Genomic DNA, 57671 nt, shown 5'->3' on the forward strand with positions numbered 1-57671 from the left:
ACTAAGTTCGATGTTCGAAAGAGATCCCGCAGCCAATTCTCCGCAGTTTGCGGCAAATTTGGGCGGCTTCGAACTGCCCGACACTAATCTGAACGAGATAGCAGTTCAAATGGGTGAGCTATGTCCGGACAAAGTTGCCCAAAAAAATGCTCGACAAAAAAGGATGTGGCTTAACCGCTACAAGCGCGCAGCCAAGACATTTTCAGAAGTTGTTAGCAACAAACCGATTACAAAAATTTCATCAGCAGATGCATCTAATTACCGTAGAGATTGGGAAAAGCGAGTAGCTAATCAGGAAGTCACAACCCAGTATGCCAACAAACATTTTGGCTATCTGCGGATGTTGGTGGATGCGTATTATGAGAGCTTGAAGGTTGACGAGTTCGAGAACCCATTCGAGAACATTCGGATCAAAGGCGAGGCGAATTGGGAGAAGGCAAAAGACCCAACCAAAAAAGCTGAGTTTTCACCGCATTGGATTGAGCAAAATATCATTAATGGAAGCAAACTCGAAGGGTTGAACGAAGAAGCGCGCGATATCCTCATCGTTTGTGCTGAGACTGGCTGTAGGCAAACTGAGATTTTCGATTTGCCACCTTCGGCAATCAAGCTAGCTGCGAATGTTCCTCATATCTTGATTAGAGTGGAAGATGGCGAGCACCAGCGTGAAATCAAAAACAAGGCTTCTCGCCGGTCTGTTCCTCTTGTCGGCGCGGCACTGGCGGCGATGAAGCGGCACCCAAATGGTTTCCCGCGATATCGTGGCAAAGAGAGCTTTAGTGCTGCTGTGTCGAAGTACTTCGCCGAAAACAATCTTTTTCCGACAGCAAAGCACCAGGTAAGCAGCCTGAGGCATAGCTTTGAATCAAGAATGAGACGGGCCGGGTTAAGCAACGAAGAGCGAGGAAACATGATGGGCCACTCCATGAAGAGCATCAGAGGAAGAGAGGTATACGGAGATGAAACAAGCCTGAGGATTCGGGCGCTGTTTGCAGAGCTGGTATCTTTTGAAACACCATATTGGAAACCTCGAAATCCTGATGAAGTCTATGATGAAATCGACAAAATCTTGCTTGCTGATGGGTTCAAGTTGGTAGGCCGTAGGTAGGATTTTTGGGCAGTGTTCGATATGATGGTCGTTCGAAAATTGGAAAGCCGCTGCTTAGATCAACAAAAGCGTTTTGTCCCTTGTTCGATGATACGAGAACCGCACTTGCCATCGTGCTCGGCGATCTAGGTAATTTATTGAAATATAACCAAGTTGATCTCATACTCACTTTCTCGGCTCACGCGAATAACCTTGGTTGTGCCAATTGGACATGGCCTTTACCAGTTCAAACGAAAAATGAGCATAGTCATGAAGTTTTTTTCAAATTTTCCGGCAAGAAGGTCCGTCGTCAATTGACGATCCTGGACTTTCACTTATTAACGTACGCAAACTTGCCGATTATGACCGCCGATCCATCGTCGTGGCTTAATTCTTCAGGCGGTAAAATCCTTGTATCTGGGTCAAAGGTGGTAAGATGCCTTCACATTCAAAGACCAATCTGAATCAGCGGCTTAGGTGGATATTTTCCATTGATGAAGAGATTTTTCGAGAGGATCAAAAGGAAGTGCGCGTTACCGCGCAGCCTAATTGGAATGCATTCGAAGTTCGCCGAGGCTGCATCCGCTTTGACCCAATCAAGAAACAAGAGGTATTTGAGGGTTTCGAGGTAGACTTCGAATTGCGCGAAGCAGTAACCTGCCTCGACGTCCCGCCCAGCCTATTTGAGGATGGAGTGATCTGGTTCAAGCGCTGGCTGGAACTAATGACGGCCGAATATGGCTCTAACTCTTAGCTGCGGCTCTGTTACACGAATCAGCTGCCGAGATTCATTCCATGAATCCAGCATGGTAGCTGGTCTACATAAGCAGACCAAGACCACCTACCAATAGGACCGAGAGCTGACCGGATTAAAACACGGCACTTAAAGCAATCCGTCTTTAACCTGAGACATATCCGGCAGCCTTGAAGTAGTTCCAGCACTCCTGAGATGAGTAGAGATCGCAGACTTCGGCTATTGCGTCGAACATGTCGGTGAAGGTACGTGCACCGATCCGGCGCAGATGGGCCTTGAGCTTGGAGAATGCCATTTCGATTGGATTGAGGTCGGGACTGTATGGCGGCAGGAAGAGGAACCAGCAGCCAGCGTTGCGCATTGCTCTGGCCGCTTCAGCGTTCTTATGCGTGGCGAGGTTGTCCAGAATGACCACGGTTCCCGGCGAGAGTTCCGGCACTAGCACCTTTTCGACGTAGGCGGCAAAGGCCGGGCCATCCATGGCCCCCCTGATCACCCAGGGTGCGATCATGGCGTCGGCGCTCAGCCCAGCGATGAAGGTCTGGGTGCCCCAGGACCCGAACGGCGCGTCCATGACCAGACGATCTCCGCAAGGGGCCCACCCTCGCTGTCGGGTCAGATTTGTCTTCACTGATGTTTCGTCAATGAAGACAACGCGTTCCGGATGCTTTGACACTGCTGGAATGCGATGCTTGAGCCAGTCCTCTCGCCGTTGCCTTATCTGGGCTTCCAAACAGCTCGCTGCGCAAGACCTCGCCACCGCGAAAGAAATGTCAAAAGACCCATATAGATTTATCTATGATGGGGGCTTTGACGGTAAGTGCCCGATCCAAGTCACGTTTCGGTTAAAAAACAATGCTGGGCGTACATCGCCGGAAAAGTCAGCCCTGGTTTTCGGCGACGACAAAAGGGCACGAACAAAATTGGAAGCGGTCACAGGACCCCTGGCATCATTTCAAAAGTTTAATGGCGCTTAACTCCGACTCAAGGAAGAACGGGAGCAACCTCATTTGTGCTTTTTCATGAAGGTTCTGAGATTGCTCTCACGCCATGGTTTCCCTGTTGGTGAGGGAGTTTTTTCTATGTTCAATTGTTCGGCTATTGCGTTCACGCTCAGACCGGTTTCCTGAAGCTCTAAACTTCGACGCAATGCAAAAGCTTCTCGTTCATGCTTGGAGTTCATCCAGTCCGAGTGCCGCTTGCGCCAATCGCCAAAATGCTGGCCGGGATCGAAAGTCCATTCAGCAGACAGGAGCGGATCAGGCGGGATGCGAATAAATGGCATGTCAGTGTTTTCAAACCATTCGTCCATATACCCATTCCGACGCCAGTTCTGCACAACTGAAAAATCGACGACTAGAATGGTTGCACTATGGGTTCGACACATGCGCTCAATGAAGTCCAGAGCTGATTGGATGTGTACGCTGCTCCTGTCAGGTTCGATTTCGAGAAAAACCTCTTCATGTATGAGATTGTAGTCATGGTCTTTCGCGTATCGTCTGATCAGTTCCATCTGATAGCGAATAGTTTTGCTGACAGTGGCCGCAGCTTCCAAATCTTTCGGTAGTTCTACAAAATGCGCCCAAGTAACAGGTAGTGTCCAATAGAAACCTACAGCGTTTTCCACGCGTTACACTCCCTTAGTTCGAATTCCGCAAAATCCCGAGGGATCCAAATTCAGGTCTGACGGTTGGTTAAGTTGGCGTCAATCGAAAGAATCCACGGAGAACCTTCAATGATCAATAAGACCAAAAAACCGATTTCTAAAAAACTGCCAGCAATCATCCAATTGGCAAAAACGGCCGGTGCAATGATCCGAGCCGAGTTTCATCGACCAGAGGGGCCGCGCGGAACCCTTCACAAGGCCATCGTCGACACCGAAGTAGAAGCCTTTTTGAAAACAAATCTGATGCGCCTTCAGCCGGCAAGCTGGCTTGGAGAAGAGACTGAAAGCTCGTTGATCGACGGGTCTCTGACATGGGTGATTGATCCTCATGACGGGACGGCGGACTTTATGAAGGGCTTGCGCGGGTCCGCTGTGTCCGTGGCGCTGCTTGAAAACAATACGCCCATACTGGGCGTGGTGTATGCACCCACAGCTCCGGACGATGCGGGCGATCTGATAACTTGGGCTAAAGGGGGCAACCTGAAACGCAATGGAAAGGTTATCAATCCGGCCGGTTCCCACGATAAGCCAATTGTTGGATTAAATGCAGATGCAGCGGATTTTGCCCTGGCTAACCACGTTAGCCTCAAAGGGCTCCGTGTGCGCACAGTGCCTAGCCCCGCCTATAGGTTGGCGCTCGCCGCTGTAGGGGAGCTCGACGCTGCCATGAGTTTGGTAGGCGGGTTGTCTTCTTGGGATATTGCTGGTGGACACGCCCTGATAATTGGTGCTGGCAAGTTCATCGCACAGAGGAACGGAAGTCCTATCGATTACAGTCAAACCTCCTTCGATGGTGTTGTCGCAGGTGCGGAAGCTTTGGTACGCGGATTGTCCAGCGCCCAAATGACCGCGCACCCGAGATCCGCCCGCTGCCCTGCCGTTCCCTGCAAACGCACAAATCTGCCCGTTAGCGTCTCGCGTGCACATGGTGTCTTGTTGGGACAATTGGCAGGCGACGCGTTGGGGTCATTCGTGGAATTTCAGGAGGCAGAGACGATTGCCCGCAGGCATCCGGGTGGTGTCGACAGTCTTCAGGATGGCGGCACTTGGAACCTGATTGCTGGCCAACCCACAGATGACAGTGAAATGGCTTTGGCACTGGCCCGGAGCCTGTGCGCAATGGATCGTTTCGACAGAGATCACGTGGCGAATGCTTACGTCGAATGGCGGACGTCCCGACCCTTCGACATTGGAATGACAACCAGCAGTGCAATATCTGCGCTGGCACAAGGTGACCCCGTCGCCTCAGATAGCCAAGCAAACGGGGCATTGATGCGTGTGAGCCCTATTGGGGTCTTTGCAGCCGGAACGCCTGCGCTGGCCGCAGAGATTGCACGCCAAGACGCTTCACTCACCCATCCGAATGAGGTGACCGTTGCTGCCAATGCAGCCTTTGCTGCGGCGGTATCTACGGGAGTGGCTGGAGGGAGCAAGGAAGACATGTGGTCGTCCGCTTATGCCAATGCGGGTCAGGATGAAGGCGCGGCTATCGTACGCGACCGGCTTCTGGCAGCACGAACGAAACGTCCCACCGAGTTCCAGCATCAAATGGGTTGGGTACTTACTGCGTTTCAGAACGCATTCTATTGCTTGATGGCGGAGCAATCGCTTCGGGATGCGGTGGTTGGAACTGTCGCTTGTGGCGGAGACACCGATACAAATGCTGCAATTTGCGGTGCTCTTCTGGGGGCATTGCAGGGACGCGATGCCGTACCGTTGCACTGGCGAAATGCCGTTTTGACCTGTCGACCGGTTGTAGCGGATGACATCCATCACCCACGACCCAAAACCTATTGGCCTGACGATGCACTAGACCTTGCTGAGGCGCTGTTAGTTGCAGGCGCGGCGGCCAACCAAGATGCAGTTTAATTGCAATTCGCAATTGAGCAAAAGTTGGAGGATTGATCGATGAACGACTTCAAAAACTTGAACAAGCAGCGCCAGACTCTGCTGAAAATCAAAATTGATGGATTTATCGAAGCGGCCATTTTGGCCGCAAAAACAAATAACATTGGTTTTAGCGAAGCAGTGTTTCTCACCACACAGGGTTTGATCAGGGAGATGGCGGCGCAGTCTATTGAGAAAGACAAGGCGCGCATACTAATGGATGCTGCATTTAAGAGTGCCTTTCCCGAACACCACGCGCGCGTCGCAACCCACTGACGACTTTTTGCAGTCTAAAGAAATCACTGTTTTCCGCTGTGATGCGTAGCCGTCTCGAAAGTTAGGAGGATCTTCGGTCGGTCGTTGGTGTGATTGAGTGCTATTTCCTTCAGGAACGAACGTGGTCGCGGTATCGCTCCGAAAAGCCAGGCGTAGACAAATGAGGGTTATGGTGTTCGTTTACCTGTAGGGCCCACTCTGGAATGCAAATTATACGATGCTATCCAAATCAGATTACATGTTGTTTCTCAGGCACCCCGCCTGGCTATGGATCAAGAAACACGCCAGGCATCTGCTGCCGCCGATTGACCCTTCATTGCAAGCGCGTTTTGACGAGGGGCACGCGTTTGAGCCATATGCTGAGGAGCTATTTGGTGATCTCATTCGCCTCGGTTTTTCAGATTTTTCAGAATACCAGGCTCTGACCGCGCGTACTTTGGAGGCTTGGAGAAACGGTGCAAACGCAGTGGCGCAGGGACGCTATGAAGATGGAACCATAACTTGCATCTCCGACATCGTGAGCCGCAGTGGCGATGGGTACGTTCTGACAGAGATCAAGAGCGGGACATCTGCAAAGCCCGAACACACTTTTGATCTCGCATTCCAGCGTGTCGTGCTTGAGGCAGCGGGGTTCCCCATTGCGCGCTGCGAAGTGGCACATGTGAACCGTGATTACGTCAGAAACGGCGAAATCAATCCGCAAGAGCTTGTCAGCATCACTGACATCACGGATTCGGTGACTGAGCAGCTCGAAAAAACACGCACGCGTATCGATCAGGCATTGAGCGTCGTTGCCAGCGGTACGATGCCTGTTCCGTCCCCCGAACGTGCGCGCCTTAAATCCTATGGTGAATGGCTGGAGATCCGCGAAAAACTCGACCCACCTCTCGCGCATGACAGTATCCACCGCCTTCCGTTCATGAATGCGGAAAAAGCCTCGGAACTCATCGCGAATGGGATCACAAAGATTGACGAGATCAGTGATCCATCTGTGTTAGGCAAGTCGACACAGCGCTACTTGAGAGCAGTGGCGAACGGTGAACGCACAATCGATCATCAGGAGTTAAGCAGGTTTCTGAGCGAGATTGTCTATCCGGTTTATTACTTTGACTACGAGACGTCTCAGAGTTTGCTGCCTCCCTGGGACGGAACGCGTCCCTATCAGCAAGTGGCTTTCCAGTATTCCTTGCATATCCAGCATGAGCCTGGCGGAGAAATTGAGCACAGGGATTATCTCCACCGAGACGCCAGTAGCCCGATGCCAGCCTTGCTGAAAAGGCTACGGGAGGACATAGGAAACATTGGCTCTGTAGTGGTTTGGTATGCGCCGTTCGAGAAATCGCGCAATACGGAAATGGCGAATACCTATCCAGAGCACGCAGAGTTTCTGGAAAGCCTAAATGCACGCGTTGTAGATCTTATGAAGCCGTTTGCGGATGAAGTGATCAACGATCCCGCGTTCAAGGGAAGCGCCTCTATCAAGGCCGTTCTTCCTGCGTTTTTGCCAGAACTTTCATACGATGATCTGGATATCAAAGAGGGGGCAAGCGCGTCTCGTCTTTGGAAGGGAGTGACACTGACCCAACCGGACGATCCAGCGCGCGAGAAGGTCTATTCTGATCTTGTGGCCTATTGCACGCGCGACACCTGGGCAATGGTCGCAATTCATCGGGAACTGCTGGCGATGTGAGGTTTAGTGACAATCGTTTATTTCCTCTCTGTAAGATGGTACGCATCCTCCACCAAGCGGCCAAACTCTCCATTTTCTCAATGCTTTGGCGCAGTCCGCTTCTCCGTCTGGTAGTTTTTTCACCTCATGGCTTGCTTCGTATTCTGCAATAGCCTGTTTTTCCGTTTGGGTCAGTTTAGCCATTGTTCTGCACCTGTTAGAACTTAGAAAGGGATGTCGTCATCCAGGTTACGCATTGGTGAGTCAGCGGGCTTAGGCCAGCCGCTCACTAGGTCCGATTGATGAATACCTCCGCTCAGCACTTTCATCTCGCCTCGAAATTTTCGGAGAACTATCTCGACGGTGTGCACGGTCTGACCTTCAAGATTTTCCCAGGTACGCGTCTCAATCGCTCCCTCGACATACACTTTCGTACCTTTGGTTAGCCGCCGTTTGGCTAGGTCCACCAGGTATTCGTCTCGTAGAACGATTTGATGCCACTGCGTCTGCTCTCGCCACGTGTTGGTTTTCTTGTCTTTCCAGCTTGAATTCGTGGCGAGCGAAAACCGACAAATGGATTCGCCATTTTCGAAGATCTTGACCTCAGGCTTTGCACCCAGATTTCCGATAAGAATTGCTTTGTTACTTGATGACATTTTTTCCTCCCGGAACATACCTGTCCCCTGACCACGCAGAGCGCCGCCCTTGAAATATTTCATTGAATTCGTTGTAGGTTTTGGGCTTAGCGCAAGTTTCGCTTGCGCTTGGCCACCCTGCTACGACGCTTGTGCGCGCGCAGCGTGCGCTCAGAACAATGGTAGCAAGTGACTACGTCCCCGGATGGTGACACGATCACTCGCAGCTTGCATGCTTCATCAAGGACAGCTTGGTCTGCCATTTCCGCAACCAATTCTCTCGCCACTTTTCTGCTCATCCTGTAGCTATAACAGCCGTCACGTGTGTCAGATTCGTCCCCGAAGTTGAGCAGCAACAAAAGCGCTTTGCTTGTTATACAGCGTTGAGCAGCACGTTGTTTTGCGTGTTTTGTGAGGGCAATTGGATTTGAGCGTGAGTGGTTCATCCTTCATCCCCTTCCTCAAACAGCAAATTCTCGAATGTTGCCGCTGCTTTTGGGTCCCTGTCTTTAAAACGCTCAATGAATTTCTTCATGTCGGCCTTGGGCGGCAAGTTGTCCTTCAGCCACTTTAACCGTTCATCGGTGCGGTTCTCGTTCCACAAATCTTTGTGCATCAAATCGAGCCTAATCTTACCGTCTGCTATTGCAGTCGCGAGCTCTTTGTCTCCGCTGGTCAATTCAAGGAGAGCGGTTTCGTCGACAACAAAGTCCTTGCTTCCAGGACATTCACCCAGAGGAGTAACCCGAGTTCTAGACGAACCACCTGCCAAATAGTCAATGCAATTCGCGAACGGGTTACCAACTCCAATGCAGTCTAAGTGGTCGCCGGTTTCACTGTCCGTTCCAAATATCAGTCCGCTTTCTGCAAACGCCAGTTCAAGCGCGACATGTTGTACAGAACTTGGATCAATCGGGTAGCGTTGGCTCACCTTCTCGAGTTCGCTGGCCTCTTGCCTTGCAAGCGTGTCAGAAAACTTTGCGATTGCCGCGAACATTATGGGTGCCAACTCGATTACTTCCGTCTGGCTTACGCCGTAACGGTTCTTCAATATTTGATAAGCATTGTGGGAAGCCACAGACAGCCTGGCGCTCACTTGAATCTTACCAGCACTTTGCTCTTCCAGCCGAGGGTCGAGTTTTTCGGGTTCGATATTTAGTTTGGACGCAATTGTCCTGATGTCTTCCTCTCCAGGTTGGTTCTGCCCAGACAACCACCTCCTGACAGTTCGGATATTTTTCCCAGTCCAGTCTTCAATTAGAGACTGCGTGAGTTTTCTACTCTTTAGTGTCTCTTTCAGCAGCTTGTGATCGAGTGCCATACATTGTCCTTTGCTTACCTATTGGACATATAATGAAGGGCATATCCCGGTGTATCAAGATGGCACTATTTTGCCCTATTTTGCCGTCTAAGCTATGAAATTTGCATAAATTCGGGAAAAATAGGACGCAAAATAGGGCAAATTTAGATCGCGCGATGCTGCCAGCTTTGTTAAGCAGAGAACCAATGAAAAGCTTGCATCCGGTGATTCTGTGCCGTGATCGCTGAGCGTTAAGGTTTGCTGGCAGATAGTTTCAATCGTTCATCTTCCGAGCCATTTGCTTTGCTTCATATTGCTTCCACAGACCCATGTGTCCATTTTGCCGTGCATTTGCCAACCACAGCTTCTTTCGGGCATCAGGCATTTCCATTGATCGATACTTTCCGCCTGAGAATTTTGGCCAATCTATCGCTAGGCCGAGTTTGACCATTTCTGCGGATAGATCACGGCCATCCTCGAGGTAGCACTTTGCAACAGTCCGTCCGTGGGTATCTTGCTCGGTCACTTCCGCCCTAATTTTTTGACCCTTGCAGAGCGAAACGAGCGCCGATTTTGCCTTCTTGCCATAGGGGTGGTTCATCTCGGGAGCATCGACACCAAACAGACGGACCTGTGTTTTCTTAATGACCAATGTATCGCCATCTACAACGTACGCTGAACCCGCCAGTATCGTGACGTCGGGTTTCGGTAGCGTATGGTCTGGATCAAAACTCTGTGGCGGCGTTGTGCGCTGCCGTTGGTTCGTAGTCAATCTAGGTTTCTCATTCACACCTGACTGACTCGACGAAGTAGTTGTATCGCCTAGCCTGTTACTGCGAATTGCCAAATACACTGCAACAGCCAAAACCAAACCAAAAACTATCAAGATTTCCATGAGCTAAGTCTCCAAGAGTTAGGTCAATCAAATTTTTACTCTGGATCAGGACCGAACTAAGCACACGTTCGGGTTGATACGCTAGGGGCACATCATATTCACGCACGGGGATGTGACGGATTTACCCCGCTGAGCGAATTCACGCGTGTGACAACGGGGCATATGATCCATGCTCATTGCCGCTCCCAGAATAGCTATCGGAATTTCAATTGGTTGATGTTTTTCTCGTCTTCTAGAGCTGGCGGCGCAGTTTGGCAGAAAATCGCAGAAGAATGGCAGCTTCGCAAAAGCAATCAATTCGCATCGTCCAGATGTGCAACCCAGGGTGAAAAGTCTTAATAAATGATTAAGTGACGAACTATCGCGTGATGAGTGTGGAGCATGTTGTAGTATGACGGAGAACAAGGATCGCTTGACGGCTGAGGAAGCTAAGGGACTTAGGACCGCAAAAGAACTAGAAGGTCATCTTGCGTGGTTGGACACGTTTACCCCCGCAGCCTTGGGGGTCCTAGCTATTGCGTCTGGCATTTACACCTATCTCGGCGTGTCCTCATTGCTCGAAGACAACGGTGCGGTTTCTTTCTTCGCAGCCGTTGCGTACTCAATCGCTGTCTCTGTGGGCATCTTCGTGTTTTGGAGCTACATGCTCCGTCTGCTGCCTTCAATGCGTACGGCTAGTGGCTTCATTGGTTTGACGATCTCCACGATTGTTGGCTCTGTCGCAATTATCGCCATGTCTAGCTGGCTGAACGCAGCCGCACTCGCAGGCTCGGCGGCAGTCGAACAACACTTGGAGAACACTGTTCGTGACTACCAAGCTGCTCTCGAGCAAGCCCACGACATAGCCCTCAGCGGTCAAGCGTTGGGTCGCGAAGTGGAACGCGCCCGCCAGAGTTTTGAAGAACTGGCTGAACTCGAGCAGTCCGGAGACCTCTCAGGCACCGCCGGTCGGGGTGCCGTGTTTCGTGTTTTGACACAAAAAGCTGAGGAGTTGCGGAACCTTGAAGAGCAGATCGCGGCGCAGCAAGAACCTATCGAGGAAGCCTTCCAACAAGGCAACGAAATCCTCGCAAAGATGCGCGAGCTTACTGTAGCCCCCGGTCCAGTGGATCGCCGTTCGGTTCAGTTTTCCGAGGAAAGCGTGAAGCTGGCGGGGGTGATCTCGCGCCTCAACCAGTACAGCGTAGCACCACTTGTTGCTCGTGCTGCTGAGGACCTGCCATCCTCGGTCGTACTTCCAGAGCTTGATGGGCGCAGCTCCGACGTGCGAAACGCGCAGTCATCCACAATCAACTCCGTTTTGAATGCGCTGGACCAGCGCAGCAAGACACTCAAGAACGCCGCTGACGAGGTATTGGACATGGAGCCGCCCATCGAGACGGCATACAACCCGATTTCCAGCGCCGATGCGGTAATCAAGTACGCCCACAACTTCGTACCTTCTTGGGCTGGAGCTATAGCCATCGACCTGTTGCCCGCCGTGTTGGTGTTTGTGCTGGCTATCACTCAAGCCGCAATCCGCAGTGGTAAGGACGGCATGAGCATTGAGGATACTCTGACGCTTTCTGACCTTAGAGCGGCAATGAACGCCATGAAGGACGTAGAGGCGACTATGGGCGTGGCAGACGCAGCTATCCTCAACCGCGCCACTCCACAAAAAGATGAAACGTGATGAGCCTGTTAAGTCGTCTCGATCCTCGTTCAGGGCTGCGCTACGTTCTCATCCTACAGCTTGCCATTGCAGGCGTTCTGATGGCGTCGGACGTTCTTGGTGTAATACCAAGCCCGTTCAAGAAGCGTGTTCAACTCCCGACTGGTCCGATAACCCCCGGCGATCAACGTCGAGAGTATCGCACTGATCGTAGCGATCCGTCGCTTTTGCCGCAGGATGGACCTCTGGATTTACCCGTACCTGAAGCATTTCCAAGCCGATTGGACTTCACGGTTCAGGAAGTCGAAGGACTGGGGAGGGTACTTCTACTCAGCGGTCAGATAGAGGTGGATGACTCGTCTCGCTTCGCTTCGTACCTGTCGGACATGCAGGAGAAGCCTGATCTGGTAGCTCTTCACAGCCCAGGAGGAGTGGTTTCAGAGGCATTGTCCATCGGTAAGAAAGTTAGAGAGGCTGAGCTGGCTTCTGCCGTTCTCGCTGGCGCGATGTGCGTGTCCTCATGCCCTTACATCCTAGCAGGCGGAGAAGATCGCATTGTCTCGCTGCGCGGCCTTGTTGGTATGCACCAACACTACTACGAGCAGCCCCGCCTGATTCCAGTCGTTTTCGCCGTCGAGGGTATCCAAAAAGGGCAAGGAGAAACGATGCAGCATCTCATCGACATGGGTATTGAACCGGCGCTCATGTTGTATTCGCTGAATACTCCTCCGGAGGAGATCTATGCGCTTGTCGAGGATGAACTCGTAGATACCCGCATAGCAACCCAAATAATCGATTAACACCAGACACCGAGGACTTTGCCTTGTTCAAGAAGCTAACCATTGCCGCGGCGCTGTTCGCTACGACTGCCACTGCGGGGGGTCTTCAAGTACGTGACGCAGACACAATTGTTGTCGATGGCACTCCCGTGCGCTTGAACGGCGTGGATGCGCCCGAGCTTGGCACTCGTTCTGGTCAAGACGCAAAACGCTGGATGGTAAATTTCCTTCGAGGCAAGGACGTAGAGTGCAAACTAAATGGTGAGCGCACGCATGATCGCTGGGTCGGTGTTTGTTTTGCGGATGGGGAAGACATTGGGGCGGCCGTGATAGCGGCTGGACATGCTCTGGATTGCGCGAGGTACTCGAATGGGCGCTACAGGCAATTGGAGACCTCGGCGGCGAGGTCGCGTCTAAAGCGGGCCGGTTATTGCCGGTAACGTGCAAGCGCGCCGTGGGGAGCGCTCATTTGGCCGAAGCACGTAACGCCACTGTCACAGACAAACAAGACCATTGTTAACCGACAACGAAGTGCGCGACCTAGTGCAACTTACATTGGATATCCGGAGCAGGACATGAGGACGATTGGGTTTAGAGATGTTTGAATACAAGCCCGGGGATGATGTGGGGCACCTAGATGACTGGCCCTTCGATAACCCTCTTAGTGACTATCAAATCAAGGAAGGCCACCCACGTGCTTCAGGTCGTGTGGATGCTGGAGGTTCTGGACATGCGACCCGTGCCGGTATTTGGCGATGCACAAAGGGTTCTTTTGAGTGCACGGAACAGGGGGATGAATTGATGACCATCTTATCCGGGAGCTGTCGTTTGATTGATATGCAGAGCGGCCAGGTCAGTGTGCTTGAACCGGGAGACAGTCTTTTCGTTCGGGATGGAAGCCGTGTTACCTGGCAAATTGTCGAGGATGTGACAAAGGTATTCTTCGGGCATAAAACGGATGGGTATTGAGGCGCACATCGAATATGATTGAGTTTCGCCAGCAGACCAATGATTCCCCCAATTTTGGCGTTTTCCCTTTTTGCTGGCGGCGCTTCTCACGTTGAAATTTGCAGAAAGCAACGGATCTCTAGGACCAACTCAAACAAAAAGCCTTCAAACGGGCCTTTGTGAAACGCGCCGTTATGCATCTCGACTGATCTGGTCAGGTTTGGTCTTCAATCAAGGCTCCTCTCGCGATGGCCAAAGGGAGTTATACTTGGTTCTTAAACTGGATCTGGGCGACACCTTGCAACCCATACGACAGCACTGAAAGAGTTTCTTAGGTCAAGTGGTCTCTATTTTCGGGATTTCTGCATCTTCTTTAGAGACGTCCCTTTCCATGGAATTTGCTTCTGCTCCTCGTAGGTTTGCAAGACGGCATTGACCCAGAGTTCCATCGAGTCTTTCTTCAGTTCCATGTAAGCTGAATGCGCACCATATGACTTCTCGGTTACATTTGCCGGGCTTTGCCTCATTCGATCAAAAACACGCTGGTCGTTTTGGCTGAAAGCGAGGATCGCGGGATCTTTGATGGAATGTGTCAGAACTGCTGAGGCGCCACCGGGATACCCGATCTTTCTGGCCATAGTTCTACCTCTGTTCACTTTACTTCTAGAACTTACTCGGAATGTGTAAATTTGGAGTGAAAACCGCCCTAATTAAACACTTCTCCACAAAAATTTCGACGACTTGGACTGTTGCCTTGGGGTCCACTCAATTTTGACAACCAGGACCATCAGCGGTTGCAATCAGGCTACATACTAGCCGAGGCGGCTCTCAGGTCTGAGACGACAATCCCACCCCTTGGAGTAAATCAGACTAGGTGGAATTTGAGCTACCATGTGTGCCCATATGCTTTTGGCTCTGCGTCGATTTCCCGTTTGCGGCATCTTTGGCGGAAAAAAACATGAAAAGGGCACTTCTTCGCAATCATCGTGGCGAGGTAGTCATACATACAACCCTGATTGATTCTTTGGAAAAGTAATTGAGGCAGGATTTTTGTTGAGATCAAAGAGGCTACTAAAACTATTTCTTTCCGCTTTGCTTGTGGGCTCCCTTACTCTTACGGCGCTGAACATTTGGCAAATCGTGAATAATCCAGCGTCTACCCTTTTAGTAGAGCGCGGGTTGGATGAGTTGCGATTGAAATACGAAAAAGCGTTGTCCAAAGCGGCTTCACCGGAACTAATCGAGCAAAGGCTAAGCGCCAGATTGAGCGAAACACCAAGAGACTGGATCGCAATTGAAGCTCTGCGAGGAGTGGTAGAAGATAAAAACATCGAGCTGAAGGAAGCCACAAAAGAGCAAATCCAAGCAGCGGCATCCGAAGACTCTGGTTTTTTCAAGACATCTGGGAAATGCTTGAAATGCGCTTGGGATGCTGCGCAGTGCGAACTGTCCGCAGTTTTGTTTTGCCAAATGCCTGTAGCTCTTACTCCAATCGGGGATTTCGGCGGTGTTGTGAAGGGCGGGTACGCCTACTACACGGGTAAAGACTTGGATGAGGTTGACGTCATTCTGTCGGTGGTTGGGCTTACAGCGGTCGCAGCCGCTTACCCTTCCGTGGGCACGTCGCTGTCTATTAAGGCGGGCGCCGGGATGGCAAAACTAATGAACTCAGCCGGTGCTTTGCCTACAAGTATCAGAAAGCAACTCGTCCGCTCCGTTGAAGACGGGGTCGAGTGGAGTCAGGTAAAAAGTGCCCGAAGTGCTGAAGACCTTCGTGCATTGATAAAACCGGCGGTGTTGAATGAAACGGTTGAGATGGTTTCGCACATCGGCAAGATCAGTGGCAGTATGAGTCCTATCGACGCGATCTACGTAGTTAAACGGGTGGATGGAATAGAGGATCTCGCATCAATATCCCGTGCTTCAGAGGCTTTAAAAGGAAAGACGGTTGGCGCGATGGAAGTAATGGGAAAAAACAAGTTCATTCGCACCACAATGAAATGGTCCGATGAAGCCACGTCGGTGATTTTGGGTCTCGTTGGGCTTTTGTCGGCCCTTGTTGGCTTGTTCTGGTCGGTACTAACGTCTGCGATGCTGCGTATAGCTCGCAGGACAGCAAGCAAAAATTGATCGCTGAATCTGACAGGTTTCCACTCTGATTGAACACTACTCAGAAGCAGCTCATTCCATTATTTGGCTTTTGGATTGGGGTGACTTCCCAAGCTAGCTCTGCCATCAGTGCTCTCACCCACTTCGTAAAACACTGAGCACATAAATGTTTGTTCCTGCTCCTGACGCATTTGCAGAAATACTGAAGATGGACACCACTAAGTGGTTTTCACCGGGCAAGCGGATTGAAGGGAAAGGGGGTAACGCGGCCGACAAACGGTACATTTCCCGGACCCAGAAAGTTCTCAGGGACAAGTTTCAGGCAGGCCAACTCACAGCGGCTTTGTCAGAGAAGCACATAGGAAAGTTCGTAAAGAGATTTGGCGATAGATCCGCACCATTGGTAGAATTTCGAGATCGCATTAAGTCATCGTCCGATTGGCGGGATATCGCGATCACTTCAGGACAGCTTGCCAATGGTGAAATCGCGGGAGGACTCCCAAAGACAAGGTCAAATCTCAAGGCGTTGATTGAATTCAGGAAACTGGAATACATCTCGTGGGTTCTGCGAAAAAAGCTCTACTATGACCAAGAAACTAAATGGGATCTGAAAATTGCGGCACCTTCTAGAATACTGAACTCGCGCACATATCAGGCTTTCAGATCTCCTGCTGCCTTTGAAGTATGGAAATCTTTCCCGTTTCCTGTACTTCACCCTTGCGAGTTCCTTACGCTTGGCTACGTCCTGCAACAGGTAACCCAACAAAGGCGAATGCTCAGTGACGTGTCCATTCAGGAAAATCCGTCACAGGTCAAAACCATATTTGTAGAAAACTATCTCCTCAAAAACAGTCAATGGCCTGACAAGTCGACGATGTGGGAAGCCACCCCCATAGATCGAATAAAAACATTTACTGAAAGGAACGGGAGCCCGTTCATTGATACCTTTGTTCAATACATAGAACTGGTCGATCACAGCGAAAACCCAAAGCTCGCTTCAGTTAGCCCCGAGCATAGGAACGCGACCAACAGTTATATTCGATCATGTTTGTTTTTGATTTCAGTCTTCTGCTGCTTTGCAATCAGAATGAGGCAAGATTGGAAATATTGGGAACAGACTGCCCTGAGAGCTGGTTTCGAATACGCAGATTTGATCCACGACTTTCAGGATTTTGAAAGAGGGGTGCAACCCAACAGCTGCACCCCTTCCGAAAAAACTCAACTCGTTATGCTGTAATCACGGTTGGATTACTTACTCTTGCCGCCACCTGGGGGGTTGTTTGAACGTCCTCCGCCAGACGGATTTCCGGTGGTCGCCGGCCAGCCACCTGCGTTACCTTGACCTTTTCCTTTTGCCATTTTGCATTCCTTTGTTGTGTTCAATGAAGAGAAGTCTTCCAGCTCCTCTTAAGAACGTTTTAGCTCTGCCGGTGTATGCTACGCAAAAGGCATGCAGGGACAAAAATGCCAGGTTCGCTGACTAGTGTTTCAACGGCAATGTCTCCAGCCGCTGGACTTCCTCCAGAAGCTTAACAACCAAGCGAACGCTGACAGCGTTGTTGTTGATTGGCATCTGGATCGCTTGCCAAATCTGATCCATGCATTCCTCCGGCAACAACCGCCTTTCGATTTCATTTTCAATGAAGTTAGCCAATTGGGCTCTGTTCGGCGGATCGATGTGGATTGTACGCACGCGAGATCGAAGCAATGCCGGAAGAACGCTAAAATCATTAGCAGTCATCAACCAGTTGATCCGACTCATATCAAAACCAATTTGAAAATATGGACAGTGCCAATCAACGGCCGAAACTGGCTCCAACAGGCCCAGCAAAGCAGTATGCATGGATGTGCTGTGACCACTAGTACCGAAGGCAGTTCCCGCTTTATCGACCTCATCAATAACGACCACTGGGTTCGCCACCTGTGTAGACAGCATGGTTTTCAAAGGCCGCCCACATTCGGCACCACCCCAGCCTCGGCTCAATCCAGCAACAGGAAACCCTTCAGAACTTGCGCCTCCATCAATGTGAACAACCGGCAAATTAGAAAGTTCTGCAACCCGACGAACAAGGTGAGTTTTCCCCAATCCAGCTCCGCCAATCAATAGCGTCGGCCTCAATCTCAACCCTGGCCCATGCTCAATGACATTGTGGCGCATGTCCAACCAGATTTCATGGATAACCCGCTGCATCCAAGGCAACTCATCATACAGCATTGCTGCGATTTCATCGACTTGATGTTCAGTTGACGGGCCACCCACCGCAACGCCATTCATAACAGGCCGCAACATCTTCCTGTCAGCTCGGGACAGATGCCGACCTTGAGAATACTTGCCACGGGCTTCGATAATTTTCTTCGCGCGGCGGCGGATCGTGTCAGTGTCCTGCCATGTCACTCGCTTAGGCTCTTCGGTTTTACCTTCTTTGCAGCTTGAGTACCGAAGTTCTTCCAAGTGGTTCCTCAAACGTCTTTCAATGTCTTCATCTTCGGTTTCGAACAGCTTTAGATCGGTAAGCAACGGAACAATTCTTGGCATGTGAACACCTTCACGCGAGTGTCGCAGGTGATGAAATCCAAGGAGGTTTGTTTGGAAACTCTAAGCCTGCATTCAATAGATATCGACCAGCAAAACTGCTGGTTATATCAGATGAAAGAGGATCCGGTTTCTGTTCATTCGTATAACATATTGTAATATTGATAGAAGTACAATGGGCAGCCTGATCTTAGTTGGAAAAAGTGCCTGAAGATGGCCTACTGGTTTTGCCGGAAATTCTATTCATCGAATTTTTGAGCCAATCGAAAACTCCACTCATTTTGGAAGCCCAACGTCTGAGAGTCCTCGCAAATCTTTTCTGGCCAAACCTTCTTCGTTGAACCCTCTTTTGGCATCGGGATCTTTGCTCACGCTCCTTTTGAATTTGCCGGAGCGTCTTCAGAACGTTCGGTGATGCGATTACCGTGTAACTCTGAACATCAGCATCACGGAACAATCGCATGATGTCATCGGCAATTGGAGAGAGGAATTCTTTTAAATCGAACGGTTTTCCAGTGTTCGTTTCCCAGGCAAGTCGAGCAATCCGATTGGCCGCGAACAAACTGCCCTGAACACCTTTTCCCACACCAGGCTCGAAGGATAGTTCACAGAAGTCCTGGACGTACCCAAAGGCCATCTGGCGGCCACCTGGTGACGCGACAGGGCGACCGCAGCCGCAATAGATATTATTCCCATTGTCCCCGGTCTTTGGCTTCGGCGAGGCTTGCTCCCCTCCCCCCTTGCGATCTGACTTTTCAATGGCCCCTAGTTCGCGTCTACCAACTTTTTCCACCAGACAGACAGAGAGACGGCCGGTGTTTTCGCATTGCGAAAGCTTCGCTCGTCGCCCCTGCGCCTTTAGTTCCCGCACTGTGTCCTTAAGCGAACCTTCTGTTCTTGTAAGACGCCGCCCCTTGGAGACAGCCAGATAAGCTTCGAACACCTTTTTGTTTTCAGACGTGGCAATCTCATATGCTGTCGTGCTTGGCTTGGTTCCATATCGGATGGATCGGGCGACATCCTGATGTGCAATGCGTATTAGATGAACGCCGGCCTTACTTTGCAACCAAGGAGAATTCTCTTTGATGAATGCCAATGCTCTTCGACGATGTACATCACCAAGATCGAAGGTCAGGAAAATATGAAAATGCAGGTAGAAAGACTCCGTTTCAGGCTGAAATGGCGCTTCCAACTGAACATACACAAAGTCGCCCATGCCGGATTTTCTGAGCGCAGTTTTGAGCTTGTTCATGCGTTTGAATGCCAGAGCGACACCATCGGCATAGCTGTCAATCGAAACACGGCTTTCTAGGGCCGGAAATGTCAGCGCTGCCAACTGCGCCCTTCCCTGCACTTTGGTTTCATAGTGGTATTGGAGATTGGCCGCTGTCTGTGTTGCATCCACCATGGCAACTGAAGGCAATCGCTTGTCGTGTTTGAATGCTGGGTAGCAAATTGCCAGGTATTCGTTGTCTGGCAAACCTAGCAGAAACTGTGCCGCTTTCTTCTTGCCGGGCCTGTATAAGTCGTGACCTACCTCAGCCGCCATCTCGGCAACAACGGCCGACATTTTCCGATACCTTTTGGAACCTGAACCGAGGCGGAAACCGCCGTGATATTCAACTTTTCTTCCTACCTGGCACAGCGTTTTTGGTGGGAGCACCTCATGGCCATGGATGTGCTTTGCTTGTCCACTATTCTGCTTGAGTGGTTGATGATCACGCCTTCGTTGCGCACATCTTCTTTGTTCGCGGGATTGGCCCGCGTTGTTCTTTTTCACAACCTGTTTCCTTCGGCCACGGACCAAAGGACGGCTGTTGTTTCGAGCTATGTTGACTCCGTACCTCTGATCACATTTTCTCGCGAACGGGGCTTTGTCACTCCGATTTCAGGGATGTGGCCATGACCTCTGCTCGCCAGAAAGCAAATGGCACAGAAGCGGTTTAAAACTTTTAAAAGGATTGATGGCGTTTACATCATATTGAAGAATTGCGGAACCAAAGGCGGCTGAATCTCAACACCCGATTTGGCTTTCTACCATGAGCCAAATACTTGTTGTTTAACGCCAATCGAACAGAGTGGCGGTTCGATTGGCTACAAGTCTGCAAACGAAACCGCTATCTTGCGACCATACCAGCCCGAACAGGACAAAGTTGAAATGACACGAATAGTAAAAGATGAGTGGGGCAACCATCATCTCTTATCTTGGGGCGTGGTCGAAATAACCGCCGAAGCCCGCCAAGCCATGATGGATCGAGCGACTAGCGAGGCGGAGAGGCAACGCGATTGGGATGCGCGAGATGTTGTCTTCTGTGCATATTGTAACCAAGAAGTGTGCGCGCCAAAACCAAAAGACTGGTGGCCGCAAGCGCACGACGGTCAATCAAACCCCAGAAAAATAGCGCATTCTCAGTTGGCAGACTTGTCGAGGGAAGCCGTCAAGAGTGCGCAGCAATTGTATGCTTCGCAAAAAGGCTATTCGCTCCACAATCGAATAGAAGCGCTTTTGTACCTATCATCTTGGGCCGTGGACGTTGCGTTTGAATTGGCAAATTATGGTGCTGACCCCGAGACTTCAGAGGCGGATCGAGAGCGCAAGTACATAATCGAGAGTTTAGTATTTCAGCTAGGACAAGAATCCGTGGGTGAAGTTCGCGAATGGGACATTCACCTCATGTCCAGCTTTTCAAAGGGTAGCATAGTCGATTTTGAAGCTCCCGCTATTGCCAAACAAGAAATTGAGACCCGTCGAAGACGACCTTGGCACAAGGAACACTCCAGTGAAGACTGAACAGCAAAATGCTCAAGAGAGTTGTGACCAAGCACAACGTATGTCGGTCAAATGGGTGGCTCCTAACGAAGGTGACGCCCTTCGACTTAAGCATGGTCATTTGGTTGAGCACTTGCCAGGTGAAGATCCAGAGAAGTATGGACCTCAGTGGGCCACCGGAATGCAAATGTCTTTTTCCGCGTTATGTGTGAATCTGAAAGTTCGTGAGGGTATCAGCATCGCAGGCCATCAATCTGAAAAGATTGTGGATATTCAAGCCAACCGGGAGCTAAAGGCCCTTACGTGGTATCATGAAGGGGAAGTCGTAGATCTTAACGATCCTATTCAGTTAAAAAGCATCGGAGACGAAAGTGTTTTTCGAGGTACAACGGAACGAAATACTGGTTCACTAAGTTGTAAGTGTGTTCTCGGAGACTTTGAACCAAAGATATGCTTTCTTGGAGACGAGAAACCGATCAAGAAAATTTCGCTTGATGTGCGGGTATCTGATCAACCAATAGATGTGGAAGCAGCGGCTTGGCGACAATACGAGACGCCGGTTTACACATTTGCCGCTTTTGAGGCGTCCTCGGAACAATTGAATTTTAGCGTTGAAGTTTCCAACGATAAATTTCAGTGGATTTGCGACAGGCTGAAAAAAAGAAACAAATACCTAATGGTAGACGTGGATTTGGAAAGAGTTCCAGGCTTCTATGGCGATTGCTCACTGCTTCCAAGTGATCGGACAATCAAAGTATTTGAAACAAGGGACAAGATAGAAAACTACAATGATGTCCCTGACGAGTTTTGGCACCAGTTTGACCGAGGTCCGGTTCTGAGTCTTCGGTTCTCAGACGAAGAAGACGCAGAGAGTTACTTAGACTACGATACGGAAGAACTGCGCCTTAGAGCGTTAGTGCATCCTTCGGATGCAATCGACAGCTATCAACTACCTGACCTTGACGAAGCGTCCAATGCCGATCCAAAGCATGGCGAATTAATGAACCGACTGGATCGTATCGAAGGATCGAATTACCAGTTAATCCAAAATATTAGGAACGTTTCCGGACTTTTAGGCCTGATAGCTGTCATTATGCTTGTGTTGGTTGCACTGGCAGTTTGGTTAGCTTTGGGCGGCTAGGGCGTGTTGACAAAAGGGATTCAAACTGGCGCTCCACTATGATTCAAGCTGGTATCTGCTATCGAGACCCGCTTACTCTAAGACTTGATGGGTCATAGCCAATCCCAATGCACATTGAGCCTTCATATGGGCACAGCCAGGCAGTTGGACTTCTCGGCCGTGTCTGACGTCAGAAGTCTAGCGTGTTCTCTTCTAGGCTAGAGCATTTGCAGCAACGCGCTCGATTATTTCTCGCACTACATCAAAACTTGGTGGATATGCATTCAAGCCCTCGCTTTGAGTGTTGAGCCTCGGGGAACGGACAGTAAGCGACCACCCGCTGCCGTCAATTATGGAAGGATCAAAGAATTCACGATCCCATTTGTCGACCTGAAGATCGACTAGTCACCGGATGAGGTCCGCCCATCCCTGATTTTTTTAGGTCAAGATGATTGGCACGGGCGGTGGCCCAGGCATATCAAAAATCTCAAATCTGATGATTTGGCCTTTCAAGAAACCGGGCTCCCTGCATGCTCTTCGGGCGCAATCTGCTCAAACAATTCTCGCCACCGCACTGGTGATCGCCTCTTTGAAATGTCCACTGTCGCAATCGTAAGGGGCAACTCAGAACCCGTCACAGACCATCTGCGCAGGACGCCCTCCGATCTTCTCAAGGCAGCGTGGTGCGGATACAGGAGCACGAGCCGAGGTCTTGCTCCGTTAGCCGCATAACTATGGCCATAGGCAAGCATCTGATAGATGTCGGACTGAGCAATGCCAAGCTTCTGAGTGTCACCAGTATCGAGCTGCTTCCACTTCGTATCGATGATGACCGGCTCGTTTTTGTATTCGATGACAATGTCAGGAATCATGCGGAAGAGTTGGTTGCTCAGCGCATGATGTTTGAAATGCTGTTTATGAACGATACCTCGACCAAGTGTCTGTTGAGCACGCCGAGCAATATAGCGTTCAAACAGGTCGTTCATCGGGAACAATAGTGCTGTCCCGGTCGTGTTTCCCGAAGTTGTGTTTTGCCAGTCACCGCTTAGCAAAAGTCGCGCCAAAGGTATGATGTCTGCAAACGCTGCTGCGCTTCGATCACTCTGAATTAGTTCCGCAAGTGGTCTGTTGGATCGGCCAACGTGCCGGAACGCATCGAGGATTATTTGCAGGAGCCTTTGCGTCTCAGAACTCCTACTGATACCACGCAAGCGCAGCGAGGCTGCTTTCAGTAGACGGTTCAGCGGCGTGTTTTCCGACAGTTCATCGAATTCACAGAAGAGCTTTGTCGGCGCGACAGGTCGCTTAGTTAGCTGTTGCCCGATGTTGATGTTGCCACGCACAAATGGAAGGTCATCCTCGTGCCGCATGTAGTGGCGCTGTAGCCCGCCCTTCATCGCTTTTGTCAGCCTGCGGGCGAAAAGCGCAATAAGTAGTTCCAAAAGGTCTCGTCGCTGCGTCTGAAGCTGTGCCAACTCGCCATCTGAAACCCGAAGATCGTTCACCACGGAAAGCATTCGGATAAGAGCAAGTCGGCTCTCCGACCCAGTGCCATCGATTTTTGGGAGGATTTCCAAAGATCGGCTCTGGAAACTCAAGACACCGCAGACTTGACCCGCCTTGAGCCCTCCAACCACACGATTGAGTACAGCGCCTTCTGCCAGCCTTAGGTCTCTAGCAGCTCGTTCAGCTGTTTTTAGAAATGTCTCGGCCTCATGCTGCCGAAGGCCATCGTCACCAATTGGGAAGACGCCCCACTCGCGCTTGATCAATGTCGACTGATGCTTGGCGGATTGGGCCATAAGTGGTCAGCCCGTCTGCTGCTGCACAGAACTGATCAGTTCCTCATAGGCCTCACGCCCGTATTGACCGAGTTCAAGATAGTTATCGACATATCTAAACCGTTCATCCTCGTAGGCATCATCGACACCGGGTGGGGATGAGATGCGCTCTCTGCGAAGGAAGGCGTTTCCACCTCCGAGAATAGCCCGCACGCGACCGAGGTCCTCGTGAAAGTACTCTCGCAAAAGCGGGATGATCTTGTTAGCGATCACCTCGTCTAGCTGCTCCAAGCTTTCGACGCTCGTGAAGTATCCGTGGCCAATCAGATGATCTGCGCCGAGATACCATTCGAGGCGTTTGTTGATTGCCTCAAGCACGCTGTCCAAACCGATATCTTCAACCACGATGTCGCTAAGAATTTCCGGCTTGGGGGGAAGCTCTTCGAAGCGGAAACGGCGACGGAGGGCAGTGTCGAGCAGTGCAATCGACCGGTCAGCAGTGTTCATTGTCCCAACAATGTGCAGGTTCGGTGGGAGCGTGAAGCGATCCCCCGAATAAGGCAACGTAACAGTCAATTCGTTGAGAGCACTCGCTCGCTTGTCTTCTTCAAGTAGCGTGATCAGTTCGCCTAAGACCTTGGAGATATTGGCCCGGTTGATCTCGTCGATAATCAACACATGGGGAGGGTGCGGGGCATCGGTCGTTGCGGGCTCAAGGTATGCGAGCAGGTTGGGCCAGTTAATCTTGTTGGGAAACAGCTGATAGATCGATTGCTGCGAGAAATTGCTCGCGTATATGTCGTCGACCTCGATGCCACTGTCGTCGTCCGCCTGCCAACGCCATTCAACTTCCCTGCGGTGATGGTAACGAGCATCGGGATCGAATTTGTATGGGCCGGACACGACGCCGACCGCACGAACCCTTTTGTTACCCTGGCTGGCAATGACGATATCACCAGGCCGCATGTTGTTGCGTAGCTGGTTGAGCATCTCGATGTTTGGGTTCTTGCCCGTTGCTTCTTCCTCACCCGGTTCTTCACGCCAACGATCATAGACGGCGTTGTAGCTTCCGAATTTGGGGTCGGACCAGTCGATCTTGCCGCCGTAGCCCAGAGAGACTAAACCCTTTTCATAAGCCTCGGTTCGAATGTCTTCGTCCTCAGGGTCCCATGCTCGACCCAGCGACACCTTGAATATTCGCCGGTCAGAATAATCCGCTTGAGTGTTCGCCTTTGCAGGGCGCTGTCGTGCCCGCTCCGCGATGCGCTTCAGTACCCCTGGACGAGCAACCAGCCTAAACCCTGCCGACTGCACGCCATCCGTATCATCATCGTTGCCAGTTTCGGGCCGGAGTCCCTCGATGAACTCCTCGTAGCTGTAACTCTGATGGAATGTGACAAATTCAATTCGTCGCTCCTGATAGAGTTCGTCATATCGCTTCATGACATCTTCACGTTTCGTAGGGGCATGACCATCGCATATCAAAACTGCCCTCTTCGCGGTTTCATAGGTCTTTCCGGTCCCCGGAGGCCCATAAAGGATTGTATTGAGTGAACGTGAGGCAGGTCGCTTAACGCTACCGTCATCTCCATTTCTGGCATCTGCCTTCTTCGGAGGTGTGACAACAGCGTCCGGAGATGGCTTCCACCGTTCGACGACACCTTCCATATAGAAATCGATGGGTTTGCCCAGTTCGCCTTCGAGGCTTTGCCGAAGCTCTTTCAGCGATTGGTCGATTTCGACGAGATCGCGCTTCCGTACGTCTTTAAGAGGAACGTCCTCAAAGGCCGCAAGGATTGCGTGCTTGTCGCGAGCAGTGCTTATGCGCTCGAAGTCATCTGGGAACAGTAGGTTGGCAAGGATGTGCCTAAACTGCCGGTTTTCGCCATCAGAGACCGAGGTTAGCCAACGAGCGAAGTCCCAAGATGATGACGCAAGCTGTGTTTGTTCCTCCGGGGGTTTCGTCTTGAATTCACGCAATGCGTTGATTGCGAAAACGAACTCACGCCAACGGTGAGTGTTGTATGCTGTGCCTGTGTGCCCGAGGCCGCCCAACGTAGCATCGGAAAGCATCGGCTGGTCTTCTGGGAGAGTTTCTCCAGACCATGACCAAATTAGCTGAACATCTTTCCGTTTCTTGGGTTCTGAGATGCGTGAAGCGAACAGCAGTATGAGCCAGTGAAGCTCTGACATAAGCTGTTTACACTGCGGCGAGCCACCGGAAAGCTGCGCCTCTAGCTTCTCAAAGAAGTCACCTTCTCCCGCGTCCAGGTTCTGGACAAAACGTTCATCGAGCTCGTCGAGGAGCTCTTTGGTCCATAGATTGTTATTAGAAGAGAAGATTGAGCCGTCACCGAGGAGGCAGGTGTCAAGCCAGGTTTCAGCTGCTGCGTAAACGGCTTCTGCGCTTTCTTCATGTGGGTTAAATCGTGCCATTTTTGCTCGCGTTTATTAAGTCAGGAAGCCGAATGAAAACATAAGCATAACGTAAATCGCACGAACATGCACCTTTGCATAGCGCCGTAATAAAGCTGAGTGGTGAGGTGCTCCAAACTTCTTAGACACCTGCCTTTTCCAGTTTGAGCTGTCTTTCCTCGAAACCAACGGGCGACAGCAAGCAGGGTTTGTACGCGCACTCTGACGGAAAGTCCGCTTCCTCATCGAGACAAGGGCGCGGGCGCACTCGCAGAGAATGTCTGGAAACTGCCGTTCGCGTTAATAGCGCCAGAGAAAGACAGGTAACTTTGCCTTGATGATTGTCTAGATTTTCTTGAGCCTAGAGTATCAGCGACATCTTATGGAAAACATCTGTATTCCAGCGGTTTCAAAAGCGAACAAAAACTAAATCTTAGGTCGTCCCCCAATTACTTCGTCTAAAAGAAACCAAATTGTTGAGTTAAGAACACATTTTTCAACGGCCCGTTTTGCCGCCTATTTTTCTCTCGGATCAAAACGACCAGCAGCCTCTTCCGCCTTTAAACCTGCTGCCACAAGCGCCCGGATCGCAGCAGAGCGTCCATAGATCGAATTCTGGTGAGTATACTTTCGAATGAGTGCCAGCTCATCTTCGGTCATTAGTATTTGCAACCTCTTAGGAGGTGTATCTGACAGTTTTTCCATAACGCATAGCTACCACTATACACACTGTGCGTCAAATGTTGACACACCACTCGAATCATCATACACACAATACACACCATGTAATGCTTAAAGTTCAGGAGGCAGCAATGCTCTCAAATCTCCAGACTCAGTTTCATCGAATGCATGAAGTTTGCGTAGTTTTGTACGTATGCAATTTTGTGTTGGAGTATGCGCAGAAAGCGTACGGAATCTAGCAATCCGATCTTCGGCCGAAACGCCGCTAGCACGAACCGGTTTGCCAAAAGTATGCCAATAACCAATACCGCCCAAAAAATGCCAGTAAAATATGGGACTTCAGACTATGTAGGTCCAATCCATCACTGGGGGCATCGAGGTCCAATTTTTGGAGGTCATCGTGGCGTTCCGGAGCGTTTGCCTTATTGAAGGTGCCGGAATGGTAGCCTGCTACCGATATGACGCCGCAAACCATCGACCAAGCCAAAGGCACAAATACCTTAACATTTGATAAACCTGACAAAGTTTAAAACTGGGCACGACAACAATAGAGGCACAGCCCATGCAGGTTTCGATAAAAGACTTAGAAAATTACAAGATCTATGTAGCAAAGGCTATTCAAAGTCGGGCAGACGGTGAATTTTACATACCAATCTTTGAAAGACTTGAGCGAGAAATCAACGACCGGCGTCAAAACCTAGATACGATGTCCAGAATACGAGCTATCGCGAACATGGGTTAGCTTGCAGCCCAAGCTTCCCATTAACTCACCAACATCCTGAATGCCGCTGACGTCTCGTCGGCGGCATTTTTTTTCTTGAAGCTCTCAGCATTAACAAGTGAGTGGCTTCTTTTCATCAATAAGTGCAGAGGTGGGCTTGGAGCATTCCGACCATCTTTGCATCGATTCTGGGCTTTGTTTAGGTAGGAATTTCTGCTTGCCATGTGGCGACAAGGAAACACGCAAAAAGACCCTAGTGTGCTACAAAATGTGATACAGCTGCCGCACGAGAAACTACCTGTTTCTCTAGTAAACTTAACAGAAACAACGGGTTAGTTAAATATTGTACATGAGTTATGGTGCCCAGGAGAGGACTCGAACCTCCACGTCCATACGGACACTAGCACCTGAAGCTAGCGCGTCTACCAATTCCGCCACCTGGGCAGGTGTCGTGGAGGGGCGTTTAAGCCTACTCGCCGAGGGCGTCAACAGGATTCGAACGGAATTTCGAAAGTTTTTTTTCGGCCACCTTCCCGCGGCGCGATCCCGCCGGTTCCGGCAATGTTTTTTGCCTGATGCGCGGCGTTATTGCGCCTTGTTTGCCGGGCTTTGGAGCGGTAGATCGGAACAAGACCTACACAGCAGGAGCCCAACCATGTCCAAACTGGTCACGATTTACGGTGGATCGGGATTCGTCGGCCGCTATATCGCGCGACGCATGGCCAACGAAGGGTGGCGTGTACGGGTGGCGGTCCGCCGTCCGAACGAGGCGATCTTCGTCAAGACCTATGGCGTCGTCGGCCAGGTCGAGCCAATTCTGTGCAATATCCGCGACGATGCCTCGGTGGCCAGTGCGATGCATGGTGCCGATGCGGTCGTCAACTGCGTGGGCGTTCTGAACGAACTGGGCAAGAATGGATTTGGCGCCGTGCAAGACGAAGGCGCGGGCCGCATCGCCCGTCTGGCGGCCGAGCAAGGCATTTCCCGTATGGTCCATATTTCGGCCATCGGTGCTGACGCGAATTCCGACAGCGAATACGCACGCACCAAGGCTGCGGGCGAAGCTGCTGTGCTGACCCATATGCCCGATGCCGTGATCCTGAGGCCCTCGGTGATCTTCGGGACCGAAGATCAGTTCTTCAACCGTTTCGCCGGCATGACCCGTATCTCGCCCTTTCTTCCGATCTTTGGCGCCGACACCCCGTTCCAGCCGGTGTTTGTCGATGATGTGGCGCAGGCCGTGGTCAAGGGCGTGTTGGGTCAGGCCGCACCGGGTGTCTACGAATTGGGTGGACCCGAGGCCAAGACCTTCCGCGAACTGATGCAGCAGATGCTCGAGGTGATCCACCGCCGCCGCATCATCATCGGTCTGCCGTTCTGGGGTGGGCGGATCATGGCCGGGGTTCTGGACATGCTGAAATTCATCAGCTTCCAGCTGTTTCCGAACAACATCCTGACCCGCGACCAGTTGAAGAACCTGCGCCGTGACAATGTGGTGTCCGAAGGAGCGAAAGGTTTCGCCGATCTGGGGATCGAGCCTGCTTCGCTGGAATCGGTTCTGCCGGAATACCTGTGGAAATTCCGCCCGTCGGGTCAGTACGACGACATCCAGAACTCGGCCCGGAACCTGCGCATCTGATCAGCTGTAAGCGACAATCAGCAGGATCGTACCCAGAATCACGCGATAGATCACATATGGCGTGAAGCTGACGCTGCGCAGCAGACGCATCATCAGGCTCAGCGCCAACAGGGCCGAAACAAAGGCGAATACGGCTGCAATGGCGCTGTCCTTGGCCAGCTGAGCGTTGGCCTGCCCGATCACGTCCAGCGACAGCAACACACCCGAGGCGATGATTGTGGGGATCGACATCATCATCGCGATGCGCGCGCCGTCCTCGCGGGTATACCCCAAGTGCCGCGCGCCGGTGATGCAGATCCCCGACCGCGAGGTGCCGGGAATCAGCGCCAGGACCTGCCACAGACCCAAAATAGCCGCGTCTCGCAGCCCCCAATCGGCAGCCTCTTTGGTCTGGGGGCCTTTCTGGTCCATCCAATACAGCAGCAATCCGAAGCCCAGCATCGTCCACCCGATCACTGCCACGGACCGCATCGCGCTGCTGAGGCCGGTCAGGTGCAAGATGGCACCTACGATAACGGTCGGGATGGTGGCTACGATCAACGCCAAGGCCAGTCTAGACTGTGGGGTGTCGATGCGCCCGCGCAAAGCACGTGGCAGGCCCGCAAGGGCCAATTTCACGTCGCTCCAGAAATACAGAACCACCGCGCCCAATGTGCCCACATGCACCGCGACGTCGATGGCCAGCCCCTGGTCTTCCATTCCGGTGAGGCTGGGCAGCAGGATCAGGTGGCCTGATGACGAAATCGGCAGAAACTCGGTGATCCCCTGGATGATCGCCACCAGAATCAGCTGAAAAAAACTCATCTGCCCGCCCGTGTTTGCGCCCGTGTTCTTTGCATTCAAGGCGTATAAGCGCGATCAGCAAAAGGAAAGCCAGGATTTAGGTCCGAAGTGGCCCTAAAAATGCACAGAAAGTCGCCGAAAGAGATCGATCTTTCCGATTTTTTCCAATTTAGGTCAGTACAATTGACTTTTCATCCGAATTGCCTTCGCATAAAGAAATCCGACCAAGCCAATTCATGGAGTCTGACCGTGGCCAAGCAACCGATGCTGAAATTTGTGCAGATCGATCGTGACATGCCTGAAAAGCGCGCCGCAACCGATCGCAGAGCGGACTTTCATGAAATCTATGCCGAATACGCTGCCGAAAAAGCCGCCGAGCAGGCCAGCCGTTGCAGCCAGTGTGGTGTGCCGTACTGTCAGTCGCACTGTCCGCTGCACAACAACATCCCGGACTGGCTGCGCCTGACCGCTACCGGACGGCTGGAAGAAGCCTATCAGACCAGCCAGGCCACCAATACCTTCCCCGAGATTTGCGGACGTATCTGCCCGCAGGACCGCTTGTGCGAAGGCAACTGCGTGATCGAGCAATCGGGCCATGGCACTGTCACCATCGGTGCGGTCGAGAAGTACATTACCGACACCGCGTGGGAAGAAGGCTGGGTCAAACCTGTTGCTCCAACCGCCGAGCGCCCCGAAAGCGTGGGCATCATCGGGGGCGGGCCTGGTGGCCTGGCGGCGGCGGACATGCTGCGCCGGGCCGGGATTCAGGTCACGGTCTATGACCGCTATGACCGCGCGGGCGGGCTGCTGATGTACGGTATTCCGGGCTTCAAGCTGGAAAAGGACGTAGTTCAGCGCCGCAACGACCTGTTGGCCGAGGGCGGCGTCACTTTTGAACTGAACTGTGACGTCGACTCTGCCAAGTTCGCCGAAATCCACGCAAAACACGACGCCGTGATCATTGCGACGGGCGTCTACAAGTCGCGGGATCTGACCATGCCCGGCAGTGGCCTGCCCGGTATCGAAAAGGCAATCGATTTCCTGACTGCTTCGAACCGCAAAAGCTTTGGTGACGAGGTTCCCGAGTTCGACGATGGCCGCCTGAACGCCAAGGGCAAGAAGGTGGTCGTGATCGGCGGCGGCGATACTGCGATGGATTGCGTCCGCACCTCGATCCGTCAGGGTGCGACCTCGGTCAAATGTCTGTATCGCCGCGACCGGGCGAACATGCCGGGTTCACAGCGCGAAACCCAGAACGCCGAAGAAGAGGGCGTGATCTTTGAATGGCTCAGCGCGCCCAAGGGTTTTGTTGGCGATGAGCGGGTCACCGGCGTGATGGTGCAGAAGATGCGCCTGGGCCAGCCCGATGCCACCGGCCGCCAGGCCCCCGAAGTCATCGAAGGCGCAGATTACGTCGAAGAGGCCGATCTGGTCATCAAAGCGCTGGGCTTCGAGCCCGAGGACCTGCCCACCCTGTTCGGCCAGCCCGACCTGCCCGTGACCCGCTGGGGCACCATCAAGGCCGCGTTCGAAACCGGCGAGACCGAGATGGACGGCGTCTATGCCATCGGTGACATCGTGCGCGGTGCTTCGCTGGTGGTCTGGGCGATCCGCGACGGGCGTGACTGCGCGCAGGCCATCATCGACCGGTTCAACAGCAAGGCCGCGCTTGCGGCCGAGTGACACCGCAGCCCAGCGACAGGAGGGACAGGATGCCTGAATTGCAAGGCCAATGCATGTGCGGCGCGGTCACCGTGACCGCGACCCCCGCCCGCGACACGCTGGGCGCCTGCCATTGCGACATGTGCCGCCGCTGGACCAGCAGCGCGCTGGTCACCTTTCCGGCCCAGCCGGGCTATGCGGCGCTGGGGCCGGTCAAGACCTTCACCTCGTCCGACTGGGCCGAACGTGCCTTCTGCGAAGAATGCGGCTCGGCACTGTGGTACCGGATCACCCTGCCGGGCGAGATGCACGGCCAGACACAGATCGCGGCCGGCCTGTTCGACAACGCGGCCGGCAACACGCTGAAACTTGAACTTTACATCGACAAAAAGCCCGAGGGTTACGCGTTCGCAGGTGAACGCCGCCAGATGACCGAAGCCGAGGTCATGGCCATGTACGCCCCGTCGGAAGAAGGAGACAGCCAATGACGAAATATGATGCCGATTGGGTCCGGGCCGAGGAAGCCAAGCGCAAGTGGATGGCCGAAAATGGCCTGTATTCCGAGCAGGAAGAGCATTCCTCGTGCGGGGTCGGTCTGGTGGTTTCGGTTGACGGCAAGAAAAGCCGCAAGGTGGTCGAGGCCGGGATCGATGCGCTCAAGGCGATCTGGCACCGCGGCGCGGTGGATGCCGACGGCAAGACCGGCGACGGCGCGGGCATCCATGTGCAGATCCCGGCCCCCTTCTTCTATGACCAGATCCGCCGCACCGGGCACGAGCCCAAGATGGACGAGCTGATCGCCGTGGGGCAGGTGTTCCTACCGCGCACCGATTTCGGCGCGCAGGAGCGCTGCCGGACCATCGTGGAAACCGAAGTTCTGCGGATGGGCTATTACATCTATGGCTGGCGCCATGTGCCGGTGGACGTGACCTGCCTGGGCGAAAAGGCAAACGCGACCCGGCCCGAGATCGAGCAGATCCTGATCTCGAATTCCAAGGGCGTCGACGAGGACACGTTCGAGCGCGAATTGTACGTCATCCGCCGCCGGATCGAGAAAGCCGCCGCCGCCGCGGGGATTTCGGGTCTGTACCTGGCCTCGCTCAGCTGCCGGTCGATCATCTACAAGGGCATGATGCTGGCCGAGCAGGTCGCCGTGTTCTACCCCGACCTGATGGACGAGCGTTTCGAGTCGGCCTTTGCGATCTATCACCAACGGTATTCGACCAACACCTTCCCGCAATGGTGGCTGGCGCAGCCGTTCCGGATGCTAGCGCATAACGGCGAGATCAACACGCTGAAGGGCAACATCAACTGGATGAAAAGCCACGAGATCCGCATGGCCTCGGCGACCTTTGGCGACTATGCCGAAGACATCAAGCCGATCATCGCGGGCGGGTCTTCGGATTCGGCGGCGCTGGATTCGGTGTTCGAGGTTCTGGTGCGCGCAGGCCGCTCGGCCCCGATGGCCAAGACGATGCTGGTGCCGGAAAGCTGGTCGAAACAGGCGGTGGAACTGCCGCAAGCCTGGCGCGACATGTATTCCTACTGCAACTCGGTGATGGAGCCGTGGGACGGCCCTGCCGCGCTGGCCATGACGGATGGGCGCTGGGTCTGCGCCGGGCTGGACCGCAACGGCCTGCGTCCGATGCGCTATGTGGTCACCGGCGACGGACTGGTGATCGCCGGGTCCGAGGCGGGCATGGTTCCGATCGACGAGGCCAGCGTTGTCGAGAAAGGCGCGCTGGGCCCCGGCCAGATGCTGGCCGTCGACATGAAGAAGGGCAAGCTGTATCGCGACAAGCAGATCAAGGACAAGCTGGCCGCGACGCTGCCGTTCGGGGACTGGGTCAGCAAGATCAACGATCTGGACGAAAAGCTGGCCAAGGTGACTGAAAAGCCGCTGTTCTCGGGTGAAGAGCTGCGCAAGCGCCAGATCGCGGCGGGCTACACGGTCGAAGAGCTGGAGCAGATCCTTGCACCGATGGCCGAGGACGGCAAAGAGGCGATCGCTTCGATGGGCGACGACACGCCTTCGGCGGTTCTGTCCAAACAGTACCGGCCGCTCAGCCATTTCTTCCGCCAGAACTTCAGCCAGGTGACCAACCCGCCCATCGACAGCCTGCGCGAATACCGCGTGATGTCGCTGAAGACGCGGTTCGGCAACCTCAAGAACGTGCTTGACGAGGACAGCAGCCAGACCGAGATCGTTGTGCTGGAAAGCCCCTTTGTCGGCAACGCCCAGTGGGAAGAACTGGTGGCGAATTTCGATGCGCCGCTGGCCGAGATCGACTGTACCTTCGAACCCGGCACCGGCGCGCTGAGCGCCGCGCTGGCGCGCATCCGCTCGGAGGTGGAGGAGGCCGTGCGTTCTGGCGCGGGTCACCTGGTGTTGACCGACCAGTATTCCGGCCCCGGCAAAGTGGCGATGCCGATGATCCTGGCCACCAGCGCGGTGCATTCGCACCTGATCCGTCAGGGTCTGCGGACCTTCTGCTCGCTCAACGTGCGTTCGGCGGAATGCATCGACCCGCATTATTTCGCGGTGCTGATCGGCTGTGGCGCGACCGTGGTCAACGCCTATCTGGCCGAGGATTCGCTGGCCGACCGGATCGAACGCGGCTTGCTCGAAGGCAGCCTGACCGAAAACGTCGCGCGCTACCGCGAGGCGATCGACCAGGGCCTGCTGAAGATCATGGCCAAGATGGGCATTTCGGTGATCTCGTCCTATCGCGGCGGCCTGAATTTCGAGGCCGTGGGCCTGAGCCGCGCCATGGTGGCCGAATATTTCCCCGGCATGACCAGCCGGATCTCGGGCATCGGCGTCACCGGCATTCAGTCCAAAGCCGAAGGAATCCATGCCAAAGGCTGGGAGAGTGGCCTGGACGTTCTGCCCATCGGTGGCTTCTACAAGGCCCGCAAATCGGGTGAGACCCATGCGTGGGAAGCGACCTCGATGCACATGATGCAGATGGCCTGCAACCGCGCCTCTTACGAGCTGTGGAAGCAGTATTCGGCCAAGATGCAGGCCAACCCGCCGATCCATCTGCGCGACCTGATGGATTTCAAACCGCTTGGCAAGCCGATCCCGATCGAGGAGGTCGAGTCGATCACCTCGATCCGCAAGCGGTTCGTCACGCCGGGCATGTCGCTGGGCGCGCTCAGCCCCGAGGCGCACAAGACGCTGAACGTGGCGATGAACCGGATCGGCGCGAAATCCGACTCGGGTGAAGGTGGGGAAGATCCCGCACACTTCGTGCCCGAGCCGAATGGCGACAACCCCTCGGCCAAGATCAAGCAGGTGGCCTCGGGCCGGTTCGGTGTGACCGCCGAATACCTCAACCAGTGCGAAGAGCTGGAAATCAAGGTGGCCCAAGGTGCCAAGCCCGGCGAGGGCGGCCAGCTGCCCGGCATGAAGGTCACCGATCTGATCGCGCGCCTGCGTCACTCGACCAAGGGCGTGACGCTGATCTCGCCGCCGCCGCACCACGACATCTACTCGATCGAGGATCTGGCGCAGCTGATCTATGACCTCAAGCAGATCAACCCGCGCGCCAAGGTGACGGTCAAGCTGGTGGCGTCCTCGGGCGTGGGCACGATCGCCGCCGGGGTGGCCAAGGCCAAGGCCGACATCATCCTGATCTCGGGCCACAATGGCGGCACCGGGGCATCGCCCGCGACCAGCATCAAATATGCCGGCCTGCCGTGGGAGATGGGCCTGACCGAGGCGCACCAGGTTCTGGCGATGAACAACCTGCGCGAGCGGGTGACCCTGCGCACCGATGGCGGTTTGCGCACCGGGCGCGATATCGTCATGGCGGCGATGATGGGGGCCGAGGAATACGGCATCGGCACCGCCGCCCTGATTGCGATGGGCTGCATCATGGTGCGCCAGTGCCAATCGAACACCTGCCCGGTGGGCGTGTGTACGCAGGACGAGAGCCTGCGCGCGAAGTTCACCGGCAATGCCGACAAGGTGGTGAACCTGATCACTTTCTATGCGCAGGAAGTGCGCGAGATTCTGGCCAGCATCGGCGCGCGGTCGCTGGACGAGATCATCGGCCGGGCCGATCTGCTGGCGCAGGTCAGCCGCGGGTCGGCGCATCTGGACGATCTGGACCTGAATCCGCTGCTGATCACCGTCGATGGCGCACAGAACATCGTCTATGACCGTGACAAGCCGCGCAATGCGGTGCCCGATACGCTGGACTCTGAAATCGTGCGCGACGCGGCGCGGTTCCTGAAAGATGGCGAGAAGATGCAGTTGTCTTATGCCGTGCAGAACACGCACCGGACAGTGGGCACCCGCGTGTCCAGCCACATCGTGCAGAATTTCGGAATGCGCAACACGTTCCAGCCGGACCACCTGCATGTCAAGCTGCAGGGCTCGGCCGGTCAGTCGCTGGGCGCCTTCGCCGCGCCGGGGCTCAAACTGGAAGTGTCGGGTGACGCCAACGACTATGTGGGCAAGGGCCTGTCGGGCGGCACCATCGTCGTACGCCCGCCGCAGGTCAGCCCGCTGCAGGCCGACCGGAATACAATCATCGGCAACACGGTCCTGTACGGCGCGACCGACGGGTACCTGTTCGCGGCCGGCCGTGCGGGTGAGCGGTTCGCCGTGCGCAACTCGGGTGCCACCGTGGTGGTCGAGGGCTGCGGCTCGAACGGGTGTGAGTACATGACCGGCGGCGTTGCGGTGATCCTGGGTGACATCGGCGCGAATTTTGGCGCGGGGATGACGGGCGGCATGGCCTATCTGTACGACCCCGAAGGCAAGGCGCAGCTGCTGATGAACATGGAAACCCTGGTGACCTGCCCCGTAACGGTCGAGCATTGGGAGACCCAGCTGAAATCGCTGATAGAACGTCACGCAGCGGAAACCGGCAGCCGCAAGGCCGCCGACATCCTGCAGCACTGGGATGTCGAGCTGTCGAACTTCCTGCAGGTCTGTCCGAAGGAAATGCTGAACAAGCTCAGCCACCCGCTGAGCCACGAGGCAGCGGCGGTTCCGGCCGAGTAAGACTGCCTGTGAAACCTGCCCCGCGTGTTTGAAAAGACACGCGGGGTTTTCGTTTTGTGTCCCCCCGTTTCCGGATTTCTTGAAAAAACATTGTGTGTCGCTAGGCCTGTACACGGAAAGTTTGGAAATTTCGCCAATGCTTCCGCTTGCCACCAATTACGCCTGGGAGTCGTCGCATGCCCACGACCTATCTTGACCAGTTCTTTGCCATGGATCCGGCCAGCCCGCCGGCAACGGGGACCCTTCTGACGGTTGAGAAGTACAATCTGGTCGACCAGAACGACGATGGCGATATCGACAGTTCCGACAATGACTCTGTCAACGGCATCGATGTTACCCGATCCTGGCCGGGCGATACGGTGACGATCAACGTGTCCGGTGTGGGCAACGTCACCTACACGGGAATCACATTCTATCTGGCTGATGGCAGTAGGGTATTCACCCCGACGGACGGTCAGGTGCTGCAAGAGGGGACGCTTGTCTCGACGACTTTCGTCAATACCGAGGGTCCCCTTGTGGTTCCGGGTGAGCTTGGGCCGCCGTGTTTTACCGCCGGAACGATGATAAAGACTCCGGATGGGTTGCGCCGCGTCGAGGATCTGCAGCCCGGTGACCTGGTCACGACGGTCGACAAAGGCGCGCAGGCTCTGATCTGGGTCGGCAGAACCACCGTTGCGGCCGAGGGCAACGCCGCACCCATCCGCTTTGCCGCAGGGGTTCTGGGACTGGACCGTGACACTCTGTTCTCGCCGCAGCACCGGATGCTGATCGACGATTGGCGCGCGGCTTATTTCTACGGCCACCCCGAGGTTTTGATTGCCGCACATTCCCTGGTCAATGGCACGACGGTGACCCCGGTCGAAGGCGGCGAGATCGAGTATTTCCACCTGTTGTTCGACCAGCACGAGATCGTCATCGCCAACGGCGCCAAAAGCGAAAGCTACTATCCCGGTCACGCCGCTACGCGGTCTGACCGGGAAACCCAAGCCGAGCTGTTGCGCCTGTTCCCGCAATTGGGAGTGGTGGAAGATGGTGGTCCGAAAACCGCTCGTCCGGTGGTGCGCCCGCGCGAAGGGCGGCTGATCGCGTCATAATTCCGTTCCAAATACCGGTGCTGCGGCGTATAGCAGGAACATGGCGAAGAAAGCAGCGCGCAAATCCCGCGGTAAGTCCAAAAAGGCAACCCGGTCTCGGAAAACGGAAACGCTCATCGTTCGGATTCGGCGGTGGGTACTGCGTGTCATCGGTGCCCTGGCCGCGGCGTTCGTGGCGCTTGTATTGCTTTACACCGTGGTCAACCCGCCGATCACCCATACGATCTGGTCCGAGTGGCGCCGCCTGGGCAAGGTGGACCGGGAATGGGTCGCGATCGAGGATATGTCTCCGCACATGGCCCGGTCGGTCGTTGCGGCCGAGGATGCGAATTTCTGCCTGCATTGGGGTTTTGACGTGAACGCGATCCGCGATGCGCTTGAAGATGGTGGCAACCGCGGGGCGTCGACCATTTCTCAGCAGGTGGTCAAGAATGTCTTTCTGTGGCAGGGGCGCAGTTGGGTGCGCAAGGCGCTTGAGACCTCCATGACCCCGGTCGTCGAAATCTTCTGGAGCAAGAAGCGCATACTCGAGGTGTATCTGAACGTGGCTGAGACCGGTGAGGGCCTGTTCGGGATCGAGGCGGCCGCCCGGAAGAATTTTGGTGTCAGTTCCGCCCAACTCAGCCCGGTGCAGGCGGCGCGTCTGGCGGCAATCCTTCCGTCACCGCGCAACCGTTCGGTCACGGACCCGTCGGTTTACACCCGCAGACGAGCCGCCGCGATCCGCGATGGAGCGGCCACCATCCGCGCAGATGGTCGCGCAGATTGCTTCGAGGATTGAAACTTCTGCCCGTCAGCGGCTATTGCTGAGCGGTACTCAATTGGTTCGAATGGATCCACATGGCGCGTTTGTTTCACGTTCCCCTGTCCCCCTTTTGTCGAAAAGTTCGCCTGTCCTTGGCGGAAAAGAAGATCGAAGTCGAATTGGTCGAGGAAAAGTACTGGGAAAAATCCCCGGACTTCTTGCGCAGAAACCCTGCGGCCAAGGTCCCGGTTCTGCGGCTGGATGGCCGGGTGATGTCAGAAAGCGCGGCGATCTGCGAATACATCGAAGAAACGCGGCCGGAACCCGCATTGATGCCGAAAACTCCGGAAGCCCGGCTCGAGGTGCGCCGTCTGGTCAGTTGGTTTGATGACAAATTCCACCACGAGGTGACATCCAAGCTGCTGTACGAGCGGGTAAACAAGAAAGTGACCGGTCAGGGCTATCCCGACAGCAAGAACGTCAAGGAAGGCGCGCGGGCGATCAAATTCCATCTGGACTACATGGCTTGGCTGCTGGATCAGCGGCGCTGGCTGGCCGGAGATCAGATGACATTGGCCGATTTTGCCGCTGCCGCGCACCTGTCGTCGCTGGATTACATTTCGGACGTGGACTGGAACCGCAGCCAGGTGGTCAAGGACTGGTACGCCAAGATCAAGTCACGCCCGGCCTTCCGGTCGATCCTGGCGGATCAGGTGCCGGGCTTCCGCCCGCCCGCCCATTACGCCGACCTGGATTTCTGATAGGTTGGGGCAGGGGGCTGTCCGCCCCCTCTTGGCCCGTTCGGCCAATTCACCCCCGAGGATATTTTGGGCCAGATGAACAGCGCGACGGCATTGAAGGACAGGTTGGTGGCGCAGGCCCGGGCCGAAGGGTTCGTGGCGTGCCGGATCTGCCGACCTTGGGACGTGCCGGAAGTGCCTGCGCGGTTGGAGGCCTTTCTGGCGGCGGGCTATCACGGGCAGATGGGCTGGATGGCCGAACGGACCCATTGGCGGGGGGATCCGGCGCAGCTGTGGCCCGAGGCGCGCTCGGTCATCATGCTGGCCGAGAGTTACACGCCGGATCATGATCCGACCGAGGTTCTGGGGCGACCCGATCGCGGGGCGATCTCGGTCTATGCGCAGAACAGGGATTACCACGATCTGGTCAAGAAGCGGCTGAAGCGGCTGGCCCGGTGGCTGATTGCCGAGGCCGGGGGCGAGGTGAAGGTGTTCGTCGATACCGCGCCGGTGCCCGAGAAAGCACTGGGCCATGCGGCCGGGTTGGGGTGGCAGGGCAAACATACCAATCTGGTCAGCCGGGATTGGGGCAATTGGGCCTTTTTAGGGTCTGTTTTCACTACTCTGAACCTGCCAGCGGATCCTCCGGAAGTGGATCATTGCGGGTCGTGTCGGGCCTGTCTGGATGCCTGCCCTACGGATGCCTTCCCGGCGCCCTACCAGCTGGATGCGCGGCGTTGCATTTCCTATCTGACCATCGAGCACAAGGGGCCGGTGGATCAGGAGTTGCGCGGCAAGCTGGGCAATCGCATCTATGGTTGTGATGATTGTCTGGCCGCCTGCCCGTGGAACAAGTTCGCGGTGGCGGCCAGCGACATCCGCTATGCCGCGCGCCAAGACCTGATGGCGCCGCCGCTGGCGGAACTGGCCGGGTTGGACGATGCGGCGTTCCGGGCCAGATTCTCGGGTTCTCCGATCAAGCGGATCGGGCGCGACCGGTTCGTGCGAAACGTTCTGTATGCCATCGGCAATTCCGGGTCGTCGGAGTTGATTCCGGTCGCGCAGGCGTTGATCGAGGATGCCGACCCCACGGTGGCCGACGCGGCGCGCTGGGCGGTCGAACAACTGTCGTGAATGCCGCAAACAGGCTGGACGCGTCGGTTCAAACCGCTACACCCGTGACTGCGAACAGGATGGAGATCCCGATGGCGTTGGCTTTGGGCGTGGATACCGGTGGAACCTACACCGATGCGGTGCTGATCCGAGACGAGGAAGAGGTGATCGCCTCGGCCAAGTCCCTGACCACACGCGAGGATCTGGCGATCGGCGTCGGGCGGGCGATCCGGGCGGTGCTGGACCAGGCGCAGGTCGCGCCCGTTCAGATCTCGATGGCGTCGCTGTCGACGACGCTGGCCACGAACGCGCTGGTCGAGGGGCAGGGCGGGCGCGTTGCGCTGATCTATGTCGGGTTTCGGGACGGCGATCTGGACAGGCATGGGCTGCGCGATGCGCTGAAGGGTGACCCGGCGCTGGTGATCGCGGGCGGGCACAGCCATGCCGGGGCCGAGGCCGCGCCGTTGGATACAGGGGCGTTGACCGAATTTCTGGACCAGCAGTCCGGGATTTCCGGGTTCGCGGTCGCAGCCCAGTTCGCCACGCGCAACCCCGCGCACGAGCTTGAGGTCGCGCGGATCATCGCCGCAAAGACCGGCGCGCCGGTGACCTGCTCGCATCAGTTGTCGGCCAAGTTGAACGGGCCGAAACGTGCGGTGACGGCAGTGCTGAACGCACGTCTGATCGGAATGATCGACCGCCTGATCGGCCGGGCGCAGGATGTTCTGCTCGAGCTGGGCATCGACGCGCCGATGATGGTGGTGCGCGGGGATGGCGCCTTGATGAGCGCCGAGCAGGCGCGGGAGCGGCCGATCGAAACGATTCTCAGCGGTCCGGCGGCCTCGATCGTGGGGGCGCGCTGGCTGACCGGAGTTCAGGACGCACTGGTGTCGGATATCGGAGGGACGACGACCGATGTGGCTCTGATCCGCGACGGAAAGCCGGCGATCGACCCGGCGGGCGCCCGGGTTGGCGGGTTCCGCACCATGGTCGAGGCGGTGGCGATGCGCACCCATGGTCTGGGCGGTGACAGCCAGGTGCATGTGGTGACGGAGGGCCTGCGCGGCGGTGTGTTCCTGGGTCCGCGCCGGGTGCTGCCGGTGTCGCTGATCGCGGCCCAGGCGCCCGGGGTGGTCCATGCCGCGCTGGACGAGCAGTTGCGCGCGACCACGGTGGGCGAGCACGACACCCGTTTCGCCCGCCGCGTGCCCGGCATCCACGCCGAGGGTCTGGGCCCGCGCGAGGCGGGGCTGCTGGAGCGGCTGGGGGACAAGGTTCTGCCCCTGAGCGCCCTGTTGCGCACCCGGATGGAAAACGGTGCTCTGACCCGGCTGGTGGATCGCGGGATCGTTCAGGTTTCGGGGGTGACGCCGTCGGATGCCAGCCACGTTCTGGGGCGCCTGTCCGATTGGGATGCCGATGCCGCGCGCAAGGCGCTGGAGTTGATTGCGCGCCGTCGTGTGGGGTCGGGCGACCGGCTGGCGGGCTCGGCCGATGAACTGGCCGGGATGATCGTGGATCAGTTGACCGAGCAGACCGTTTTAACCTTGTTAGAGACTGCTTTTGCGGAAGAGGCCGAGGCGTTCGGCCTGCCGCCCGAGGATCTGGCGCGCCATGTGCTGACGCGGCGGGGCTTGCGCGGGCATCGCGGTCTGCTGGCGTTGGACACGAGGCTGAACGTGGATGTGGTCGGGCTGGGTGCCTCGGCGCCGAGCTATTACCCGGCGGTCGGCGAGCGGCTGCGCTGCACCATGGTGCTGCCCGACCATGCCGGGGTGGCCAACGCGATCGGGGCCGTCGTGGGGCGGCTGACCATGCGGCGGGCGGGCACGGTGACCGCCCCGTCCGAAGGCCGGTACCGCGTGCATCTGAACGACGGGCCGCAGGATTTCCCCGAACCCGAACCCGCGTTGGACCTGCTGGAGGCCGAACTGCGGCGCGAGACCGAAAGCGCCGTGCGCGAGGCCGGGGCCGAGGATATCCGCGTGATCGTCAACCGCGACATCCGCACCGCCCGGATCGAAGGCAAGGATGTCTTCGTCGAGGCGATGCTTACCGTCGAAGCCAGCGGCCGCCCGCGGGTGGCCGTCGGCTGAACTTTATTCGGCAGCGCTGCTGCGTTTGGGCAGAACCCAGTCCGGGCGCGGAAAGTGGCAGGTATAGCCGTTGGGGATACGCTGAAGGTAGTCCTGATGCTCGGGCTCGGCCTCCCAGAAATCGCCGACGGGTTCGACCTCGGTCACGACCTTGCCGGGCCACAGCCCGCTGGCATCCACATCGGCGATCGTGTCCAGCGCGATCTGTTTCTGCGTTTCGTCGCAGTAATAGATGGCCGAGCGATAGCTCATCCCGATGTCATTGCCCTGACGGTTCACGGTGGTCGGGTCGTGGATCTGGAAAAAGAACTCGAGCAGATCGCGATAGGTGATCTTTGCGGGGTCGAACCAGATCTCGATCCCTTCGGCATGGGTGCCGTGGTTGCGATAGGTCGCGTTGGGCACGTCGCCGCCGGTATATCCGACGCGGGTGCGCAGAACGCCGGGCAGCTTGCGGATCAGGTCCTGCATGCCCCAGAAGCAGCCTCCGGCCAGAACGGCGCGTTGTTCGGTCATTTCGGGTCCTCCACTTGATCGAGGTATTCGCCATAGCCCTCGGCCTCCATGTCGTCACGATGGATGAACCGCAGCGCGGCGGAGTTGATGCAATAGCGTAGCCCACCCTGATCCAGCGGACCATCGGGAAACACATGGCCCAGGTGACTGTCGCCGTGTTTCGAGCGGACCTCGGTCCGGATCATCCCCAGCGAGCGGTCCTCAAGCTCGGTGACGTGGTCATGCACGATGGGTTTGGTGAAACTGGGCCAGCCGCAGCCCGATTCGTATTTGTGGGTCGAGGCGAACAGCGGCTCGCCCGATACGATATCCACGTAAATGCCGGGTTCCTTGTTGTTCAGGTGCTTTCCGGTGCCGGGGCGTTCGGTCCCGTTGCGCTGGGTGACGTGGAATTCCTCGGGCGACAGAGCCGCGACAACCGATGGATCTTTGGTATATTTGGGCATGGGTCCTCCGGCATTGCATACGTTGCCGAGATATTTGGGGTGCGCCGCGACAAAAGCAAAGCCCTGTTTCACCCGGCTCGCGCGATCGTGCGGGTGATCTGCCGCCGTGCTTCGAGCGTATCATTACCAAAGAGGAGGTCACGCCATGTTCAGAATGTTGCTGTTGTCTGCCTTGTTGTTGATCGGTCGAACGGTGCAGGCCGCGCCCGTGTCCGGAGAGTTCCCGTCGATCGATGGCGGCACGCTGTCGCTGTCGGACTGGCGTGGCCAGCCGGTTCTGGTGGTCAACACGGCCTCGCAATGTGGGTTTACCGGGCAGTATTCCGGGCTGCAAAAGCTGCAGGACACCTATGGACCCGAAGGTTTGGTGGTTCTGGCGGTCCCGTCGGACTCCTTCAACCAGGAATTGGAAACCGCCAGCGAGGTCAAGGAGTTCTGTGAGCTGAACTATGACCTGACCCTGCCCATGACCGACATCACCCCCGTGACCGGCCCGCAGGCCCACCCGTTCTACAAGGCGGTCGCGGCCGAAACCGGGTTTGTGCCGGGCTGGAATTTCAACAAGATCCTGCTGAGTCCCGATGGCGAGGTCGTGGCGACCTTTGGGTCGACGACCCGGCCGGACTCTCGCAAGCTGCGCAGTCAGGTCGAGGCGCTGCTGCGCTGAACCGGCTGGCGTGACAACTGCACGGCCAGAATGCCCAGCGTGGTGACCGCAACGCCGACGGCATCCATTGCGCCCAACCGCTCACCCAGCAGAATCGCGGCGATCGTGACCCCAAACACCGGGTTGAGGAAATGGAAGGTCGCCGCGCGGATCGGCCCGATCCGGTTGAGCAGCAGGAACCAGATCAGAGTGGCCAGCAGGCCGGGGAACAGGGTCGTGTAGGTGAAGGCCAACGCCAGCGGCCAGGTTGGACGGACATAGATCGTCTCGAACAACGGGGCGGCGATGAACAGAACCGCCGACCCGACGAACATCTGCAAACCGACGACCATCATGAAATTCCCGCCCGAGGTCGCGCCGCGCACGGCCAGCGTGGCGAAGGTCAGCGCCAGCGCGCCCAACCCGCAGAGAGCAACTCCAAACAGGTCGATCCCGGCGCTGATCCGGCTGCTCATGATCAAGGCCACGCCGGCGAACCCGGCCAGCAGACCCAGAACACCCAGCGGGCGTAACCGTTCCCCGAACAGCAGCCAACCGGCCAGCGCCACCAAGAGCGGCATGGTCGAGGCGATGATCGCCGCGACCGAGGCCTCGACCGTTTGCATTGCATAGAAATTCAGACCCAAATACAGGGCATTCTGGCAGATTCCGAACAGGATGGTCGCGTACCATTGCGACCGCGTCAGGCGCCAGCTCTGGCCCATGGCCCGGGCGATTGCGACACCCAGGATGCCGGAAATCAGGAAGCGAACCGCCAGTGAAAACAGCGGCGAGGCATCCGCGACGATGATCCGCGCCGACGTGAAGGCCGACGACCAGATGAAGGCAAAGGCCAGCCCCATGGCGATGGCGCGCAGATCCATGACCGCTCCTGTTTGAACGTGCGGCGACTGTTTCCGATTTTCCCGCAGGCCACAAGCGCCCGAGCGTCAAAAAAGACACATGGTGCACGCAAGTTTTCCCTAGATGTCGGTTTTATTGATTGACTAGCCAATTAAAGATATCCGCTCGGTGATCTGACATCTAAAGGGAGGTTTGTCGGTGCTACTGGAATACATCCTGTCATTCGGGGTCCTGCTTGCTCTTGGGCTGGTAGCGTTCTTCGTCGTGAAATGGTGGAACCTGCGGTGCGTGGGCGTAACACCTGTTCATCTGTTCACTTTCATCGCGATCCTGTTCACATCCGGCCTGGATGTCGGGCTGATCATGTTCCCGCTGACCGAATTCGGCGGCTATGCCGAAGATCCAGCCTATGCCTTCGCAAACCCGCTGGCGATTGAGTTCGGGTTCTGGGGTTTTCTGATCTGGGCCTTCTATTTCCTGACGGCCTTCTATTTCTGCGTCATCGAACCCCGAGTGCAGTTCTTTGAAATCCCGGTGGTCAAGCTGATCAACAATGTGGTGATCATCGGGACCTGCGCTTTCACCGCCAGCCTGTTCCTGATCTACCTGCCCGGATACCTGCCCGAAGTTGGTGATGGCGAGTCCGTAGTGACCACGTTTTACATCATCGTGTTTGTCGTCATTCTGGCCGCGGCCTATTCCTCGACTGACCTGAAATACGTGCGGATTCTTTCTGTCGGCTCGACGTTTCTGTTCCTGGCACTGATCCTTGGCATGTGGGCCGCGGCCGGTATGGGCCTTGCGGGTTTCGTGGAAACCAGCAGCAATATCGGGGCGTATTTCGCCAATATCCACAAGTTCGTACTGCCTCTGACCGACTATCACGCCTTCTACCTGTTCTGGTGGTTTGCCTGGTCGATCATGATCGGTCAGTTCACCTCGCGCTTTGTCGGAGGGCTGACCACCTGGCAATTGCTGGCGGCGCTGCTGATCTTTCCGTCGATCCCCTTGGCGATCTGGTTCAGCGTGCTTTACTACTATCACCTGAACGGCATCAGCACCGCAGGCATCACCAACATCGCGATGGTGATCGTCGGCGTGACGTTCGTGATCAACTCACTGGACTCGCTGATCAGGCTCTATACCGACAACCTGAACATGACGGTCGAACGCTTCGGCAAGACGGCCTATGTTGCCGGCAATGTGGTGCTTCTGTTTGTGCTGACGCTTCTGTTCCAGAGCCAGTGGCTGCAGATTCAGTGGATTGGCGCCGTGGTGGTTGGCCTCTACCTCGCCTGCGTGGTCTATATCCTGATCGCCAAGCGCAAAGAGGTGATGAGCATCGACTCGATGCCCGAAGATCGGGACTTGGATTTCCACAAGGTCGAGACTGTTCACTGAGCTCGACCCACGAGAACACCGGGTCTGGTCCAACGGACCCGGTAAACAAATACCAAAGAAAAAGGGCCGCGAAATCGCGGCCCTTGATCGTTTTGCCTAAGGCGCGGATCAGCTGTTGACGCTGTCCTTCAGGGCCTTGGCGATGGTCATCTTCACAACCTTGTCGGCTTCTTTGGTGAAGGTCTCACCAGTGGCCGGGTTGCGCACCTGACGCTCGGGGCGCTCGCGGCAGTAGATCTTGCCGACGCCCGGCAGGGTCACAGCGCCTCCGGCCGAAACTTCGCGGGTGATCAGGCCAGTGATCGCCTCCAGCGCCGCGTTCGCGGATTTCTTGTCGGTTCCCATTTCCTCAGCGAGAGCAGCAACCAGCTGAGTCTTCGTCATAGGCTTTGCCATTTCTTGGTCTCCTTAACGTGCCCGATCTATTGGGCCTCACCGCGTAACTGTAACGGGATATTGTGGGCGAACACAACGAATAGTAGCACCGAAACCCCAAAAAATATGGGGATTTCGTTGCTTTTTTGCGTCAGAGGAAGGCCGTTTCGTCGAACGAGCGCAATTTCCGGCTGTGCAAACGTTCCAGCGGCATGCCTCGCAGGTGTTCCATCGCGCGGATTCCGATCGCCAGATGGCGGCTGACCTGGGTTGTATAGAACTCGGACGCCATGCCGGGCAACTTCAATTCTCCATGCAGGGGCTTGTCGGATACGCACAGCAAAGTGCCGTAGGGAACGCGGAAGCGATAGCCGTTTGCGGCGATCGTGGCGCTTTCCATGTCCAGCGCGATCGCGCGCGACTGGCTCAACCGTTGCACCGGGCCGGATTGGTCGCGCAGTTCCCAGTTTCGGTTGTCGACCGAAGCCACCGTGCCGGTGCGCATGATCCGCTTCAGCTCATAGCCTTCCAGCTCGGTCACTTCGGCCACGGCGCGTTCCAGCGCGACCTGAACTTCGGCCAGCGGCGGGATCGGGACCCAGACGGGCAGATCGTCGTCCAGCACCTTGTCTTCGCGCAGATAGGCATGGGCCAGCACGAAATCCCCCAGAGCCTGCGTGTTGCGCAGCCCCGCACAGTGGCCGACCATCAGCCAGGCGTGTGGTCGCAGCACCGCGATGTGATCGGTGGCGGTTTTGGCGTTGGATGGGCCGACGCCGATATTGACCAGCGTGATCCCCGACCCGTCGGCGCGTTTCAGGTGATAGGTCGGCATTTGCGGCAGTTTCAGCGGCTGTTCCAGCGGCGCGTCGGGGTCGGTGATCTCGACATTCCCGGTCGAGACGAAACTGGTATAGCCGCTGTTCGGGTCGGCCAGTTGCGCGCGGGCGTAGTTCTCGAATTCCGAGACATAGAACTGGTAGTTGGTGAACAGAACGTGGTTCTGGAAATGGTCCGGATCGGTGGCGGTATAGTGGGCTAGCCGGGCCAGCGAATAGTCGATGCGCTGCGCGGTGAACAAGGCCAGCGGGCCGACGCCATCCTGCGGTTCGTGCACACCGTTGACGATGTCGTCATTGGTGGTGGTCAGGTCGGGCACGTCGAACACGTCGCGCAGGGTGAACCCGGCCGCACCCTGATGCGGCACCACCAGATCGGGGTTGCCGGCCACGGCGAAATGCACCGGCATCGGTGTGGTCGAAGGGCCGATGGTCACCGGCTGGTTGTGGTTCTTGATCAGCAGCGCGATCTGCTGCGTGAGGTAGGACCGGAACAGATCCGGCCGGGTCACGGTAGTGGCATGAACCCCCGGCTCGGACACGTGACCAAAGCTCAGGCGGCTGTCCACATGCGCGTAAGACGCCGTACGGATACGGATTTCCGGGTAATAGGCTCTGTACCGGACCTTGGGCGCGCCGCTTTCCATCGCCTCGGCAAAGCTTTCGCACAGAAAGGCGGTGGCCTCGTTATACAGCTCTTCCAGCCGGGCAACGGCTGCGGCGGCATCGGTGAAAATCTCGGGGTCCCGTGGGTCGGGAGTTGTTATTTTTGTCATGCGAGGGGTTCCAGAAGGTCAATTTTTTCGAATGTTCGGACATCCACCAGTCCCAGATCGGATATCCGCAGTTCGGGGATGACGACAAGGGCCAGCAGCGAGTGCTGCATATAGGCGTTGTTCAACTGACAGCCGCAGGCCTGCATCGCCTCGACCATTTTCTGCGCCTTGGCCGCGACGTCCGCGGCAGGGCTGTCGGACATCAGGCCCGCAATGGGCAGTTCGACCAGCGCCAGCTCTTCGCCATCACGGAAGATGGTGATGCCGCCGCCCACTTCGGCCAGACGATTGGCGGCCAGCGCCATTTGCTCGCGGTCGGTGCCGACCACGATCATGTGGTGGCTGTCATGCGCCACGGTCGAGGCCATGGCCATTCGGCCCTGATAGCCAAAGCCCGACACGAATGCGTTGGTGACGCCGCCCGTGCCCCGGTGCCGTTCGACCAGCGCGATCTGGCAGACGTCACCTTCGCCCTCGACCAGCCCGCCGATGATCGGCAGCTCGGCCTTCAGCGCCTGGGTAGGGGCCTGGTTCTCGACCACGCCGATCACGTTGGCGCAAACGCGGTTGGCGCCGTTTGGCGCGGGGATCTCGAAATCGGCGGCGGTCATGGCATGGCCCAGATGCACCGTGTTGCGTGCCCGGTCGGGCCAGTCGTAATGCGGGCAATCCACCGTGATCGCGCCATTTTCGGCCACCACCTGTCCGCGCGCTACGACCATCTCGATCGGCAGTTCAGTCAGGTTCGAACTGAGGATCACGTCCGCCCGGCGGCCCGGCGTGATCGAGCCGATCTCGCGCTCAAGCCCGAAATGGGTGGCGGTGTTGATCGTGGCCATCTGCAGGGCGATCAGCGGGTCGCAGCCACAGGCGATGGCATGGCTCACGACGCGGTTCATGTGACCCTCGTTCACCAGCGTGCCCGAGTGGCAGTCATCGGTGCACAGGATGAAGTTGCGCGGGTCCAGCCCCTTTTCGGTGACGGCGGTGATCTGGCTTTCCACGTCATACCAGGCCGAGCCCAGCCGCATCATCGACCGCATCCCCTGCCGCACGCGGGCAATGGCGTCGGCCTCGCAGGTGCCTTCGTGGTCATCCGCCGGGCCGCCGGCGACATAGGCTGCAAAATCAGGCCCTAAATCAGGGGATGCATAGTGTCCGCCCACCGTCTTGCCCGCGCGCTGGGTGGCGGCGATCTCAGCCAGCATCTTGGGGTCGGCGTTGATCACACCGGGAAAGTTCATCATCTCGCCCAGCCCGATGATGCCGGGCCAGGTCATCGCCTCGGCCACGTCTTCGGCGGTGATCTCATAGCCGGTGGTTTCCAGCCCCGGCGCCGAGGGCGCGCAGGACGGCATCTGGGTGAAGATGTTGACTGGCTGCATAAGCGCCTCGTCATGCATCATCCGCACGCCGTCCAGCCCCAGTACGTTGGCGATCTCATGCGGGTCGGTGAACATCGACGTGGTGCCATGCGGGATCACCGCGCGGGCGAATTCGGCCGGGGTCAGCATGCCGGATTCGATGTGCATATGCGCGTCGCACAGGCCGGGGATCATGTAGCGGCCCTTGGCTTCGATGATCTGCGTGTCGGGGCCGATGCAATGGCCAGCGTCGGGGCCGACATAGGCGATGCGACCTTCGGCGATGGCGATGGAGTGATCGGGCAGCGCCTCGCGGCTGTGCACGTTGATCCAGATCCCGCCGCGAATGACCATGTCGGCGGCTTCGCGGCCGGCGGCAACGGCGATCAGGCGGGGGGCGACGTCGGGCCAGGATGGGAAGGGTGCGTATTCCATGGCACAACTTTCCCGAATGCATCGGAAGGTGCAACCCCTGCCGTGCCACCTTCATGAAACCGTCATCCGACCGATTGCGGGGCAGCAAATGCTTGATCCGCGCCGCGATGCGGGGTCTGGTAGGGACATGGATTACGAAACCATGGATGCCGACAGTTTCGGCCGCAGCCTGCGCGGGATCGGGCTGAACCTGCTGGTGCGCGATGTCCCGGCGGAATGCGCATTTTTAGAGACTGTTTTTGGCCTGAAATCCCATCAGGTGACGGCGGATTTCGCCATCGTCACCTATGGCGCTCAGGTGTTTCAGTTGCATTCGGACGGCACCTATCATTCCAACCCGCTGCTGGGGCTGGTTCCCGAAACGCCCCCACGCGGTGGCGGGATCGAGATCCACCTGTACGACACCGACCCGGACGAGGCGGCGGAGCGCGCCAGGTCCGCTGGTGCAGTCGTCCTGCAGGAGCCGACCGACAAGCCCCATGGCCTGCGCGAGACCTATATCCTGTGCGAGAACGGCTATGCCTGGGTCGCCAGCCGCCCCAAGGACGGTTGAAAGTCAGGCGCGGTGTTGCTCGGCCGCGATTTCCGCCCTGATCCACTCGGCAAAGGCCACGGCACCCGGGGTCTCCTCGGCCTGGGGCGACAGCAGCAGGTAATAGGCCTCGGGCATCGGTGCGCGATGCTCGAACGGCGCGATTAGGCGGCCATCGTCCAGAAGGCGTCTGGCGATCGTGTCATGGGCCAGACACAGCCCGCCTCCGGCCATCGCGACGGACAGGCCGACCATATAGGTCGTGGCATAGGTAATCGGCGGATTCTCCCAGTTTAGACCCTGATCTTCGGCCCAACTGGCCCAGTTCGACAGCAGGTTTGAGCAATCGTAGAGCGGTTGCCGCTGAAGGGTCTCCAGCGTGACCGGGAAACCGGGGGCGCAGACCGGGTAATAGTGATCGCTGCGCAAAAGCTCGGTTCGGACCGTGTCGGCCGGGCGCAGGGAATAACGGATTTCCACCGCCGCGCCTTCGGCCATCTCGCGCGGCTCCCACAACTCGGTGAAGATGTTCAGGCGGACATCGGGGTGCAGCACGCGGAAGGCGGGCAGGCGGGGGGCCAGCCAGTTCACCGAGAAGGTGATGTTGCACTGCACCTGAACGGTATTTTCCTGCTGCCCGGTCACGGCCTGGGTGCCACGCACCAGCGTCCGGAACGCCTCGCGTACGACGGGCAGATAGGTGATTCCGGCCTCGGTCAGCCCCAATGCGCGGGGGCGCCGGTGAAACAGAGGTTGGCCCAGATAGCCTTCGAGCGATTTGATCTGCTGGCTGACGGCGCTTTGCGTCATGTTCAGATCACGCGCTGCGCCGGTGAACGACAGGTGGCGGGCCGCGGCCTCGAACGTGCGCAGCCAACCGAGGGGGGGGAGCGGGTTTCTCATCGCATAACCCTGCCATAAGCTGGGCTTATGCCAAAGCGGCGATTTTTTCGTTGGTCAATTGCGCCCCGGCCCGGCACGGTTTTCACCAGCCACCTGTCCAAGCCGAATGGAGCCCCCCGGATGAGCGTCACCAGTCTGAAACGGAATATCGACCATTGGCAGGAGCGCGTGGACATTGCCGCCGCCTTCCGCTGGACCGAGCGGTTGAACATGCACGAAGCGGTCGCCAATCACTTCAGCCTTGCCGTGAACGAGGATGGCACGCAGTTCCTGATGAACCCGAACCAGATGCATTTCGCGCGCATCCGTGCCTCGGACCTGCTGCTGCTTGATGCCAACGATCCCGACACAATGAGCAAGCCCGGCGCACCGGACCCCACCGCATGGGGTCTGCATGGCTCGATTCACCGCAAATGCCCCAATGCGCGTTGCGTGATGCATGTGCATTCGATCTTTGCCACCGTCCTGGCCTCGCTGGCCGACAGCAACTTGCCGCCGATCGACCAGAACACTGCGACCTTTTTCAACCGCTATGTCATTGATGACGAATTCGGCGGTTTGGCCTTTGAAAGCGAGGGTGAGCGTTGCGCTGGAATGCTGCAGGACCCGAAAAAGAAGGTCATGATCATGGGCAACCACGGGGTGCTGGTGATCGGCAGCGATGCGGCCGATGCCTTTAATAGACTCTATTATTTCGAGCGCGCCGCCGAGACCTATATCCGCGCCCTTCAGACGGGCCTGCCATTGCGGGTGCTGTCGGATGAAATCGCGGAAAAGACCGCGCAGGAACTGGACGACTATCCCGATCAGGCCGCTGCGCATCTGCGCGAGATCAAGGCCGTTCTGGACTCCGAAGGCTCGGACTACGCCACCTAGAGGGTTTTGTCATGACCGATGCATCGCATGATCCCGAAGCCGCCCGTTGGCACTATCGGCCGTCTGACCCTGTGGCGTTGAACCCTTTGTTCAGCTGGCCGCCCAGACCGATGGCGGTTGTGAAATGGTACGGCGGTGCATGGTTGCAGATCACCGCGCTGACCCTGTGCCTGGTGCTGGCGCTGGCGGCTTATGTGTTGTTCCTGCCGCCGCTCGATGCGATGCAAAGCTTTGCGCCGGGCTGGATGTTCCGCGTCTGGCTGCTGAACATGGTGCCTCAGATCCTTGTTGCGGGCGGGCTGCACTGGTGGCTGTACATGCGCAAGGGGCAGGGTATGTACAAAAAGTTCGATCGCCGCGACCTGACCCGCGACAACGGAACCTTCACCTTCCGCAATCAGGTCTGGGACAACATCTGGTGGACGCTGGGCAGCGCCATGACGGTGGCGACCGTCTATCAATGGGTGATCTACTGGGCAATGGCCAACGGGTATGCGCCAACAGTCACTTGGACCAGCGCGCCGGTCTGGTGCGTGGTCTGGATGCTGTTCATCCCGATGTGGTCGGGTCTGCATTTCTATTGGGTGCACCGGCTGGAGCATCATCCGAAACTGTACAAGCATGTGCACGCGGTACATCACCGCAACGTCAATGTTGGGCCGTGGTCGGGCATCTCGAACCACTGGTACGAGAACCTGCTGTACTTCACGACCTATTTCATCCACCTGATCGTGCCCTCAAACCCGCTGCACCTGCTGTTCCATGTCTATTTCCAGCAGATCAGCCCGGTCCTGTCCCATTCGGGGTTCGAGAAGCTGAAAGCGGGGGATACGGACGCCGCGCGGGCCGGCGATTTCTTTCACCAGCTGCACCACCGGTATTTCGAGTGCAACTACGGCACGTCCGAGATCCCGTTCGACAAGTGGTTCGGCACCTACCACGACGGGTCGGCCGAGGCGACGACGCGGACGCGGGCCTACAAGAAACAGATGTATACCTAGCCGGACCGGCTGCGCAGGGCTCGTGGACTGAGACCGAACTCGGCCCGAAAGGCGCGGGTCAGCGCGCTGGGGTCTTCATAGCCCGCGCGCAGAGCGATTTCGGCGATACTCAGGTCGGTTTCCGCGGCCAGCTTGCGCGCAAGGTTCAGACGCATCCGACGATAGACCTTAGCCGGCCCGGCCCCCAAGTCCGCCCGCATCCGGGATTCCAGTGCTTTTTGCGACCGTCCCACGCGCCGGGCGATCTCGGGGATCGGCAGAGGGGTCTCGAGATTTTCCTGCATCAGTGCCAGCGCCTTGTTGACATGCGAACTGGCCGAGCCTGCGCCGCCGGAATGTGACCGGGCGGAGTCGCGCGTCATGAACAGCTGCGCGACTTCCAGTGCCAGCGCCTGACCGTGATCCTGCCCGATCAGGTGCATCACCAGATCAAAGGCGGCCATGGCGCCCGAGCAGGTGATGCGGTCACCGTCGATGACATAGCGCTCGCGGCAGGTCTCGACTTCGGGGAATCGCTCGGTGAACGCGGTCAGTTCCTCCCAATGGATCGTGGCGCGGTGGCCGTTCAGCAATCCGGCCTGGGCCAGCAGCCAACTGCCGGTGTCCAGCCCGGCGAGGGTTCGAAAGCGCCGCGTCGCCGCACGCAACCCCGCCTGGGTGCGCCAACCACCATGTGCCTGAAACCCGTAGGAGGGCATCACCAGCAGCATATCCCCATCCGCATCCGTAAGCGCCGCATGGGGCGCCACCTGCAACCCTGAGGATGACGTGACCGGCCTCGGATCAAGTGACAGGAATTGCCAGTCATACAGTCGCTGACCCGACAACGTGTTGGCCGCGCGCAGCGGCTCGACCGTGTTGGCCAGGCAATGGTTCGAGAACCCGTCGAACAGCAGCACCCCGAATCGCTGCGGTGCGGCGGGTGATTTGGTCCATTTCTGCATGATTGAAGTCTAGTTCTGCATTATTGTGGCGGCAAGCCGCGTCAGGATTATCGCACGCCCAGAAACCGGAGACCCGCGATGCAATATGGCCTGACCGACGAGCAGGAGATGATCGTCTCGACCGTCCGCAGCTTTGTGCAAAAAGAGATCTATCCCCATGAAGAGCTGGTCGAACGCACCGGCGAGGTGCCGAAAGGGATCGCCGACGAGATCAAGCGCAAGACGATCGAGCTGGGATTCTATGCCTGCAATTTCCCCGAAAGCGTGGGCTGCGCCGGGTTGAACCACCTGGAATTCGCGCTGGTCGAGCGCGAGTTGGGGCGCGGGTCGATTGCGCTGAACCATTTCTTCGGGCGGCCACAGAACATCCTGATGGCCTGTCAGGGGGATCAGATCGAACGCTATCTGATGCCCGCCGTGCGCGGCGAGAAGATGGATGCGCTGGCGATGACCGAACCGGGCGCGGGTTCGGATGTGCGGGGCATGAAATGTTCCGCCGTTCGTGACGGCGGCGATTGGGTGGTGAACGGCACCAAGCATTTCATCTCGGGCGCGGAACATGCCGATTTCATCATCGTCTTCATCGCCACGGGCGAGGATCAGACGCCGAAAGGCCCCAAGAAGCGCATCACCGCCTTTCTGGTCGATCGCGGCACGCCGGGCTTCACCATCCGCGACGGCTACAAGTCGGTCAGCCATCGCGGCTACAAGAACATGGTGCTGGAATTCGACGACTGCCGCCTGCCCGATGCGCAGGTGCTGGGCGAGGTCGATGGCGGGTTCGAGGTGATGAACACCTGGCTGTATGCCACTCGCATCACCGTGGCGGCCATGTGCGTGGGCCGCGCCCGCCGGGCCTTCGACTATGCGCTGGACTATGCCGCCACCCGCGAACAGTTTGGCCAGAAGATCGGCAAGTTTCAGGGCGTCAGCTTTCAGATCGCCGACATGATCACCGAGATCGACGCCGCCGACCTGCTGACCCTGGCCGCCGCCGACCGGCTGGACAAGGGCCTGCCCGCCAATCGCGAGATCGCCTCGGCCAAGCTCTATGCCTCGGAAATGCTGGCGCGGGTGACCGATGCGGCGATCCAGGTGCATGGCGGAATGGGTCTGATGGATGACTATCCGCTGGAACGCTTCTGGCGCGATGCCCGGGTCGAGCGAATCTGGGACGGCACCAGCGAGATCCAGCGCCACATCATCAGCCGCGACCTGCTGCGCGCGTTGGGGGCGTGAACATGACGCCGGGCCTCAGCGGCGCGGCGGGTGCGCTCGCGCCGGGAAAGCTCGCCGCGCTGAGGCGGATGCTGGGGTTCCGCTCGCTGGCGGTGATTGGCGGGGGCGCATGGTGCGCCGAGGTCATCCGCCAGGTGCGAAAACTAGGGTTCACCGGCCCTGTCTGGCCGGTGCATCCCAAGGCCGACGAGGTGGCGGGCGAGCGCGTCTTTGCCAGGGTCGAAGACCTGCCCCAAGCGCCCGACGCGGCCTTTGTCGGCATCAATCGCCGCGCCACCATCGAGGCGGTCGAGGCTCTGTCCCGCATCGGCGCGGGCGGCGCGGTGTGTTTCGCCTCGGGCTTTACCGAAGCGCTGGCCGAGGACGCCGACGGGGCCGATCTGCAGGCGCAGCTTGTGGCTGCAGCGGGGGACATGCCGATCCTCGGTCCCAACTGTTACGGCTTCGTCAACGGGTTGGACCGGGTGGCGATCTGGCCCGACCAGCACGGGATGCGCCCGGTGGACCGGGGCGTCGCGATACTGACGCAAAGCTCGAACATCGCCATCAACATGACCATGCAGCGCCGGGCGCTGCCGCTGGCCTTTATGCTGACCTGCGGGAATCAGGCGCAGACCCATCAGGCCGAAATCGCCATGGCGCTGCTGGAGGATGACCGGATCACCGCCATCGGCCTGCATGTCGAGGGCTTCGGCGACCTACGCAAATGGGAAGCGCTGGCGGCCAAGGCGCGTGACCGGGGCGTACCGATCGTGGCCCTCAAGGTGGGGCGGTCAGCACAGGCGCAGGCGGCGACCATTTCGCACACCGCCTCGCTGGCGGGGGGCGATGCCGGGGCGCAGGCGTTTCTGGACCGGCTGGGAATCGCGCGGCTGAACGACGTGCCCGAGTTTCTGGAAACACTGAAACTGTTGCATGTCACCGGGCCGCTGGACGGGACAGGAGTGGCGACGATCAGCTGTTCCGGTGGTGAGGCCAGCTTGGCCGCCGACATGGCCGAAGGATCCGGCCTGCACTTTCCGCCGCTTGCCGCAGAGCAGGTTTCGGGCCTGCGCGCGGCGCTGGGGCCGATGGTGGCGCTGGCCAATCCACTGGACTACCACACCTATATCTGGCGCGACGCTGACGCGATGGCACGGGCGTGGTCGGCGATGACGGGGCCGCATGTGGCGATGACGATCTCGATCGTCGATTACCCTCACACCGATGCCACCGATTGGGACTGCGCCACCCGTGCGGCGTTGACCTGCGCGCGCGAAACCGGTCGCCCCATTGCCGTGGCCGCGACCTTGCCGGAACTGATGCCCGAAGACGTGGCCGAGCGGTTGATGGCGGGCGGTGTTGTGCCCTTTGCCGGGCTGCGTGAGGCGCTGGCGGCGACACGCGCTGCAGCACGCCCGCATCCCGAACCGCAGGAGCCGGTTTTGCTGCCCGCCGCCAATGCGGCCACAACCATACTTACCGAGGCCCAGGCCAAGGCCGAACTGGCCGCTTGCGGCGTGCCGGTTCCCCGCTCGGTCGTCGCGCGGGCGGATCGGGCGGAAAAGGCGGTGGACGGTCTGAGCGGGTCCTTTGCGGTGAAAGGCGTTGGCCTGGCGCACAAATCCGAACATGGCGCGGTGCGGCTGGGCGTTTCTGGACAAGATCTGCCCGAGGTCGCGAGATCAATCGGCACCGATGAGGTTCTGATCGAGGAAATGGCCCCGGCCGGGATTGTCGAGCTGTTGATCGGCGTCACCCGCGACCCGGCGCATGGCTATGTGCTGACCCTTGGGGCGGGTGGGGTTCTGACCGAGATCCTGCGCGACTCGACCTCGATCCTGATCCCGTCCACGCCGTCTGCGGTCCGCGACGCGCTGGGCAAGCTGGCCTGTGCGCCCGTGTTGAGCGGATATCGGGGCAAGCCCGGCGTGGATATCGATGCGGTCGTGCGGGTGGCCATGGCGGT

50 protein-coding genes and 1 tRNA gene (2 of these 51 only partly in view) are annotated in these 57671 nt (G+C 57.0%); 29 read left to right on the top strand and 22 right to left on the bottom strand.

All coding sequences use genetic code 11. The features are described 5' to 3' along the window. Together ACR0NY_RS13470 and ACR0NY_RS13475 are read left to right on the top strand one after the other, a co-directional pair. Positions 1-1108, top strand: the 3' portion of a protein-coding gene (locus tag ACR0NY_RS13470) for a DUF6538 domain-containing protein (protein WP_170368961.1). It extends 311 nt beyond the left edge of the window; only the last 1108 of its 1419 coding nucleotides appear in the window; its start codon lies off the left edge, out of view; the stop codon is at positions 1106-1108. 415 nt (positions 1109-1523) lie between these two features. Beyond that, positions 1524-1841, top strand: a complete 318-nt coding sequence (locus ACR0NY_RS13475; protein ID WP_093963836.1) for a hypothetical protein — start codon at positions 1524-1526, stop codon at positions 1839-1841. Positions 1842-1986: 145 nt separating this feature from the next. On the opposite strand, the gene ACR0NY_RS13480 is transcribed toward ACR0NY_RS13475, so the two are convergent. Further along, positions 1987-2601 (bottom strand): IS630 family transposase, encoded by a 615-nt coding sequence (locus tag ACR0NY_RS13480; RefSeq protein WP_254920189.1) that lies wholly within the window; start codon positions 2599-2601, stop codon positions 1987-1989. Positions 2602-2847: 246 nt separating this feature from the next. Beyond that, positions 2848-3468, bottom strand: coding sequence for a recombinase family protein (locus tag ACR0NY_RS13485; RefSeq protein WP_170342529.1), 621 nt, complete (start codon positions 3466-3468; stop codon positions 2848-2850). Positions 3469-3576: 108 nt separating this feature from the next. On the opposite strand from ACR0NY_RS13485, the gene ACR0NY_RS13490 reads away from it, so the two are divergent. The 3 genes from ACR0NY_RS13490 (at position 3577) to ACR0NY_RS13500 (ending at position 7360) form a co-directional block, all read left to right on the top strand. Beyond that, the gene (locus tag ACR0NY_RS13490; protein ID WP_093963833.1) at positions 3577-5376 is read left to right on the top strand and encodes an inositol monophosphatase family protein; all 1800 of its coding nucleotides are present in this window, start codon (positions 3577-3579) and stop codon (positions 5374-5376) included. A 39-nt stretch (positions 5377-5415) separates the two neighbouring features. After that, on the top strand, positions 5416-5670 hold the full coding sequence (locus ACR0NY_RS13495; RefSeq protein ID WP_093963832.1) for a hypothetical protein: 255 nt from the start codon (positions 5416-5418) through the stop codon (positions 5668-5670). Positions 5671-5887: 217 nt separating this feature from the next. Next, on the top strand, positions 5888-7360 hold the full coding sequence (locus tag ACR0NY_RS13500; RefSeq protein WP_170342526.1) for a DUF2779 domain-containing protein: 1473 nt from the start codon (positions 5888-5890) through the stop codon (positions 7358-7360). Positions 7361-7363: 3 nt separating this feature from the next. Here the strand turns inward: ACR0NY_RS13500 and ACR0NY_RS13505 are convergent, their stop codons facing one another. The 4 genes from ACR0NY_RS13505 to ACR0NY_RS13520 all read right to left on the bottom strand — a co-directional run bounded on the left by ACR0NY_RS13505 (position 7364) and on the right by ACR0NY_RS13520 (position 10169). Next, positions 7364-7543, bottom strand: a complete 180-nt coding sequence (locus ACR0NY_RS13505) for a hypothetical protein (RefSeq protein WP_141138502.1) — start codon at positions 7541-7543, stop codon at positions 7364-7366. Positions 7544-7563: 20 nt separating this feature from the next. Then, entirely contained in the window at positions 7564-8058 is a 495-nt protein-coding gene (ssb, locus tag ACR0NY_RS13510; RefSeq protein ID WP_217354915.1) for a single-stranded DNA-binding protein, read from the bottom strand. A 358-nt stretch (positions 8059-8416) separates the two neighbouring features. Then, positions 8417-9295 (bottom strand): helix-turn-helix domain-containing protein, encoded by an 879-nt coding sequence (locus ACR0NY_RS13515; RefSeq protein WP_093963830.1) that lies wholly within the window; start codon positions 9293-9295, stop codon positions 8417-8419. A 253-nt stretch (positions 9296-9548) separates the two neighbouring features. Next, a complete protein-coding gene (locus ACR0NY_RS13520) occupies positions 9549-10169 on the bottom strand; it encodes a thermonuclease family protein (RefSeq protein WP_093963829.1) in 621 nt (206 codons plus the stop codon). Between the two features lie 391 nt (positions 10170-10560). Here ACR0NY_RS13520 and ACR0NY_RS13525 point away from each other — a divergent pair, with 391 nt between their 5' ends. The 4 genes from ACR0NY_RS13525 to ACR0NY_RS13540 all read left to right on the top strand — a co-directional run bounded on the left by ACR0NY_RS13525 (position 10561) and on the right by ACR0NY_RS13540 (position 13568). Beyond that, a complete protein-coding gene (locus ACR0NY_RS13525) occupies positions 10561-11841 on the top strand; it encodes a hypothetical protein (protein ID WP_093963828.1) in 1281 nt (426 codons plus the stop codon). Next, positions 11841-12620 (top strand): COG3904 family protein, encoded by a 780-nt coding sequence (locus ACR0NY_RS13530; protein ID WP_141138501.1) that lies wholly within the window; start codon positions 11841-11843, stop codon positions 12618-12620. The genes ACR0NY_RS13525 and ACR0NY_RS13530 overlap by 1 nt, the downstream gene beginning before the upstream one ends. A gap of 128 nt (positions 12621-12748) precedes the next feature. Continuing rightward, a complete protein-coding gene (locus ACR0NY_RS13535; protein WP_254920207.1) occupies positions 12749-13039 on the top strand; it encodes a thermonuclease family protein in 291 nt (96 codons plus the stop codon). 157 nt (positions 13040-13196) lie between these two features. Beyond that, entirely contained in the window at positions 13197-13568 is a 372-nt protein-coding gene (locus tag ACR0NY_RS13540) for a cupin domain-containing protein (RefSeq protein ID WP_170342522.1), read from the top strand. Between the two features lie 326 nt (positions 13569-13894). On the opposite strand, the gene ACR0NY_RS13545 is transcribed toward ACR0NY_RS13540, so the two are convergent. Next, positions 13895-14185, bottom strand: coding sequence for a hypothetical protein (locus ACR0NY_RS13545; protein WP_170342520.1), 291 nt, complete (start codon positions 14183-14185; stop codon positions 13895-13897). 556 nt (positions 14186-14741) lie between these two features. Here ACR0NY_RS13545 and ACR0NY_RS13550 point away from each other — a divergent pair. Both ACR0NY_RS13550 and ACR0NY_RS13555 read left to right on the top strand, forming a co-directional pair. Next, positions 14742-15677: a hypothetical protein gene (locus ACR0NY_RS13550; RefSeq protein ID WP_170368960.1), complete on the top strand. Its 936-nt coding sequence runs from the start codon at positions 14742-14744 to the stop codon at positions 15675-15677. A 145-nt stretch (positions 15678-15822) separates the two neighbouring features. Then, positions 15823-16893 (top strand): hypothetical protein, encoded by a 1071-nt coding sequence (locus tag ACR0NY_RS13555; RefSeq protein ID WP_170368959.1) that lies wholly within the window; start codon positions 15823-15825, stop codon positions 16891-16893. A gap of 243 nt (positions 16894-17136) precedes the next feature. Here ACR0NY_RS13555 and ACR0NY_RS13560 read toward each other — a convergent pair whose 3' ends face one another. Continuing rightward, positions 17137-18192 carry an AAA family ATPase gene (locus ACR0NY_RS13560; RefSeq protein ID WP_170342513.1) on the bottom strand — a complete coding sequence of 352 codons (1056 nt, stop codon included), beginning with the start codon at positions 18190-18192 and terminating at the stop codon, positions 17137-17139. 187 nt (positions 18193-18379) lie between these two features. Then, the gene (locus ACR0NY_RS13565) at positions 18380-19969 is read right to left on the bottom strand and encodes a hypothetical protein (protein ID WP_170368958.1); all 1590 of its coding nucleotides are present in this window, start codon (positions 19967-19969) and stop codon (positions 18380-18382) included. Between the two features lie 378 nt (positions 19970-20347). On the opposite strand from ACR0NY_RS13565, the gene ACR0NY_RS13570 reads away from it, so the two are divergent. Together ACR0NY_RS13570 and ACR0NY_RS13575 are read left to right on the top strand one after the other, a co-directional pair. After that, positions 20348-20980, top strand: a complete 633-nt coding sequence (locus tag ACR0NY_RS13570; protein WP_093963821.1) for a hypothetical protein — start codon at positions 20348-20350, stop codon at positions 20978-20980. Further along, the gene (locus tag ACR0NY_RS13575; RefSeq protein WP_170342511.1) at positions 20970-22100 is read left to right on the top strand and encodes a hypothetical protein; all 1131 of its coding nucleotides are present in this window, start codon (positions 20970-20972) and stop codon (positions 22098-22100) included. Before ACR0NY_RS13570 ends, ACR0NY_RS13575 begins: the two co-directional genes overlap by 11 nt. Before the next feature lie 488 nt (positions 22101-22588). On the opposite strand, the gene ACR0NY_RS13580 is transcribed toward ACR0NY_RS13575, so the two are convergent. From ACR0NY_RS13580 to ACR0NY_RS13595, 4 genes are all read right to left on the bottom strand, one after another. After that, positions 22589-23881, bottom strand: coding sequence for an McrC family protein (locus ACR0NY_RS13580; RefSeq protein ID WP_093963819.1), 1293 nt, complete (start codon positions 23879-23881; stop codon positions 22589-22591). Between the two features lie 6 nt (positions 23882-23887). Beyond that, positions 23888-26296, bottom strand: coding sequence for an AAA family ATPase (locus ACR0NY_RS13585; RefSeq protein WP_093963818.1), 2409 nt, complete (start codon positions 26294-26296; stop codon positions 23888-23890). Between the two features lie 495 nt (positions 26297-26791). Continuing rightward, positions 26792-26935 (bottom strand): hypothetical protein, encoded by a 144-nt coding sequence (locus ACR0NY_RS13590; RefSeq protein WP_170368957.1) that lies wholly within the window; start codon positions 26933-26935, stop codon positions 26792-26794. Positions 26936-28034: 1099 nt separating this feature from the next. Next, a tRNA-Leu gene (locus ACR0NY_RS13595) sits at positions 28035-28121 on the bottom strand. Between the two features lie 211 nt (positions 28122-28332). On the opposite strand from ACR0NY_RS13595, the gene ACR0NY_RS13600 reads away from it, so the two are divergent. Beyond that, a complete protein-coding gene (locus ACR0NY_RS13600) occupies positions 28333-29316 on the top strand; it encodes a complex I NDUFA9 subunit family protein (protein ID WP_170368956.1) in 984 nt (327 codons plus the stop codon). Here ACR0NY_RS13600 and ACR0NY_RS13605 read toward each other — a convergent pair whose 3' ends face one another. Continuing rightward, the gene (locus tag ACR0NY_RS13605) at positions 29317-30120 is read right to left on the bottom strand and encodes an undecaprenyl-diphosphate phosphatase (protein ID WP_170368955.1); all 804 of its coding nucleotides are present in this window, start codon (positions 30118-30120) and stop codon (positions 29317-29319) included. Between the two features lie 228 nt (positions 30121-30348). On the opposite strand from ACR0NY_RS13605, the gene ACR0NY_RS13610 reads away from it, so the two are divergent. The 8 genes from ACR0NY_RS13610 to ACR0NY_RS13645 all read left to right on the top strand — a co-directional run bounded on the left by ACR0NY_RS13610 (position 30349) and on the right by ACR0NY_RS13645 (position 42566). Beyond that, on the top strand, positions 30349-31782 hold the full coding sequence (locus ACR0NY_RS13610) for an NAD(P)-dependent oxidoreductase (RefSeq protein ID WP_170368954.1): 1434 nt from the start codon (positions 30349-30351) through the stop codon (positions 31780-31782). Between the two features lie 29 nt (positions 31783-31811). Beyond that, a complete protein-coding gene (locus ACR0NY_RS13615) occupies positions 31812-32249 on the top strand; it encodes a GFA family protein (RefSeq protein WP_170368953.1) in 438 nt (145 codons plus the stop codon). Further along, positions 32246-36778, top strand: coding sequence for a glutamate synthase large subunit (gene gltB, locus ACR0NY_RS13620; protein ID WP_170368952.1), 4533 nt, complete (start codon positions 32246-32248; stop codon positions 36776-36778). The genes ACR0NY_RS13615 and gltB overlap by 4 nt, the downstream gene beginning before the upstream one ends. A gap of 176 nt (positions 36779-36954) precedes the next feature. Next, positions 36955-37872: a Hint domain-containing protein gene (locus tag ACR0NY_RS13625; protein WP_170340591.1), complete on the top strand. Its 918-nt coding sequence runs from the start codon at positions 36955-36957 to the stop codon at positions 37870-37872. A gap of 40 nt (positions 37873-37912) precedes the next feature. Beyond that, positions 37913-38653 (top strand): monofunctional biosynthetic peptidoglycan transglycosylase, encoded by a 741-nt coding sequence (gene mtgA / locus ACR0NY_RS13630; protein ID WP_170340590.1) that lies wholly within the window; start codon positions 37913-37915, stop codon positions 38651-38653. Between the two features lie 59 nt (positions 38654-38712). Then, entirely contained in the window at positions 38713-39378 is a 666-nt protein-coding gene (fzlA, locus tag ACR0NY_RS13635) for an FtsZ-binding protein FzlA (RefSeq protein ID WP_170368951.1), read from the top strand. Positions 39379-39453: 75 nt separating this feature from the next. After that, on the top strand, positions 39454-40491 hold the full coding sequence (gene queG / locus ACR0NY_RS13640) for a tRNA epoxyqueuosine(34) reductase QueG (RefSeq protein ID WP_170368950.1): 1038 nt from the start codon (positions 39454-39456) through the stop codon (positions 40489-40491). Between the two features lie 71 nt (positions 40492-40562). Beyond that, complete coding sequence (locus ACR0NY_RS13645; RefSeq protein ID WP_170368949.1) at positions 40563-42566, top strand: hydantoinase/oxoprolinase family protein; 2004 nt, start codon at positions 40563-40565, stop codon at positions 42564-42566. Positions 42567-42569: 3 nt separating this feature from the next. Here the strand turns inward: ACR0NY_RS13645 and msrA are convergent, their stop codons facing one another. Both msrA and msrB read right to left on the bottom strand, forming a co-directional pair. Further along, entirely contained in the window at positions 42570-43082 is a 513-nt protein-coding gene (gene msrA, locus ACR0NY_RS13650) for a peptide-methionine (S)-S-oxide reductase MsrA (protein ID WP_005979692.1), read from the bottom strand. Continuing rightward, entirely contained in the window at positions 43079-43528 is a 450-nt protein-coding gene (gene msrB, locus ACR0NY_RS13655) for a peptide-methionine (R)-S-oxide reductase MsrB (RefSeq protein WP_005979690.1), read from the bottom strand. The genes msrA and msrB overlap by 4 nt, the downstream gene beginning before the upstream one ends. Positions 43529-43673: 145 nt before the next feature. On the opposite strand from msrB, the gene ACR0NY_RS13660 reads away from it, so the two are divergent. After that, positions 43674-44195: a glutathione peroxidase gene (locus ACR0NY_RS13660; RefSeq protein WP_170363901.1), complete on the top strand. Its 522-nt coding sequence runs from the start codon at positions 43674-43676 to the stop codon at positions 44193-44195. On the opposite strand, the gene ACR0NY_RS13665 is transcribed toward ACR0NY_RS13660, so the two are convergent. Continuing rightward, a complete protein-coding gene (locus ACR0NY_RS13665) occupies positions 44171-45058 on the bottom strand; it encodes a DMT family transporter (RefSeq protein ID WP_170368948.1) in 888 nt (295 codons plus the stop codon). The two genes, ACR0NY_RS13660 and ACR0NY_RS13665, sit on opposite strands and share 25 nt — an antisense overlap. A 184-nt stretch (positions 45059-45242) precedes the next feature. Here ACR0NY_RS13665 and ACR0NY_RS13670 point away from each other — a divergent pair, with 184 nt between their 5' ends. Further along, the gene (locus tag ACR0NY_RS13670) at positions 45243-46439 is read left to right on the top strand and encodes a BCCT family transporter (protein ID WP_170369239.1); all 1197 of its coding nucleotides are present in this window, start codon (positions 45243-45245) and stop codon (positions 46437-46439) included. 108 nt (positions 46440-46547) lie between these two features. On the opposite strand, the gene ACR0NY_RS13675 is transcribed toward ACR0NY_RS13670, so the two are convergent. From ACR0NY_RS13675 to ade, 3 genes are all read right to left on the bottom strand, one after another. Further along, on the bottom strand, positions 46548-46835 hold the full coding sequence (locus ACR0NY_RS13675) for an HU family DNA-binding protein (protein WP_170340577.1): 288 nt from the start codon (positions 46833-46835) through the stop codon (positions 46548-46550). A 130-nt stretch (positions 46836-46965) separates the two neighbouring features. After that, positions 46966-48429 carry an AMP nucleosidase gene (locus ACR0NY_RS13680; protein ID WP_170340576.1) on the bottom strand — a complete coding sequence of 488 codons (1464 nt, stop codon included), beginning with the start codon at positions 48427-48429 and terminating at the stop codon, positions 46966-46968. Continuing rightward, a complete protein-coding gene (ade, locus tag ACR0NY_RS13685; RefSeq protein WP_170368947.1) occupies positions 48426-50228 on the bottom strand; it encodes an adenine deaminase in 1803 nt (600 codons plus the stop codon). Before ade ends, ACR0NY_RS13680 begins: the two co-directional genes overlap by 4 nt. A 127-nt stretch (positions 50229-50355) precedes the next feature. Here ade and ACR0NY_RS13690 point away from each other — a divergent pair, with 127 nt between their 5' ends. Continuing rightward, positions 50356-50781 (top strand): VOC family protein, encoded by a 426-nt coding sequence (locus ACR0NY_RS13690; protein WP_170341441.1) that lies wholly within the window; start codon positions 50356-50358, stop codon positions 50779-50781. Positions 50782-50784: 3 nt separating this feature from the next. Here ACR0NY_RS13690 and ACR0NY_RS13695 read toward each other — a convergent pair whose 3' ends face one another. After that, positions 50785-51663 carry a LysR family transcriptional regulator gene (locus ACR0NY_RS13695; RefSeq protein ID WP_170340572.1) on the bottom strand — a complete coding sequence of 293 codons (879 nt, stop codon included), beginning with the start codon at positions 51661-51663 and terminating at the stop codon, positions 50785-50787. A 120-nt stretch (positions 51664-51783) separates the two neighbouring features. On the opposite strand from ACR0NY_RS13695, the gene ACR0NY_RS13700 reads away from it, so the two are divergent. Both ACR0NY_RS13700 and ACR0NY_RS13705 read left to right on the top strand, forming a co-directional pair. Beyond that, entirely contained in the window at positions 51784-52539 is a 756-nt protein-coding gene (locus ACR0NY_RS13700) for a class II aldolase and adducin N-terminal domain-containing protein (protein WP_170368946.1), read from the top strand. 11 nt (positions 52540-52550) lie between these two features. Then, positions 52551-53540, top strand: coding sequence for a sterol desaturase family protein (locus ACR0NY_RS13705; protein ID WP_170368945.1), 990 nt, complete (start codon positions 52551-52553; stop codon positions 53538-53540). On the opposite strand, the gene ACR0NY_RS13710 is transcribed toward ACR0NY_RS13705, so the two are convergent. Continuing rightward, complete coding sequence (locus ACR0NY_RS13710) at positions 53537-54484, bottom strand: GlxA family transcriptional regulator (protein ID WP_170368944.1); 948 nt, start codon at positions 54482-54484, stop codon at positions 53537-53539. The two genes, ACR0NY_RS13705 and ACR0NY_RS13710, sit on opposite strands and share 4 nt — an antisense overlap. A 78-nt stretch (positions 54485-54562) precedes the next feature. Here ACR0NY_RS13710 and ACR0NY_RS13715 point away from each other — a divergent pair, with 78 nt between their 5' ends. Continuing rightward, the gene (locus ACR0NY_RS13715) at positions 54563-55723 is read left to right on the top strand and encodes an acyl-CoA dehydrogenase family protein (RefSeq protein WP_170368943.1); all 1161 of its coding nucleotides are present in this window, start codon (positions 54563-54565) and stop codon (positions 55721-55723) included. Between the two features lie 2 nt (positions 55724-55725). Beyond that, a protein-coding gene (locus ACR0NY_RS13720) for an acetate--CoA ligase family protein (protein ID WP_170368942.1) crosses the window boundary here: on the top strand, positions 55726-57671 show its 5' portion. The gene runs 112 nt beyond the window's last position; only the first 1946 of its 2058 coding nucleotides appear in the window; its start codon is at positions 55726-55728; its stop codon lies beyond the right edge, outside the window.

This window comes from Ruegeria sp. BJ5, assembly GCF_056537865.1.

Coding starts and splice junctions, on each gene's coding strand:
- ACR0NY_RS13475 (WP_093963836.1), top strand. CDS start 1,524: ATGCCTTCACATTCAAAGACCAATCTGAATCAGCGGCTTAGGTGGATA.
- ACR0NY_RS13490 (WP_093963833.1), top strand. CDS start 3,577: ATGATCAATAAGACCAAAAAACCGATTTCTAAAAAACTGCCAGCAATC.
- ACR0NY_RS13495 (WP_093963832.1), top strand. CDS start 5,416: ATGAACGACTTCAAAAACTTGAACAAGCAGCGCCAGACTCTGCTGAAA.
- ACR0NY_RS13500 (WP_170342526.1), top strand. CDS start 5,888: ATGCTATCCAAATCAGATTACATGTTGTTTCTCAGGCACCCCGCCTGG.
- ACR0NY_RS13505 (WP_141138502.1), bottom strand. CDS start 7,543: ATGGCTAAACTGACCCAAACGGAAAAACAGGCTATTGCAGAATACGAA.
- ssb (WP_217354915.1), bottom strand. CDS start 8,058: ATGAAATATTTCAAGGGCGGCGCTCTGCGTGGTCAGGGGACAGGTATG.
- ACR0NY_RS13515 (WP_093963830.1), bottom strand. CDS start 9,295: ATGGCACTCGATCACAAGCTGCTGAAAGAGACACTAAAGAGTAGAAAA.
- ACR0NY_RS13520 (WP_093963829.1), bottom strand. CDS start 10,169: ATGGAAATCTTGATAGTTTTTGGTTTGGTTTTGGCTGTTGCAGTGTAT.
- ACR0NY_RS13525 (WP_093963828.1), top strand. CDS start 10,561: ATGACGGAGAACAAGGATCGCTTGACGGCTGAGGAAGCTAAGGGACTT.
- ACR0NY_RS13530 (WP_141138501.1), top strand. CDS start 11,841: ATGAGCCTGTTAAGTCGTCTCGATCCTCGTTCAGGGCTGCGCTACGTT.
- ACR0NY_RS13540 (WP_170342522.1), top strand. CDS start 13,197: ATGTTTGAATACAAGCCCGGGGATGATGTGGGGCACCTAGATGACTGG.
- ACR0NY_RS13545 (WP_170342520.1), bottom strand. CDS start 14,185: ATGGCCAGAAAGATCGGGTATCCCGGTGGCGCCTCAGCAGTTCTGACA.
- ACR0NY_RS13555 (WP_170368959.1), top strand. CDS start 15,823: ATGTTTGTTCCTGCTCCTGACGCATTTGCAGAAATACTGAAGATGGAC.
- ACR0NY_RS13560 (WP_170342513.1), bottom strand. CDS start 18,192: ATGCCAAGAATTGTTCCGTTGCTTACCGATCTAAAGCTGTTCGAAACC.
- ACR0NY_RS13570 (WP_093963821.1), top strand. CDS start 20,348: ATGACACGAATAGTAAAAGATGAGTGGGGCAACCATCATCTCTTATCT.
- ACR0NY_RS13580 (WP_093963819.1), bottom strand. CDS start 23,881: ATGGCCCAATCCGCCAAGCATCAGTCGACATTGATCAAGCGCGAGTGG.
- ACR0NY_RS13585 (WP_093963818.1), bottom strand. CDS start 26,296: ATGGCACGATTTAACCCACATGAAGAAAGCGCAGAAGCCGTTTACGCA.
- ACR0NY_RS13590 (WP_170368957.1), bottom strand. CDS start 26,935: ATGACCGAAGATGAGCTGGCACTCATTCGAAAGTATACTCACCAGAAT.
- ACR0NY_RS13600 (WP_170368956.1), top strand. CDS start 28,333: ATGTCCAAACTGGTCACGATTTACGGTGGATCGGGATTCGTCGGCCGC.
- ACR0NY_RS13605 (WP_170368955.1), bottom strand. CDS start 30,120: ATGAGTTTTTTTCAGCTGATTCTGGTGGCGATCATCCAGGGGATCACC.
- ACR0NY_RS13615 (WP_170368953.1), top strand. CDS start 31,812: ATGCCTGAATTGCAAGGCCAATGCATGTGCGGCGCGGTCACCGTGACC.
- gltB (WP_170368952.1), top strand. CDS start 32,246: ATGACGAAATATGATGCCGATTGGGTCCGGGCCGAGGAAGCCAAGCGC.
- ACR0NY_RS13625 (WP_170340591.1), top strand. CDS start 36,955: ATGCCCACGACCTATCTTGACCAGTTCTTTGCCATGGATCCGGCCAGC.
- mtgA (WP_170340590.1), top strand. CDS start 37,913: ATGGCGAAGAAAGCAGCGCGCAAATCCCGCGGTAAGTCCAAAAAGGCA.
- fzlA (WP_170368951.1), top strand. CDS start 38,713: ATGGCGCGTTTGTTTCACGTTCCCCTGTCCCCCTTTTGTCGAAAAGTT.
- queG (WP_170368950.1), top strand. CDS start 39,454: ATGAACAGCGCGACGGCATTGAAGGACAGGTTGGTGGCGCAGGCCCGG.
- ACR0NY_RS13645 (WP_170368949.1), top strand. CDS start 40,563: ATGGCGTTGGCTTTGGGCGTGGATACCGGTGGAACCTACACCGATGCG.
- msrA (WP_005979692.1), bottom strand. CDS start 43,082: ATGACCGAACAACGCGCCGTTCTGGCCGGAGGCTGCTTCTGGGGCATG.
- msrB (WP_005979690.1), bottom strand. CDS start 43,528: ATGCCCAAATATACCAAAGATCCATCGGTTGTCGCGGCTCTGTCGCCC.
- ACR0NY_RS13660 (WP_170363901.1), top strand. CDS start 43,674: ATGTTCAGAATGTTGCTGTTGTCTGCCTTGTTGTTGATCGGTCGAACG.
- ACR0NY_RS13665 (WP_170368948.1), bottom strand. CDS start 45,058: ATGGATCTGCGCGCCATCGCCATGGGGCTGGCCTTTGCCTTCATCTGG.
- ACR0NY_RS13675 (WP_170340577.1), bottom strand. CDS start 46,835: ATGGCAAAGCCTATGACGAAGACTCAGCTGGTTGCTGCTCTCGCTGAG.
- ACR0NY_RS13680 (WP_170340576.1), bottom strand. CDS start 48,429: ATGACAAAAATAACAACTCCCGACCCACGGGACCCCGAGATTTTCACC.
- ade (WP_170368947.1), bottom strand. CDS start 50,228: ATGGAATACGCACCCTTCCCATCCTGGCCCGACGTCGCCCCCCGCCTG.
- ACR0NY_RS13690 (WP_170341441.1), top strand. CDS start 50,356: ATGGATTACGAAACCATGGATGCCGACAGTTTCGGCCGCAGCCTGCGC.
- ACR0NY_RS13695 (WP_170340572.1), bottom strand. CDS start 51,663: ATGAGAAACCCGCTCCCCCCCCTCGGTTGGCTGCGCACGTTCGAGGCC.
- ACR0NY_RS13700 (WP_170368946.1), top strand. CDS start 51,784: ATGAGCGTCACCAGTCTGAAACGGAATATCGACCATTGGCAGGAGCGC.
- ACR0NY_RS13705 (WP_170368945.1), top strand. CDS start 52,551: ATGACCGATGCATCGCATGATCCCGAAGCCGCCCGTTGGCACTATCGG.
- ACR0NY_RS13710 (WP_170368944.1), bottom strand. CDS start 54,484: ATGCAGAAATGGACCAAATCACCCGCCGCACCGCAGCGATTCGGGGTG.
- ACR0NY_RS13715 (WP_170368943.1), top strand. CDS start 54,563: ATGCAATATGGCCTGACCGACGAGCAGGAGATGATCGTCTCGACCGTC.